Source organism: Streptomyces clavifer (assembly GCF_036345975.1).
Lineage (GTDB): Bacteria > Actinomycetota > Actinomycetes > Streptomycetales > Streptomycetaceae > Streptomyces > Streptomyces clavifer.
In genome coordinates, this window is record NZ_CP107793.1 from 7501900 (window position 1) to 7558623 (window position 56724).

Below are 56724 nucleotides of genomic sequence, written 5' to 3' on the forward strand. Positions count from 1 at the left end.
GAGGCGGGGGAGGCGATGCGGCTGTCGATGGTGGTGGTCACCGCGCGCCTTCCCGCCCCCGTCACCCCCGCGGCGAGGACGACGATCTCGTCGTCGAGCATGAACCACGACTTGGTGGCGCGGGCGTTCCGGTGGGCGACGAAGTCGTCGGGCAGCTCGCCCGCCTGCTGCGCGGTGTACGCGGCATCGTCGCTCTGGACGAAACCGGCCACACCGCAGTCGCCGAGGCGGACACCGCCGGAGAACACGTTGCCGCCCCGGGGAAAGTACACATAGGCGTTCTGCGACTCGGAGGACGCGGTGAACCCGCGCCCGGGGTTGTCGTACCAGAGCGTGCCGTAGAGCTCCGGGACGGTGCGGCGCGTCTCCGCGGGGGCGGTGACTCCGGCGAGGCGACAGGGGGAGACGGCGGTGAAGTAGTCCACACCGAACGACTGCCGTTGGTCCTCTCCCGACAGGTAGAGGTAGTGGGCGCCGGCCCCCTGGAACCACGGTGTCAGGTTCTCGCCGTTCATGTACTCGTACGTACTGATGCGCTCCGAACTGCGGGCCAGGGCGAAGGCGTAGCCGGGCCGCCGGTGGACGGTCCTGTCCATGGCGTTGTAGGCCGTGTGGGAGGCGGACGGGACGAGATCCCTCGCAGGTGCGGCGGAGTTCAGGATGTCCGCGTAGCGGACGATGCTCACGGGAGAGACGAAGGATGCCGCGTCCGGGGCCGCCTTCGACGCCTGCCGGACGTACTTGACGTAGCCCTCCAGTGCGGCGGTGTCGCCGCCGGTGGTGTAGGCGCTGAGGTCCACGACGGCCTCCACGACAGCGGTGACGTCCCCGTACCCCGTGCCGGTCCGCGATACCGCACGGCCCTTGACGATCTCCATCATCCAGCCCTCGAAGATCAGCGGTGCGAAGCCGTGGGCCACCCAGTCCCGCACCACGCCGACGAGGCTGTCGAGGGGTACATAGCCCGTGCCGTCGAGGATCTTGACGGTCTGGACGACTCGGGTCAACAGCCCCTTCCCGTAGGAGCCGGTGTAGGCGACGCACGCATGCTGGACGAAGGAGCCGTCCGCGTAGAAGCCGTCGGTGACACCGTGCCGCAGGGCGTAGGGGTCGACCGTCGCCAGGACGGTCAGCTGGTCGGCGACGGCCTTCCGGATACGGGCGTCGTCACCGAGGACGGCGCCCTGGAGGACCCGGTTCGTCGTGATGTCGGCCAGATTGGCACCGGTGTGGAAACGCGAGTCGAGGTCCACGTCGCCGTCCCTGCCCTTGCGGAGGTACGCGTCCATGGAAGTGGTGTAGTCAGCCGCCAGTCCCGGACGGTACAGGGCGAGCACGTCGCCCAGCAGCACGAACGTCCTGGTCACGTAAGCGGGGATACCTATCTCCCAGTGGAACCAGTTCCCGTAGTAGCCCTGTGCCTGGTTGCCGAAGTACGCGTTGTACAGATGGGCCAGCCCGTCGACGACCCTGCGCCGGACCGCGTCGCCGTCCCCCAGCGGGTCACCGGTGCCGGGGAGGCGGGCGGCGAGGGCGATCTCGTACAGGTATTGGTACGACAAGCTCAGATTGACGTCACTGGCACCGAGGGGGACACCCTCGAAGAGCTCGTCCTGTCCGGCGTCGTCCCACGCGGCGAGCCGCGCGCGTGCCGTCGTCAGGATCGAGGCGATCCTGGGAGCGGTCTCCGGGCGGGTGTTGGACTCGGTGGTCCCTGCGAACAGCGCGACGGTGTTCCGGAGCAGGGTGGCGTGGTCCGCCGCAACATCGCGGGAAGGCGAGGATGCCGCGTCCCCAAGGTCCGATGCCCCGGCCCGCAGCGCCCGGGCGACGGCCGGCAGGGTTGCCGCCGGAATCACGGACAGTACGGAACGACGCGAGAGCCCCACCTGAACGCTCCAAAGTCCGGCCCGGAAAGCGTTTGCCCCCAGCCAAGCAAGGGGTCTCACCGGTGTCAACGGGCCGGGCGCTGGTTTGCCCGGGGGAGCGGTGCCGGTGGCCGGGGGAGTGCGGGGAGGCGCACGCTGGACGTATGGCAGGGAAGCCGCCGATCGTCGTGCACCGGATCTCCGCCTCCGGTGGCCGGCGCGTCACCGTGCGCGGGCGCATCATGGGCCTGGCACACTCCGACGCCGACGTCCTGGAGCTCGTTGCCCGCGCCGGACTTCCCGGACCCGCGGACCTCCTCGCCGACCCGACCCTGGTGGAGTGGGCCGGGGGGCGACCGCATGCCTACCGGCGTCTCGAACTGCCGCCGTGACGACGGCTGAGCCGACGGCCGACCACGTCATCCGGGTCCGCATCGATTGCGCAGGGGCGTTGCGGCCTTCTGCGTGCCGAGCACGGAAGTGGCCCCGGCTTTCGTCCCCAGCACCCGTCTGCGCGGTGAGGGACCGCCGGCCGGGTGCTCCCTCAGCACCTGTGCGGCCTGGCAGCGCAACCGGGACAGCGCCCGGCGAGGCCCCGTGGGGAGGGATCGGGCGTTCAGCCGCTCGCTTGGCCACTGTCACGGAAGCCGCCCCAACCGTGCCACCGGTCGATCTCGATCCAGGCACTCACCCGGTCACGATCGCGCTGGGAGTACGCCTGGCCGAGGTAGTGCCGGGACAGCCGGTCGATGTCGGTGAGACCCGTGTCGTCGCGCAACTCGACGATGCGTCCGATGAGGGTCACATGGGTGTACCAGTCGCCGTCGTCGAGCACGGTCAACGTGACCCGGGGGTCGTTGCGCACATGGTCGAGACGTCGGCGGCCCTCGTCCATGTTGACCAGGACCCGGCCGTCGTCCCAGAGGTACCAGGTCGCCGTGGAGACCGGATGCCCATCTGCGCGAAGGGTGGCGATGACAGCCGGATTCGGCTTCCTCAGCATGGCGACTGCGGCGTCGGGAAGCGGCGGCTCGGACATGATCTCTCCTCTTCGTCGGGCGGCCCCCGGCCCGCGGCGATGAACCGCACACGGTGATCCGGAGCGCGCGTTCCTACGCTGCCACACATCGGGAGCGACACACCGCAGCGCCTCCGGGGCGCACGCGCCGCCGGCCTGCGCGCCCCGCACGAAGCGCTTCGAGGGCCCCCGACGGCAGGTGCGCGCGGCGGCGGACCGCCCGGCTCACGCCACGGGGGCTGCCTGGGTCGAAGCGCCGCCGGAAGGCCTCACGGAGTGCGGGAGTCGCGCAGGAACGAGGTGAGCCCCTCCAGCAGGCGCTCGACGTCTGTCCCGTCGGTGTAGGGCGACACCCCCACCCGCAGCCCGCCGGCACTGCCCAGCCCGAGGTGCCGTGAGGCTTCGAGCGCGTAGAAGGATCCGGCGGGCGCGTGCACTCCCAGAGCTGCCAGGTGACGGTAGGCGTCCGCCGCGTTCAGCCCGTCGAACGTCAGGAGCAGCGTCGGCGTCCGGTCGGCTGCCCGCGAGTGGACCGTGACACCGGAGATCGAGGCGAGGGCCTGCTCCAGAGGCGTGCTCACCGATGCCTCGTGCTTCTCGACCGCTGCGAGTGCGGACCGCAGTCGGGTGCGGCGGTCCCCTGCGGATCCGTCCCCGAGGCCGGCGAGGAAGTCGACCGCGGCACGGGTGGCGGCCATCGACTCGTACGGCAGCGTTCCCAGTTCGAAGCGCTCGGGAACCGTGTCCGTGGACGGCAGCAGCTTGTCGGGGTGCAGGCCTTCCAACAGCTCCGGTGCGGCGGCCAGGACACCGTGGTGAGGGCCGAAGAACTTATAGGGCGAACAGACGAAGAAGTCCGCGCCGAGCTCCGCCACGTCCACGAAGCGGTGCGCCGTGTAGTGCACACCGTCGACGTAGAGCAGTGCCCCTGCCTGGTGGACGAGGCGGGAGACGGCGCCGATGTCGGGGCGCGTGCCGATCAGGTTGGACGCCGCCGTCACCGCGACCAGCCGGGTCCGCTCGGTCAGCAGGTCGCCGATGGCGGACGGTGGCAGCTCACCGGTGTGCGGGTCGAAGTCGGCCCAGCGGACCCGCGCACCCGCCGACTCGGCGGCCTGCAGCCAGGGACGGATGTTGGAGTCGTGGTCCAGCCTGCTGACCACGACTTCGTCGCCGGGCGCCCAGGTACTCGCCAGCAGGCGGGCGAAGTCGTACGTGAGCTGCGTCGCGCTGCGCCCGTACACGATGCCCGACGGCTGTGCGCCCAGCAGGTCCGCCATGGCCCGGCGGAACCCGCCGACGATCGCCTCGGCGTTGACCTCGCCGGGCAGACCGGTTCCGCGGATCGACAACGGCCGGCTCAGGGCGTCGGTGAACGCCTCGATCACGGGGGCCGGGGTCTGCGTCCCCCCGGGACCGTCGAAGTGCGCGGTTCCGGCTCGCAGAGCGGGAAACTCGGCGCGCAGGGCATCGACGTCGTACGTCACGGAGGCTCCTCAGGGACGAAGCCGGGTACGCCTGGGCGTGCGCAGCACGCGTACGGCCGACCCGACTTCTGGACGGACGGGATGAAGCACGGTTCGGGACGATCATCGCAGGGCGCCTCCGCGTCCTGCGAGCGTGCCCTGTGCGAAAACGGTGACCCGTGCCGTACCCGTCCACCCGGGCCGCCGGAGACCGAGCCCGCGGAGACTCCACCCCGGCGGCCGCGGACGGGACGGCACGCCGGGCACGCCGAACCCGTCCCGGCGCTGCTCGGGGGTTAGCGTCGGCCCATGGACGGTGATCGCCGAAGGTGGCGCCAGTGTTTCCTCAGCGGTGCCGTGTTCCTGGTGTGCATGGCCGGCACCACACTGCCCACCCCTCTGTACGGCCTCTATCAGGAGAAGTTCGGATTCTCCGAGCTCACCGTGACCGTCGTGTACGCCGTGTACGCCTTCGGGGTCATCGGCGTGCTCCTGCTGAGCGGCAACGTCTCGGACGCGGTGGGCAGGCGCCCCGTCCTCCTGTGGGGCCTCGGGTTCGCGGCGGCGAGCGCCGTCTGCTTCCTGTGCGCCACCGGGCTGGGCTGGCTGTACGCGGGACGGCTGTTGTCGGGCCTGTCCGCCGGACTGTTCACGGGGGCCGCGACGGCGTACGTCATGGAGTCGGCACCGCACGGCGGCGCCTCCCGGGCCACGTTCGTCGCGACGGCCGCCAACATGGGCGGGCTCGGCTGCGGTCCCCTCCTCGCGGGGGTGCTCGCGCAGTACGCGCCCTGGCCGCTGTACCTGCCGTTCGCCGTGCACCTCGTTCTGCTGGGCGGATCCGTCGCCGTCCTGGTGGGGCTCGCGGAAACGGTGAAGGAGCGGCGCCCGTTGCGTTCCGCACGTCCCAGACGGCCCGGTGTACCGCTGCAGGTGCGCGCGGTGTTCGGGCCCGCGGCGACTGCCTCGTTCGTGGGCTTCGCCCTCTTCGGCGTCTTCACGTCGGTCAGTCCGGCGTTCCTCGCCGAGTACCTGGACGTGGACAACCACGCCGTGAGCGGAGCGATCGTGGCGCTGGCGTTCTTCGCATCCACCGCGGGGCAGCTGATGGCCGGCCGGGTCGGCGTCGGCCGGTCGTTGCTCTGGGGGTGCGCCGGGCTGTTCGGCGGGCTGACGCTGCTCGCCGGAGCGTTGTGGTGGGACCTGCTGGTGCTGGTGGTACTGAGTGCGTTCGTCGGCGGCTCCGGTCAGGGACTGGCGTTCCGCGGGGCGCTGCAGGCGGTGGCCGAGGCGTGTCCGGCGGACCGGCGGGCATCGGTGATCTCGACGCTCTTCGTGGTGGCGTACGCGGGCATCTCGGTGCCGGTGATCGGTGTGGGGGTGCTGTCCGGTCCGATCGGCCTGGAGGACGCGGGGCTGGTCTTCATCGCGTGCATGGCCCTTCTGGTTCTCGGCGCAGCGGTGTACCTGTTCCGGCGGCCGGTGCGGGAGACGACGTGACCGGGCCGTGCCGCCCCGGCCGGGGACTTCGGCGGGGCCCCTCACCGTCCTCGCGCACCGGCTCGCCGCAGGTCCCCGACGGCGGGCCGGGCCGGTTCGTCAGCGTGCCGACAGCTCGCTGGGGGCCTCCTGGACGACCCAGCCGTTGCCGTCCGGATCGTTGAAGGACATGAACGAGTTCCAGGTGTCGCCCTTGCCGTCCTCCCAGCCCGTCGCTCCCACGTGGCGGACGGGGGAGACGTCCACGCCCCGGGCCACCAGCTCTTCCCTCGCTGCCTCGATGTCCGTGACACAGACCTGCAGGCCTTGAAGCGTGCCGGGGGCCATCTCCTCCATACCGGGTGCCGAAGGCATGCCCTGGAGCATGGCGATCGAACACCGGGAGCCCGGCGGGGTCATCTGGACGACGCGCATTCCGGGGGCGACCTCGTCGTCGAGGTCCACCGTGAATCCGACCTTGTCGGCGTAGAACTCCTTCGCCCGGTCCATGTCGGTGACCGGGACAGGGATGACTTCGAGCGTCCAGTTCATGGAGCTCCTCCTCGACGTGGCCCGCGCGGCCCGGCCGAACAGATCTCCCGACCGAAGCCACGGGCGTAGCGGCGCCACCGCGAACACGGCAGCGGCTCCACCGTCTACCACGAGGGAGCCGCCTTGCGCGTCGAAACGCCAGTGGGGCCGCCTTTTCAGACCCTTCTCCCCCAGTCCCACGGCGCCTGTCCGGTCGCGGTTCGTGCCGCGGGCTTCCCGGCCGGTACGTGCGGGAAAGCCGGGGGCTGGTGGAAGGGACGTCCTCGCGGCCGCTGGGCGGAGACCGGACGGGCAGCGCTCGCCGAGCGGTCCTCCGCCGAGCGACGAAGCCGATACCTAGCTGTGTGTGGCCGGCTGCAGTTCCGCGTACGTGCCGCCCTTGGACAGGAGTTCCGCGTGCGTCCCGGCCTCCGTGACCCTCCCGCGCTCCATCACGATGATGCGGTCGGCACCCTGGATCGTGGAGAGGCGGTGCGCCACCACGAACACCGTGCGTCCGTGCACGAGGCGGGCCAGTGCCTGCTGGACGAGTGCCTCGGAGCGGTTGTCCAGCGCCGACGTCGCCTCGTCGAGCACCAGGATGCGCGGATCGCGGATCAGGGCGCGCGCGATGGCCAGACGCTGCTTCTGGCCGCCGGACAGGCGCGCCCCCCGCTCGCCGACCACCGTGTCCAGGCCGTCGGGCAACCCCTCCACGAATTCGAGTGCGTTCGCGTCGCGCAGGGCTCGCCGCAGTCTCTCCTCGTCGATGCCGTCGAGGCCGTAGGTCACGTTGTCGCGGATACTTCCCTCGAACAGGATCGATTCCTGCGGCACCACGGACAGGAACCGGCGGTAGCTTCGCAGGTCGAGTGTTGCCATGTCCACGCCGTCGAGCAGAATGCTGCCCGTCGTCGGCCGGATGAAGCCGATCAGCAGGTTCAGTACCGTCGACTTGCCCGCGCCGGACGCGCCGACCAGGGCGATCGTCTCGCCGGGGCGCGCCGTGAGGGTGAAGGCGTCGACCGCGGGGGGCGCGTCGTCGTACGCGAACCCGGCCTGCTGGAAGTCGATACGGCCGGTCACCCGCTCGACCGGGGCCTTGCCCTCGTTGCTCTCCAGGTCAGGTGCCTGCAGCACCTCCCCGATGGAGCGCACCGACTCGAGTCCCTTGCTGATGATCGGAGCCAGCCCGAGCAGCGTCGTCACCGACCCGGTCAGCACGGTGAAGAAGGTGCTGAGCATGACGACATCGCCCGGTGTCACGGGCAGCAGGCCGTGGTACGCGACGAGCCCCGAACCTGTCAGGCAGAGGACTCCGAGGATGTTGAGCATCACCCAGGCCGCGGAGTTGAAGCGGCCGTTCATGACGTCGAGCCGCAGGCCCGCCGCGAGGACCTGGCGCAAGGAGCCGTCGACGCGGCCCAGCGCGGCACGCTCCAAGCCGTGGGCACGGGTGATCGGGATGAGCGTGGTCATCTCGCCCACCTGGGAGGAGAAGTGCTCCACCTCGCGCCTGAAGTGCTCGTTGTGGGTGCGCAGTCGATGCCGCAGTCGCATCACCAGGAGTCCGGCCGCAGGAACGACGATCAGGAACACCGGCAGGAACTCGGGCGTGCGAATACCGATGACGACGAGGCCGCCCGTCAGGGTCACCAACGCGCCCAGGCCCATGTCGGAGCTCTGCTGCACCATCTGCTCCACCGACTCCACGTCACGGACGACCTTGGTCTGCAGAACGCTGGAGTTGACGCGCGCGTGGTATCCGATGGACAGGTGCTGCAGCCGGCGGCACAGGGCCGAGCGGAGCGCCGTGCCCATACGGCGGATGCTGCCGCCCAGAAGGCGTACGTACCACTGATGCAGCGGATAGTTGATCACGAGGATGAAGAGCAGGATGCCGGTCGCCTGCCACAACTCGGCCTGCGGGCCGTGCTGGATGACGACGTCGAGAACCGTCGCCGTGATCAGGGGCATCAGCCAGATGGGGCTGTGCTTCACGACGAAGATGCACGTCGCGAGCAACAGCGCGCCACGGTCGGGACGGAAGAGATGGCCGAGGGTGCGCACCGGGTGCTCACCGCGGTAGCAGTGGTCCAGGTGATTGGGGACGGGATGCTTCATGGCACCATCTCACCGCATCCGCGACGGGCGGGAAAGCGCTTACTTCCGTGCCCGCGCTGTGGTAACGCGTCAGGCTGGCCGAGGTGTCCCGGCGGGTGAGTCCCGGTTCCGAAACGCGGCTCCTCGTCATGGGCGCCCTCTTCGAATTACGCGAATGCGGCCTCGTCGCCGAGGTCCGAAACAAGTAAATCGACACTTCCTGGACATGCCGGTCGGGTGCACCCGCCCCCGGGCGAGTTGGGCGTTCGCGGGACCAGGCACACTTCAGGTGTAACAATCTCGCGACCAAGAGGATCACGCATGATCACGCTGAAGAAGGAAGACGGCCCCGCCGACCTCGGTGGGGTGACCCACCTGTCCATCGGGGTGTCCTGGGACCCGACCGTGGGGAGCAGCGGAGGACTGCTGGGCAAGCTCCGGCAGAAGGCCGGCACCGACCTCGACCTGATCGCTGTCGCGATGCAGGGCGCGGAGCCCGTACGACTGGCCGGCCTCGACTCCCTGGACCCGCTGGGCAACGGTTCCTTGCTGCACAGCGGAGACAACCAGACCGGGCGCGGCGACGGCGACGACGAGACGGTCACGGTCGAGTTCGCCCGGGTGCCGTCCAACATCACCGCCATCGTGTTCATCGCTGCCGCGTACAAGAAGCGGAGTGCTTTCCACAACGCGCGCAACATCAGCTTCAAGGTCTACGACGCGACCGGGGGCACGACCCAGCAGGTCGCCGACATCTGGCCGAGCCTGCTGACTGATGACAACGGTTGTGCCGTCGCCAAGGCGATTCGGGACGGTGCGAGCTGGAAGCTCCAGGTGATCAACGAGACCGGAAAGATCAAGCAGGGTGACGAGCGTGCCCTGATGCGCTTCGCCGTGAGCAAGTAGCGAACGTCCCGGCGCCGCCGCGAAACCTGAACGGCCGGGCCGTCCTGTCCCGGTCGGATGCAGTGAACAGCCAGGCGCGGCGCAACTGGGGGCCGGACGTGCCGCAAAGGGAGCCGAGCCCGCTCCCGTTGCCGCACTTCGGCCCCCCGGGCTCGGGCCTGTTGCCGCAGCAGCGCGAGGCCGCGGGCGAGACCGTGGTGTCCTTGCACGACCGGCTGAAGCGCTGCAATCCTTCGAGCGCGGGGTGTGCGGCCCGATCGGCACGGGATGATCGCGTCCCACTTTCCGGGTGCGGTCCGCCCACCGTCTGTCTGTCCCGCCTGATCTACGGCTCGGCAGACACGGGTCACGGCGTAACCAGACGTCCCCCGGCGCGCGGCCGGTACACACGCGATGTGACAGCCTTCCGCTGGCTCGGCTCAGCCGACCTGGTCGTGGAGGAACTCCTCCAGGGCCTTGCCCGGGCGCAGGACGGCGTCGCCCTCCTCAAGGCAGAAGCGGCCGAACCCCTGCAGGGTGACCGTCCTGTCCGCCTTGAGCGCTTCAGCGATCACGCCGGACATCTCGACGGTGCCGAACAGGGCGTCGACGACTCGGCCGATCTGCTCGGTCGGAAGTTCGCTGCTGCTCGTGGTCTTGCGCGCAACCGCGTCGATCAGACCGGACCTGTCCATTACGGCACACCCTTTGCGACGACGAAGACCTCCACGCCGCCAGACCGACGCCGTAGGACGTCGCCATCGTGACACCGCCGCGCCACCCGTGCGCGCAACGGCACGCGGTCGTCCGCCTCCCGTGTGCACAGGTCTTCGAGGCCAGGGCCGGGCACCGCCCTGGGCACGTGCCGCCCCCGAGCAGATACGGGTGTACGCCGACGATTTTACCCCCGAGCGACAAGATCCGGATGTCTTACCCACAGGAAGAACCACCGCGACGACGGAGACAGCGGCTCGTACTACGAGGGGCCGAGTAGCGACTCGTGTCGTGGTTCGGAGAGGGCGGATGCCGCTTCCCGGAGGGAGAGAAGCGCACCTGCGGGGCACGGAACGCGACGTGGCGGCCGTGCCGGCCGGAGGGCCACACAGGGACGACGAGCTCCAGCCGCCCCTCATCGGCTTGATCAACGTCGCACGGCGGGTAGTGTGCGGGGCTCGATGCGCTCCTCCACGGCGCTGTCCCCCTCGCGCATGACCACGTAGGCGCCCTTCCCCGGGATCTCTGTCACTGTTTCAACCAGCTCCGTTCCCCGGTAGACCAGCCCGACTCCGTCATCTGTGCAGTGAGCGGTTGGCAACGTCCCGTCCGCGACGAGCTGGTGCATCAGCGGACGCCGGCCCTCGTCCGAGTCGTAGTGCACCCCGTTGCCGTAGGGCAGGAATGCGAGGGCATTCGTGATCGGGCGCAACTCCGGGCCGAACGAGTCCGTCGCGCCCCCCTCGAACCAGCAGATGGACCCCGCGCTGACCCCGCTGAGCACGACGCCGGCCTGCCAGGCCCGGCGCATGATGCGGTCCAGGCCGTGAACCCTCCATACCGCCAACAGGTTGGCCACCGAGCCGCCCATGACCCAGATGACGTCCTGATCGAGGACCGCGCCTTCGACATCCTCCACGTTGGGCATGGGGAACAGATGGAGGGGCGTCAGATCGAATCCCGCTACCCTCGCGGCCTCGCTCATCCGGCTCGTGAAGTGCTCGGCGTCCCCGATTGCCGTGCCGACATACATGACGCGTGGCCGTCGGCCGTGCACTCCCGAGAGATCAACCGCGTGATGGACCAAGGAATCGAACGTCACCCTGGTACGTCCTCCGACACGGTGGCCACCGGACGTCGCAAGAATGGTCGGTTCCGATGCAGTCATGACCGTGATCATATCGGCGCCCTCCGGTCGGTCAGGATGCCCGAGCATCACACCGTCGCCGTACTCCGCGGCAACAGTGCGATCCCCGAAGTGTCGTCATCCGTTCCCGGCTCGCGCGCGGGACCCTCAGGGGTGTGGACGTGCGGCGAACGGCTTGTCCGTCGTGGGCGGTAGCGCTCCATGGGTGCAGTACGGGCGGAGCGGACCGGGAGGGAGGCCGTAGGGCTGGGCGACACGCAGTGGCGTCCGGCCACTGGTGAACCGATCACCGGCTCGGTGTTTGCACGCGCCGCTCCGGGTCACACGAGTCGTGTACCTGATGCCGAGAACAGCAAGGTGTGAATGACATGAGTGCCAATGAGAAGAACCAGGCCCGGACCGAGCAGGCCAAGGGCAAGGTCAAGGAAGCCGCAGGCCGCGCGACCGGCAACGAGCGCCTCACCGCCGAGGGTCGGACCGACCAGGCCAAGGGCGATGCCCGTCAGGCCAAGGAAAAGGCGAAGGACGCCTTCAAGCGCTGATTTCCGCGGGAGCGCGAAGCGCTCCGCCCGATGCGTGTGGCCCGGCATGTGCCGGGCCACACGCATGTCCGGCACGCACGCACGCACGCACGCACGGCACACACGGCGAGGGTGTGCGGCGTCGCTTCGGACGGGGTGCTGCTCCGCCCGAAGCGACACATCCGCGGAGTATCAGGCGATGGGGCCGTCGTGCTGGGGCTTCGGGGCGCCTGGGGGTACGAAGCAGGCGGTGATCGTCTTGCCGGACGCCTGGGCATGCGTGGCCCATCCGTCGGCGAGCGCGTCGACGATGGCCAGTCCGCGCCCACTGGTCGTTGTGAGGTTCTCGGGCTGCTGGGCGGGGGGCAGGGGATCGGAGTCGTGGACACTCACATGCAGGCAGTGGCTGTCCCAGGTGAGGACGAGCTGCGCGTCACTGTGCGCGTGCACGTGCGCGTTGGTGATCAGCTCGGAAACACTGAGCAGTACCGCGTCCACGGTTTCGGGAGCGTCCTTCGTCCACTCCATGGACGCCAGGTGATCCCGCGTCCAGCGGCGGCCCGCGCGTACCCCGTGCGACACCGGGAACGACTGTGCCCATCCCACCGCACGCAACGATGCGTCCTTCGTCATCGGCCCCTCCTCGCTCGACTCTGCCTACTCCTACCCCCGCATGAGAGGCCCACCACGCCGACCCCGGCACGCAGTGGGACGGCGTATCGAAGAGGCGGCGGAAGCGAGGTATGCCCGTGCGATGTCCGGGCACGCGCACTTCACCCTACGAGAGGAGCAACCCCATGCTCGGCATAGCCGCGGCGGTCCTGTTTTTCATCGCTTTCCTGATCAATGCCGCAGACATCACGACCAACGACGTCTTCTCCTCCGTGAACGTCATGCTCCTGGGCCTGACGCTCCTTGCCCTGCACGTTGCGGGAATCGGAGCCGGGCGCCCCGCCCGCAGACGCTGACGCCACCGGCGACAGCCAGGCGTCGACAGCCCTGCCCTCGCAACTTGTGCGAGGGCAGGGCTGTCGGTTTCTGGAGGGGGAGAGGTCAGGTCGGATGGCGTATGCGGAGCGGGATGCGTGCGCGGTTGCTAATCGGGTAGTCGGCAGCGCAAGGCCCAACCGAGCGAAAGAAGGGGTTGCTTTCTCATGTCCTCCTCCCTCGTCGAAACCGTCGACATCAAGGCGCCGGTCAGTGTCACCTGGGCTCTGTGGAGCGATGTGACGCAGTGGCCGAAGTTTCTGAGCCACGTGCGACGGGTCGACCCGATGGACGAGCGCCGATTCTCCTGGCAGTTGTCCCTGCCGGGCGCCGACAAGAGCTTCGTTGCGGAGCTCACCGAGGTCGTCCCGCAGGACCGGATCGCCTGGAAGACCATCGAAGGCGTACATCACGCAGGCGTGGTCACCTTCCACCGGCTCGACGACACCTCCAGCCGGGTCGCCCTGCAGATCGAGTACGAACCCAGCGGATTCGTGGAGCACCTGGGTGCCCTGACCAATCTCGACTCCGCACTGGCCAATTACGACTTGGGCGAGTTCCAGAAGCTGGCCGAAACCACGGCGGCGGGTGACGGTCCACGGGGTCTGTGACCACGGTCTGCCCGCCGGGGCGTGCAACGCCCACAACAGACGGGACTGCCCGTACACACCTCAGGTGTGTACGGGCAGTCCCGTCTGTTCTGGGCCCATGCGGCCGGACTCATGACGGCGGGGGGACGATGGCCGGGATCAGGCGAGGAGCAGTCGACACCAGCCCTCGGCGAGCCACCGCTCGAATCGCTGGGGTGGCCAGCCGCGATCCTCGACCAGCAGACAGTAGAACTCGGGGGAGTTCGTCGCCCAGATGACGTCTGCCACCTCCTCCAGGTCCAATCCAGGGCGCAACTGCCCGGTCGCGGCCAACTCCTGGGCGAGTATCCGCATGTTGTCCGCGCGGCGTCCGGCCACGCCCTGCCAGACCTCTGCGACCTCCGGCGGGCCCGAGCGTGCGACGCGCAGCAGGGGTGCCAGCCGGGCGTGCATCTCTCTGACGGCCCGTGCGTATCGGCGCAACTTGCGTGCTGCGTCCGGCTCGGCGCGCATTTCGCGTACGTAGTTCCGCTCGGACGGCGGAACGGTGTCGCCGGTCCCTGAAATGGCGGACTCCACCAGCCGCAGGAACAGTTCCGGTTTGCGTCCCGCGACGGTGTAAACGGTGTCGACCGCGACACCCGCGGACTCGGCGAGCTGCGCCATCGTGGTCCCTGCATAGCCGCGTTCGGCGAACAAGTGTGTCGCCGCGTCCAGGATCGACTGCCGGGTCGCCTGCGCCGCCGCCCGGCGGCTGGTCGTGTCGTACTGCCTCTTGACCTGTTCGCCCATGCGGTTGATGCTAAGGGTATTCATCCGAAACGGCTTCGGCTGAATGTGAGGGGATGTGGTCCCTGTGACGTACGCATTCACCATCGAGGTGCCGATTGATCCGGCCACCTACGCACACATCCAGGACGGGCTGGGGACGGAGAAGCCCCCCGGGTTGGTGGTTCACCTGGTCCAGCGCACAACCAGCGGGTTGCGGTACACCGATGTCTGGGAGTCGGAGGCCGACTGGAAGAGGTTCGCCGACGAGCGTCTCCACCCGGTCGTGGACCGGGTGGTCTCCGCGGCCCTGGGTTTTCGTCCGCCCGAGCCGTCGGTCCAGCGCTTGGACGTGGTCGACGTCTGGATCGGCGCCTGTGCCTCGCACGAGGGCTGAGACGGGGCGAATGCGATCCCGGCGGCCCGGGGCGGGCCCGGTTCCACGACGCGTGCGTTCTGCTCGACGCGCATCGGACGTGCGAAGGCGTCGGGCCGTTCGTGGACCACACCGCCTCCAGCCTGGCTTCCGGACCGATGAATGTCCCCTCCCTGCCCGGATGGGTCAGTAGATCCACGTGACACGGCCGAGCCTCGCCGCTTTGCGCCGGACGAAGCGCGTGACGGCCTTCACCTGCGGCGCTCGGTCGCCCACGCGGCAACTGTCCACCCGTCCGGGTTCCGCCGCTTCTTCGCGGACGCGGCCCTAGACGCCCGAACGGGTGTTCAAGAGGTGCTGCGCGCCCACTGTTCACAGACCTCGGTCGGCGGCAGGATGCCAAGGAGAGACCGGAGTGTGACGAGGGGGAGCCATGAACTGTCCCAGTTGTGGGGCGAGCGCCTCGCAGGTGTCCGACGGGTCCTGGACGTGCAGCAACCAGTGCGGCTGGTCGTCCGGGGTTACACCTCCGTCTGCGGCGGTAGCCTCCGACTATGGCGATTCCCCCGGAACAGGAGCAGTCGGCCCGGCTCGAGAAGCCGCAGGCGTTCGTGCCCCCTGAGATCACCTACATGGCGTGCGCGCAGTGCGGGACCCAGATCGCGGGTCTCGACGGCCGGTACGCGTGCTCGGGGTGCGGCTGGGTCAACGAGTGGACCGAGGGCCACCGGCATCTTCCCGAGACCCTGGCGTGAACGCACCTTCTGCGCCGCGGGTCGCGGATCTGCCGTTCCGGACCTGAACGGTGTTGCGGCGGGCGCCTGTCGGCGCCTGGATCCGGCCAGGGGCCAGTAGGCCGGCAGCCCTCGAGGTCACGGATCGCTCGAAGCGCGTCGGCTCCGAAGCAGGGCCCGGGGCCCAGCGCCACGACCGCGATGGTGGCGGCCGTGGGAGCCCCCGGCCGGACCGGTGCACGCGCGGTGTGCAGCGCCCGGAGTCGGGCAAGGGCCGGCAGGTCGCCGGTAGCGTGCGACTCTCGCCCGGCGGGCTGGAGTCGTGCGCCTCTCGCGTTCCCCCGGGCGGCGACCGGGCGCACGGTGCCGTGTCACGTCCGATGCGGGCAGGGGTGGCTGGCCGGATGCCTCACGCGGTGACCTTGGCGATGAACGCGGTGAGATTCGCGACTGTCCGCTGGATCTTCTCCTCGAGGGTCAGGGACTCGTGGAGCCGTGCGCCGACACCGGCATCCCGCTTCCCGCGTACGTACAGGGAGCACGCAAGGTCGCTGCACATGTAGATGCCGACCGAGTTGCCCTGTTTCCCTGCCTTCCCCGATCGTGGCGCGACCATCAGGGAGACGCCGCCGGTGTGGGTCGTCACGCACACCGAGCACATGCTGCGCCGCGTCTGCCAGGAGCCGACGGTGGAGGTGCGCAGCTGGACGCCGACCGGGCGGCCGTCCATGGCGATGGTGAGGTAGGCGCGGTCGGGAGCCCGGGGGTCGCGCCAGCCGAGGAAGTCCAGGTCCTCCCAGGGCTGCTCGGGCAGGTCGCGAGGGACGGACAGGCGCGTGGCCTCGCCCTTGGAGCAGTTCACGAACGCGGTACGTATCTCTTGCTCGGTCAGCGGGTTCATGAGCGGTAGGCTAATTTGCCTATAGGCTGTAGGCAAATGCTTAATGATTGTAGTTGGGTGAGGGGTAGGCAATGGTCAGAGCAGGGCTGTCACCGGAGCGTCTGACCCGAGCGGGCGTGGAACTGGCGGACGAGGTCGGCTTCGACCAGGTCACCGTCTCGGCGCTCGCCCGGCGATTCGACGTCAAGGCCGCGAGTCTGTACTCGCACCTGAAGAACTCGCAGGAGCTCAAGACCAGGATCGCCCTGTTCGCGCTCGAGGAGCTCGCCGATCGGGTCGCGGCCGCCTTGGCCGGGCGTGCCGGTAAGGACGCTCTGGAGGCGTTCGCGAACGCCTACCGCGACTACGCCCGGGAGCACCCCGGCCGCTACGCCGCCGCACGGCTTCGGCTGGATCCCGAGACGGCGGCGGCCAGCGCCGGGATGCGGCACTCACAGATGACGCGGGCGATCCTGCGCGGCTACGACCTGACGGAGCCGGACCAGACACACGCTGTCCGGATGCTGGGAAGCGTCTTCCACGGCTACGTCAGCCTGGAGCAGGCCGGAGGCTTCGAGCACAGCGCTCCGGATGCGCAGGAGTCCTGGGTCTGGATGGTGGACTCCCTCGACGCTCTGCTGAGGACGAGGTCCACCCCCTGACGTGCCGGGGGCCGCACCCCCTCAGGCGGTAGCGCGCCGTCCACCCGCGTGAACGAGCATCCGTACATACTGATCACCAGGTTGAGGCCATGAAGACCGAGCACGACTGGATCACCACACCTGTCACCACGGACATCCTGCGCGGCTTCCTCGACGTGGAAGCGACCGCGCACGGTCTGCTGCCGCATCGGCTGCCCGCTCAGGCGCGCCGGCAGATCCCCGACGACCAACTGGCCGTGGCCGAGGCCCAGCCTTCCGGCGTGCGGTTGGTCTTCCGGACCCGGGCCACGACGATCGAACTCGACACGCTACCGACCAAGCGTGTCTACCTGGGCTTTCCTGCCCCTGCGGACGGCGTGTACGACCTGCTGGTCGACGGCCACCTCACTGCTCAGGCCACCGTGGCGGGCGGCAATCTCCGGACGATCACCGACATGGTCACCCAGTCCGCCGAACTGCGTGAGGGACCCGCCGGCACCGCCCGGTTCACCGATCTGCCGGCGCGCGACAAGATTGTCGAGATCTGGCTCCCGCATACGGAGATCACCGAGCTGATCGCCCTGCGCACCGACGCCCCCGTGGAGAAGGTGCCGGACAGCGGGCGCAGGGTGTGGCTGCACCACGGCAGTTCGATCAGCCACGGCTCGAACGCCGCCCATCCGACTGCCGTCTGGCCGGCTCTGGCAGCTGCCAAGGGCGGTGTGGAGCTGGTCAACATGGGCTTCAGCGGCAGCGCACTGCTCGACCCGTTCATCGCCCGCGCAATGCGGGACACCCTCGCGGACCTGATCAGCCTCAAGATCGGCATCAACGTCGTCAACACCGACGCGATGCGCCTGCGTGCCTTCACCCCCGCGGTCCACGGCTTCCTGGACACCATCCGCGAGGGTCACCCGACCACGCCGGTGCTCCTGGTGTCCCCGATCCTGTGCCCGATCCAGGAGGACACACCTGGCCCTCTGGCACCCGACTTCGGCGGCGGGGTCCTGCGGTTCAAGGCCACGGGTGACCCGGCCGAGCGCGCTGCCGGGCGGCTCACGCTCAACGTCATCCGCGACGAACTTGCCCGCGCCGTCGGCCGGCGGGCGGCCGACGACCCGAATCTGCACTACCTCGACGGACGTGATCTGTACGGCGAGAGCGACTACGCCGAATTCCCGCTACCCGACGAGGTCCACCCCGACCCTGCGGGACACCGCCGGATCGGCGAAAACTTCGCGCAGCTCGCGTTCACCGGTGACGGTCCCTTCGCCGATCAGCCTGCGTGACCGCATCGCGGGCACGGAGACCGTGAACGCCACACGGCTCCACCGACGCTGTGGAGTTCGCCTCCGGATGCCCTTTGAAGGGAGTTCAGCGCCCCGCTGGGCTTCGGCCACGGACCACGTGGGTGTTGCCGGGGCCTTGTGGTCCAGGCGCCTTCCGGCCCTGGGACGGGCGTCGAACGAGGCGGCCGTCGAACGAGGCGAGTCGCCGATGTCGAGCTGCTGTCGGCCATGGGTGAGTGCCTTGTGGGCCATGAGTGCTTCACCCCGCGGAACCGGACACGGCCGGGTGAGTACCGCTCACAGCGGTCGGGACTCGCCCGGCGAAGACCTTGCCGACGCGGTGTACGGGCCATTCGTGCCCGTCGGCTTTGTGTGCGGCGGCGATGATGTCGTCGCCCGCCGCGGTACCGCACCGACATCCGCGCACCACGGCTGACCGGCGCGCACGTGGCTTCTCCGCCTCACGCCAACCACACGAGAGGTCCGGCTCGGACAGCTGACGCAGTCCGTCCCACGCACTTTTCCAGCCCATTCATGATGACAGGGGCATGATAACTGCGGAACGGTGGGCATAGTTCTGACGCCCTGGGGGACCTGCATCCGGCTGCCCCGCTGATGCGGTCCCCCCGCTCTCGGTTCCGAGCGGAGCCGAGTCCCCACGAGTGAAGGGACAGAAATGCCGTACTCCTTATGGCTGAAGGCCGCCGGCGCCGCCGCCACGATCACCCTGGCCGCAGCGACAGCAGCGCACGCGGCGCCCGCGCCGGAGCCTGCCTCGGCGACGAACGCGGCAGCGGTGGTGACACTCCGCTACGACGACAGCAGGGCGGTGGGCTGGGAGGCGGCGATCACCGCAGGTGTCGCCTCGTGGAACCAGAACGTCGGCAACGTCAGACTGGTCGAGGCCGCACCCGGCACCCGGGCCGAGATCCAGATCGTCGCCACCACCGGTTGGCCGCAGGCGACGCTGGGCCCGGTGCGGCCGGGCGGGCAGGTGCGTGTCGAGCTCGGCAGCCAAGCTGTGTCTCAGGGCTACGACAAGACCCGCATAGCCGCCCACGAGATCGGGCACAGCTTGGGCCTGCCCGACACCAAGCCTGGCCCGTGCTCCCAGCTGATGTCAGGGTCGAGCCCAGGCATCAGTTGCAGGAACGCGGTTCCGAACGCGGCTGAGAAGGCCCGTGTCGAGTCCGCCTACGCCAACGGCCTCGCCTCGCTCGTTCCTGCCGACGGCCGCACTTTGGTGGACGCCCCCTGACCGGAGGTACGACTACCGGGCGAGGTGCCCGCCGACACCGGGTGGTCGGGCACCTCGCGCACGCCGAATGCCTTCACCGGGGCCTCCTCGGTCATCGACAGCCGGCTCGTCCCGCCGGGCGCCGCTGGGCGGCACGGTCATCCAAGCCGCGGCGCCTCCACCGTCGTGACTCCGCGGCTCCGGCCGGGTGAGTCTGTCGGGCGCCACACCGCGTACGAGCTCCTTGTCGTCGGTGCCAAGGTCCACACTGGGCGGATGACGACCTACCAGGGGCCCGTGACCGTCGTAGCCGGTGATGTAGAAGCCTCGATGCAAGCCGACTTGTCCATCACCGAGCGGGACCGGATGAAGTCCTGGGGCGGGTGTCTCGCCGACTACGAGGACGCCGACATGTTCAAGGTCCTCACCGTGGGCACCGCTTTCGTCCGTCTCCCCGACGGACAGGAAGGCCGCTTCGTCCTCAAGGGAAAGCTGGCGCCCGGACAGGCGGCCATGGGCGTGATCGGCAGCGGCCCGGCACCCTTCTGACACGGACGTGATCCGGCTCGTTCCGCGCCGCCGGTCGGGCGACGGCAGCAAGGAGTCCCGGCTCGGGAAAGCGAATCCGTAACTCCCGTGGATGTCGCTGCCCCTGTGGTTTCTCCCCCGGGCGGCAACCGCGTATCCGTTCCGAGCGATCAGGCTCACCTCGTCCGGCTACCGCTCAGGGGAGAACCCCCTGCGGGATCGTGTCGCGCTCTCCGCATCAGGTGGGCAAGCAGGAGGACCGCGGTCTCCATGGCGGTGTCCTGAGGGGCCCCGTGCGCAGCCAGGGCCGCACTGAGCCGTGCCGGCCCGGCGTCGGACACATCCAGGTCGTCGAGGAGGGGGAGGAGAAGCAGGAGACGGGCATCGGGATCCTCGGCGCCTTCGGCCGTGGGCGCAGGGCTGCCGGCGATGCGGATCAGTTCGAGCCAGGTCAGCCCGGTCCCCGCACGTTCTCCTTCCCGGCCGGCGATCTGTCGTGCGCAGCCCCGGTCCGGACGGGTGAGGAAGCAGTCGATGCCGTAGTCACCGGGCAGATCGCGGTAGACCACGACGGCCCCGGGGCCGTCTGCCGCAGGTACCCGGAACACGGGCCAGCGGTCCGGGTCGAAGAGGACCTCGGACAAGGCATCGACATCGGCTCCGTCCTCGCCGAAGCGCTCCGGAGTCGGACGCTCGGTGCTGCCGCCGGCATCGCACATCGCCATGAGGTGGCTCGACCAGAAGCCTGGGCGAGCCAGTAGCGGCTCTCCCGCCACCAGTGGGGCGTCTTCGTATCCCTTGATCAGCACCCCGTCAGCCTGCCACCTGCCACCGAACAGTCCGCCCCGGCGATCGGTGCAGAAGGAAGACCCACCGGCTACGGGAGGGTTATCGGGCGCCGCATCACTCGCGCCCCATGCGAGCCAAGCCCAACGAGCCGCATTTCATGGGCAGTTGGTTGTGGGTGACGGGTCGGCGCTTGGTAAGGCTCCGATCTGTACGCGCCATGTGCTCGGCCGCAGGATCGAGTTGCGCAGGTCTGCCCGTCCTCCGGCTGACCACGGACCAGGAGTCCGTCTCCAGGAAGTTCGACAACGGCTCATCTTCCAGGGCGCGGAGTTGCTCCGGCATTCGTTCAAGCGGGAGGCGCCCCGTAGGAGCGAGTCGTTGCCGACGTCGGTACGGCTGCCAGTCGAGTCGTTCAACGACGCCTTGAAGGGCCCGCTCGATCTCGAACAGCGGGGTGGCCTGCCCTTCGAAGCTACAGCCGACGCGGCCGAAGACGAGCGCGACCGGCGTCCCGGAACGGAGTGACGTACTCAGCTGACATGGTCATCGCGGCATCGTCGGACCGCCGGCCCGATCCGGACCCGATCCGGACCCGATCCATGAGGCGCCGGTCGCGGACGCCCCACCACCCTCACCCGGGCCCTGCCGTGTCGTCATCGACGCGAAGGCCCAGCCCGTCGGCCACCGTGGTCAGGGCCGTTCCCAGCGGGAGAGCGACACGGGTGACGGCGTAGCGGTCCCCCCGGGTCGGGTCCAGGTTGACGATGAACACCGGAATTCCGTCCTGGGACGCCTGCCGGACGAAGCGCAGCCCGGACATCACCGTCAGTGAAGAACCCAGGACCAGCAGGGAAGCTGCGCCACGGACCAGTTCACGGCAACGCTCGACCCGCTGCGGGGGCACGGCTTCGCCGAAGAACACCACATCCGGTTTGAGGATGCCGCCGCAGACCGTGCAGGGCACCACGCGGAAGTCCCCGACCTGTTCGTCGGTGAGGTCGGCGTCACCGTCCGGGTTGATCGCGGCGGCCACGGGCGCGAAGCCCGCATTGGCCTCCTCCAGCCGTGTGGCGACTTCGCGGCGCGGGCTGAAGGCGCCGCAGGACAGGCAGACAACCCGCTCCAGGCTTCCGTGGAGTTCCACGACGCCCTGACTGCCCGCAGCATGGTGCAGGCCGTCGACGTTCTGGGTGATCACACCGGAGAGCAGCCCCTGTCGCCCGAACGCGGCCACGGCCCGGTGGCCGGCATTGGGGCGCGCACGGCCGAAGGTACGCCAGCCGAGGTGACTGCGCGCCCAGTACCGGCGCCGGGCCTGGGTACCGGCGATGAAGTCCTGGTAGGTCATCGGGGTGTGCCGGCTCAGGCTTCCACCCTCGCCGCGGTAGTCGGGGATACCCGACTCCGTGGAGATGCCCGCCCCGCTGAGCACCAGCACGTCACCTCGGCGCAGCGCGTCGGTGACCGGCTCCGGATCCGTGGTGCCCGGCGCCAGGTCCTCGGTAGGAGTCCAGCTGAGAGTAGGCCGCATACGCATGCCCCCAGAGTACGGAACAGGCCGCCCTGTACTCCGCCGGCGCTGCGGCGGCCGGTGGCGGGAGGCGGCGCACGAGGCCGTCATCAGCCCTTGAGGCTGCCTGCGCCTGCGCCTGCTCGGGAGAGGCAAGAAGATCTTCACCGGCGCGTTTCGTTTGCGGACGGCAGCTCCAGCTCTCCCCGGCCTCGCTCCCGGTGCTCGTACTGCCGGGCCACGGGCTCCGGACGGGCATCGCACCGGTCCGGGGCTTCCGCATGATCGAGGCGCCGTCTGCACGGCACTGTCCAGGGCCCGGTTCTCAGCCCGCCCTCCCGTGCGGGCATCGCAGGGAGGCTCCGCCTCGGCGGTACCGTGGCCAAGCGCATCAGCTCCATCCGCACCGAGCCGGGTCTGCCCCGGGGCAGGTGGCGACCACCGGCGGATGCCGGCCGGGCTGAGGTTCCTGGAAGGATGGCTGACCTCCAGGCGTTCACCGAAGGCCTGGCCAGGAGGCGAGAGCCTCGGTGTACGGGGTCAACGGAACCGGGTAACGTCTGGGTCATGTTCTTCCACACACCGATTTACCGGTGAGAGCGTGATGGGCCCCTGCTGACGTCCCTCGACGTCGCCGCAACCGTCCCCCACCGATGAATCCTTAGATCACTTCACATTATTTCGGGAGAACCCATGACCGTGAGCAAGAACATCAACAACCCCGTGGGTATGGGCGGCGGCCAGCGCAAGAGGCTGTCCCGTGCCGAACGGCAGAACAACGGTCCGCACCGCAACCTCGACCGCCAGGGTGCAGCAGACCAGAAGGCGGAGCTGGTGCGCAAGATGCGCGAGAAGGCAGGCACAGCTGAGGGCGCCGGGCAGACGGGCGACGACACCGCACAGAGCTGAGGCAGCGCTCCGCAGTGTGAGGTCGAGGAGACACCGAGTGACACCGGCCTCCCGGAGTGAGGTGTCGCCGCCAGGAGTCACCGGAGCAGGCGGCGGTCACTGGAGGCGCCCGGGGTGTCGTGGCGCCATACGCAGCCCCGGCGGAGGCTTCCTGCGAGGGCACCGCGGGCACCGTGCGACGCGACAGCGTTCCAACGGCTGCGCAGACGTCGAAGCCGTGCGACCCAACGATGGATTCCGAGCCCAGCACCGTGCCGAACGCCGCGGCGGGCCATAGTCGGCTTGGTGCTTCCGCCGGTCAGGGAGTCGATCAGCCCTGGTACGAAGCGGGCAAGGGGGCCGCTGCGGCGGATCCGTCGCCCCGGCGGCGGGTGGAAGAACGCCGTGGGCCCTGACCAGTACTGCTCGCGTCGGTGGAACCGGACATGAGCGGGGCCCGGGGCCCGATGGTCAGCAAGCTCGGCGGAGTCGGAAGCCGCGCTTCGCCGGCCGCTCTCCGACGTAGCTGAGCGACAGGTCGGCTGCCGTCAAGTCGGCACGCTGAAAGGGCAGTTGGTCCCACCGGCTTAGTGGTGTAGACCTTGCGTCCCGTTGTTGCTGCTGCCACCCTTGACCGCGCTCGGACATCCGGCCCGCGACAGGAGTGCCCGTATGCCCAACCGCGCCCCGCTTTCCCGTCGCCGGTTCCTCGGAGCCGCCGGTGTCCTCGGTGGGCCCGGTACCGCCAGGGCTGCCGGGAATGACGTCCTGCCCATCGGCTGGCAGAGACTGGGGTCGTATCCGGGCACCGATGCCGCCGGGAAGCGGGTGACGGCGATCCTTGCGGGGAGCTCCCGCCCGGAGGCGTGTGCTTACAGCTCGGTTTCCGAGCCTGAGTCCCAGCTGCTGACGAGGGCGCGGTCCAGGAGCGGGAGCAGGTGGTCCCAGTGGCGCCTGAGCCCCGCTGCGCTGAAGGCGTCGGTGTCGGACATGGTGAAGCCGTGGGCGGTGCCGGGATAGACCTCGGAGGTGTAGTCGACACCAGCAGCATCCAGGAGCTGGTTGAGCTTGCCGAGGGCCTCGGGCGTCATGTCGCTTTCGGCATGGCCGAGGTGGACCTGTGCGGTGAGCGCGGAAAGGAGGTCGGGCCCGACGGCGCCCACGGGGCCGTGGAATGCGGCGACGGCGGCCACCTGGGCGGGGCGGGCCGCAGCGGTGCGCATCGCCAGAAGGCCGCCTATGCAGTAGCCGGTCACCGCGACCGGTCCGGCTGCGACCTCGGGCCGGGCGGCGAGGAACTCCAGATAGGCGTCGGCATCGCTCAGGACGCGTTCGGCGGTGTGTGCCTCGATCAGAGGCATCAACTGGGCCATGATCCGGGGCCGTACCTCCTCCCCGATGTGTCCGGGAAGTTCGATCACCGGTGCCGGACCGTGTCGGTGGAAGACGTTGGGGACGAGCACGTAGTACCCGTGCCCGGCCAGTTCCTGGGCCAGTTCACGCAGTACGGGCCGAACGCCGAAGCCGTCCGCGTACATCAGCACCCCTGGGCGTCGCGTGCCGCGGTCGGGGAAGGCGGCGAACGCGTCGGCCTGACCGTCCGCGGTGGGAATCTGCAGCGTCTTGGTGGGCATGAATCCTCCTGTCGTGGTGATCGTGTCGAACCTTCGGTCTCCACACGACGGAGGCGGAGCCCGCGCAGGAGCGCGCGATCCTCCATCGAACAGCGGGCCCACACCGACCCGTACGGCACTCAGAGGAGCACCGGGTCACCAATCCGTGCGTGGCGCGATGCCGTCCCGGTAATCATCTTCGCAAGATACTCCACCGAACAACGCCGACGCCGGCACTCGGGCCCCATGCGGCATCAGCCGGACAACACCCGCTGGTCCGGGGGATACTTCGACGGGTGGGTCGGGGGGCGTTTCTCCGGAGTGGCTCCGGAGCCCGGGGGACGTGCCCGCGCGGGAGGGCGCATGACTGGTTGGTGGCGGAGGAAGCACACAGGCGGGAAGACGGTGCCGGAGGCCGCGGGGCCCGAGTCCCCGGCCGATCCGGTGTACGGGACCCTGCCGGGGGAGGTCGTCGGGCCTGGCGGGCCACGGGCGGTGACGCTGTCCGTGCTCGGCGACGGTGTGGTGCTGACCGCGGACGAGAGCACCGACGACCCCCGCACATATCGCTGGGCGGACGTCGCCCACATGTGGTGCGCCAACGATGTCGACGGCAGCCTCGTGCCGGACGGCACGGTGGTCACGCAGTGGATCCACCTGTGGCGGCTGGAGTTCACCGACGGCACGGTCGTCGCCCTGAGACTGGCAGACCCGCCCGTGGCCACACCCGAGTCCGTCTTCCGGTCCGGCAGGATCTCCCCTTCGGCTCCCTCCGCCATCGCGCCGCTTCTGGCCCGCATCGGCGATCCGGTGACCGAACTGCACCTGGTCAGGGCAAGGGCATCCCTCGCGGCCGGCGGCCAGGTGGAGTTCGGCCCGCTGACCGCCACCTCGGACGGGCTGCGCCACGACGGCCGGCAGATCCCCTGGCGCGACATCACCTCCTGCCGCTACAGCGTCATCATCGCCGACGAGGACGAGAGCGAGCTGGGCGCGATGCTCCGCATGGAGTACCGCGTCGAAGGCGGCGCGTACGGGATCCCGTTCGGCTGGCTGCGGTTGCCGGCACTGGAGGTACCGGACATGGGCGTCGTGGTGCGGCTCGCCGACGAGAACCGCACGTAGTCGACGGCGGGCTCGAACGGCAGGAACGGGCGGGAGGCACGTCCGGACTCCGACGGTGCTGAGACGCCCGACCGGGCACCGGTTCACCGGCCGGCGGAACGATCTCCGCCCCGAAGCCGGGCCATTGGCGGGGGCCGGAGTGGTTGGCGCCGGCTCGGTGCGGTGGGCAGCCGTCTGAGCTGGGCGGAAAGGCACCGCTCCGGGACGCGTCCGGTCCTCTAAAGGATGAACACTGGCCGGATATCCGTATGCCGTGGTCAGCGAGTCCGCACGCTGCTGCTGTGCACAAGACGACTAACGATCACGACAGGCGTCGGCGGACCGGGGACGTCCGTGTGGGGAAACAACGGCAAGGCCAGGACGCCCCTACGGACGCGGTGGACCCCGCAGTTGGCGGGCGCCGCCGCGCAGCGCTGAGCAAGCAGGCGCGGTACTGGTTCGACAACACGCTGGCAGGCGGGGCCGCCGCCCTCATCGGGTGGCTCGCCGTCGCGTGCCTGGTCATCGTCGTCCCGGCGAGCGCCGTGCTGGTGTGGACGGACGACAGGGCCCCCGACGACCGGTGGGCGAAGGCCGCAGCGGTGTGGCGGAGCGTCGGACAGACTCTCCGACTGGGTGGAGAAGCCGGTTCGCCCCTGCGCGTGGCCCTGTCCGTCCTCCTCGCCCTGGTCGCCCTCTTCTACGTGTCCACCCTCGTCAGCCTGATCACTGCCGCGATCACCGAGAAGCTCCTCGCGCTCAGACGCGGCCACTCCACCGTCCTGGAGGAGGGGCACACCGTTGTTCTCGGCTGGTCCGACCAGATCTTCACCGTCGTGGCCGAGATCGCGGAGGCCAACACCAACCAGGGACGGAGAGCCATCGTCGTCCTGGCCGACCGGGACAAGACGGATATGGAGGAGGAGTTGCGCACTGAGGCGGGTGATACGGGGGGCACCCGGATCATCTGCCGAAACGGACGCCCGACGGACCCGGTCGCACTCGAGCGGGTCAGCCCGGCCACGGCGGACGTCGTCCTCGTGCTACCGCGCGACGAACCCGACGAGGACGCGGAGATCGTCAAGAACCTGCTGTCCCTCCGGGCAGTGATCGATGACGACTGCCGCGCCCGAATCCTGGCCGTGGTGCGGGACAGCCGCTATCGGCTCGCCGCCACGCTCGCCGCAGGACCGGGAGCATTCGTCCTGGAGATCGACGACATCACCGCACGGCTCGTGGCGCAGTGCGCCCGGCAGCCCGGACTGTCGCTCGTCTACCAGGAGTTGCTCGACTTCGCCGGGGACGAGTTCTACGTCGTCGACGCACCGGCACAGGCCGGCCGCACCTACGGCGAGGCTCAGACGGCCTATGTGACATCGACTGTGGTCGGCATCGTAAGGGCGGACGGGGCGCTGCGGCTCCACCCGGCGCCCGACGCCCGGCTGTGCGCCGATGACCGGCTCGTCGTGATCGCGGAGGACGACGACACCACGGTGGAAGCCCACGAGCCCGCGGCCGTCGACACGTCGGTGATCGTGTCCCGGCCACCGACGGTGGTACGCCCCGAACGCATGCTCCTGCTGGGGTGGAACCGCCGTGCACGCCGCATCGTGCGTCACTTGTCCGACCACGTCGCTCCCGGTTCGGTCCTGCACGTGGTGGCGGACGGCGAGGAGCTCACCGCAGCGGAGGTAGGGGCCGCAGTGCCGCAGGCCTCCGCCGGTCTGACGGTCGAACTTCGCCGTGGAGACCCCGCGCTGCCGGAGACGGTGAACGCCTTGGACGTCGCCACGTACGACGGTGTCATCGTCCTCGGACCGGACCGTGGGACCTGTGGCGGTGCACCGGACGACCGCACACTCGTCACCCTGCTGCTCCTGCGCGATCTGGAACGCACGTCGGGGAGCCCGGTCGCCGTGGTCACCGAGATGACCGATGACCGCAACACGGCGATCGCGCCGGTCGGCCCCGGCGCCGACTTCATCGTCAGCGGCAAACTCGTGGGCCTCCTGATGTCCCAGATCTCACAGAACTGGCATCTCGCCGAACTGTTCGAGGAACTCCTCGCGCCCGGCGGCAACACGATCCAGCTCAGGCCGGCCGGCCATTACGTGAGGGCGGGGTGTACGGCGTCCTTCGCCACCGTCGTCGAGTCCGCTTCGCGCCGAGGGGAGTGCGCGATCGGTTACCGGAGCCGTGACCGTGCGACGACCGGCCCCGACTACGGAGTACGGGTCAATCCCCGCAAGACGGACGTCCGGCGCTGGAACGGGAACGACGATGTCATCGTGATCACCCGGCTCTGACCTCGTGCGGGCGGCCGGCGCGTTGGTTCGCGGCGGTCGCCCGACGTCGACAGTGCCGGGCGCCTGCGCGACACGGCGGCGGACGAGGCGGTCACAGACGAATGATGACCAGGGCGGTGTCGTCGGCGCTGCCCGTCGGCGGGAGGAGGTCGCCCAGGAGAGCATCGGCCAAGGCCTCCGGGTGAGCTCGTCCGTGGCGGACGAGGGCCCTGCCGAGACGGGCCAGGCCGACGTCGATGTCCTCGTGGCGGCGCTCGATCAGGCCATCGGTGTACAGGGCCAGGGTGGCACCCTCGGTGAACGGTGTCGTGGCCTCGGGCCTGGGGACGTGTTCGGGCCGGGCGCCGAGAGGCGGGTCGGTCGCCCGGTCGAGGAAGATCACGGTGCCGTCGGCGCGGAGCAGGGCGGGGGGCGGATGGCCCGCACTGCTGTAGGTGATGGTGTGCGTGGTCCAGTCGATGAAGGTCTTCACCACGGTGGTCGACTCGGCGCCGTCGACATGACGGGCGTACAGGCCGAGCGCCTCCAGGGCACGGGCCGGGCCGTCGGCGACACGGGCCGCTGCGCTCAGCGCGCTGCGCAGCTGTCCCATGACACACGCCGCCTTGAGGCCGTGGCCGACCACGTCGCCGACAGCCACCGCGATGCGGTCGCCAGGCAGGTCGACCAGGTCGTACCAGTCACCGCACACATTCAGGGTGCCGACGGCGGGCTGGTAGCGGACTGCTGCCCGATGGTGTCCGACCGGTGTGGGGGCAGGCAGCATCGCCTCCTGCAGGGCGATGGCGACCTCGCGGTCGCGTGCATGGGCCCTGCGCAGGCGTTCGTTGACATCCTGGAGCTCACGGGCGCGGGTGTAGAGCTCGGCTTCCAGTACGCGGGCACGGCTGCTGCTGCCGTGCCCGCCACGGGCGTGGATGAGTTCGGTTACTTCCTCCACCCGGTGCACGATCAGCAGCACGTTCCCGTCCGGGCCGAGCACGGGTGCGTTGACCGGGCTCCAGAAGTGCTGCACCCACTGGCCCGGCCGCTCGCGGTCCTCGATGTCGTAGCGCAGCAGAGCCATCGTGTCGCGCTCGCCGGTGGCGACGACGCGCAGCATCGACGCCTGGGTCTCCCGCATGCCGGCGGCTGCCGGATCATTGGGGTTCTCGGGGAAAACATCGAAGATGTACCGGCCCAGGAGCTGCTCACGAGTGCGCCCGGCCAGGCGGAGGAAGTCCTCATTCGCGTCGGCGTACACCAGGTCGGGGGTGAGTAGAGCCACTATGCCCGGGAGGGCGTGGAAGACCTCCGAGTAGTCGATCTGTGGTTCCCTCATGTACTGGCCGCCTCGGTGCCGACTGGTGCTGGGCAGTCTCACAATAGGACAGAACGGGATACTTGTTTGTCGGGCAGTGGCCGGTCTTATGGGTGATCTGTTCCGAGAGGTCCAGTGGTTCGAGCGTGGGCGCCGCTCACCCACGCTCCGGCGCCGTCATGGCGAGGGCCTGCCGTTCGTATCGATGAGCGAAGGCGGAATGATGTCGGCTCACACGGCTGAAGCCGAAACCCGTCCAGACGGAACCTGGCGGCGGCGTGCGTCCATGGTGCCGCCTCTGTGGTGCCGGGCACTCACCCGGTCGCCGGTGTGCGCGTCGAGCACGACCGCCGTTGCCCCGGACCGGCCCCCCCGCCACACAGGCAGCCAGGGGGACTCGGTTGGTCAGTAGAGGATGACCCGCCAGCGTTCGGCCCACAGCAGCCACTCGCCACCCGAACCGCGCACCTGGATGCGGTCGTCCTCCACGTGCCAAACGGTGCCGTAGAGCGTGGTGTCGTGGAGGTCGACCCTGACGATGTCGTAGACCTCCAGGTCGTCCTCGACCGGGCGCGTCCACGCTTTCGCACAGTGACCGCAGCGGTAGCAGATGACATCGCATCCCTCAACGGTCATCGGGACACCACGCTGCACCGCTTCGACCGAGCACCGAGGGCACCGGTCGGCTGTGTGCGGGCCTACTGATCGGGACATCGTCTGATCCTGCTGTACGGCAACGGGGTCCAGCAACCCCGGCAATCGCCAGTGGCGGTGCCCGCGCGGACGGGGCAGCGGCCCGCGAGGTGGGCGGACCGCTCCCGTGAACGGGGCCCGGGCCGGGCGGGGCGTCCCGGCCGGGGCAGTCCGCTTCTCCCCCCGACGTCAAGGACGGCGATGCGGGGCGGTACCCCGACAGGCGGACCACCACCCGGCTCGGTCCCGGTCAGTGAGAGGCCCCGCCGAGCCCGGCCATCGCGTTGAGCACGCGCTGGGTCCGGAGCGGATGGTAGAGCGTGTGCATGGGGTGGCCGACGCCGCGTAGGGAGTGGGCGACCGCTTCGGCGATGACGGGTGCCTGGGCGAAGCCGCCTGTGTTGTGCCCGGCCGTGACGACGAAGGCCCCGTTGACGGCAGCGCTCGTCTCGAAGATTCCGAGGTTCGAGGAGGTCCACGGGCGTACGCAGTGCTTCTGCGTCCGGCGCAGTCCGTCGCGGCCGCCGATCCTCTCGTAGGCTTCGGGGAACAGCACCTCGACCGTGTCCGCGACGGCGGCGTGAATGTCCTCGAGCTTCCGCTCGTCGATATTGCGCGGATGGCTACCCGTCCACCCGTAGCCGGAGCCGATCATCAGGACGCTCTCTCCGGACTCGTCACGACCGACGGTGATGTTCGCGTCCTCCGCCACATGACCGCGCCGCGCCACCTTCAGCGAGTTTTCGAGCGGGGGGACGCCGTTCGGGATCGTGGCCCAGCAACCGAGGACCCCTTGCACCTGTCGCAGAGACGGTATCTGACGGCGCAACGCGTCGTACTCGACACCGGGCGACACCACGTAGTGGTCGTAGACCAGCGGACCGTCAGCGGTCAGCACTCCGGTCACGGCGGATGTGTCGTCCCGCATGATCTCCTCGACCCGCAGGTCGAAGCGCATGCGTACCCCGTCTGCCTCCAGGTCGTCGAGCAGGCGGGCCATGAAGTCGTGCACGTTCACGGTGAAGCCCTCGACGACGATGCCGCCGGCGAAGGCGTGAGGGGCGGCCTGCGCGAGAGCCGGAAACCTCTCGCGTACCTCGTCGGACCCGTAGGAGGCGACGGTGGCCCCCACCGCGTTCTGCCGATGGCGGGCGGCCTCCAGGTGCGGCCCGTCCTGGTAGAGGCGCAGGATGTCGTGCCGCAGGTCCACGTCATCGAACAGGTGCGGGCGGGCGTGCAGCCACGCCTGCCACAGCTCCCCGCTCCGCCGGTTCAGCCCCAGGATGTCCCCGTTGTACGCCCTCGCCAGCCAGGGCCGGACGCGCTGGAAGTCCTGCACCCACTGTCGGTCCTCCTCGCCCTCGTAGCGGCGGACGTCCCAGCCGGACTGGGAGGGGGGACGGTCGAAGAGGGTCATGCAGTCGTCTTCGCCGGCCGACTTGGCGTGGTAGTCGTCCATTTCGGTGTAGGTGAACATGCGCGCGTTGCCACCGCCGCGTGAGGCGCCGTACGCGGACCAGGGTCTCCGGGCCCTGGGATCGGGAGCCGCGTCGACCATCGCGACGTCATAGCCTTCGGCATGCAGTAAGTGTGCGGTGACGAGGTTCACGACGCCGCCGCCCACCATGAGGACCGATGCCCTCCCTCGCGCGGCCCCCGGCGAGCGCGCCGTGACGTGGGACGGTTCGGTGACCTGTTCCCGGTCCTGCGCGAAGCGCTCGGCGACGCCGAGCGCTTCGAACAGGCTCGCGTCCTCGTCGACGCCGCCCTCGGAGTCGGGCTGCCGCGGGACGGTGTACATCGGAATGCTGAACGGAAGTACCGCCGAGGTCGGTCGCCCGTGCATGGTCGGGAGGCGCCTGAGTGTGCCGTGGGACTCCGTGAGCCGAACGACGGCGATCGGCTTCTCGGGCATTGCCTCGCGCCAGAGACGCAGAACCTCCCGGCCGATCGGGCGATCGGTGACGAGCACGTGCGGGCAGATCGCGCTCAGCGCACCCGCCAGCGTGCTGTCATCCGCGCCGTGCAGATCCGGACGGCATCGGATGCCGCTCCCGGCCACTGACTCTGCCGCGGAGGGGGAAACCGGGACGGTGACAAGAAAACGCACTACTTCTCCCCGTGTCGGTCGGACGAGCCGGCGGCCGCGCTCGGCATCTCGGTCAGGATCGTGTCCGAGAACCGTTCCCTGCGTACGACGAGCCTGGAGCGGCCGTCGCTGACGAAGACGACGGGCGGCTTGTCGAACCTGTTGTGCTGGTTGAACATCGAGTGGGTGTAGGCGCCCGTGCACTGAACGGCCAGCACCTCACCGGGTGGCAGGTCGGGGAGCCGCACACCGTCGAACAGTTTGTCCGTCTCGCAGTGGCGACCGAAGATCGTCACCTCGTGCAGTTCCACGTCCTTCAGCTCAGGATTCGACGGGAGCACGACGTTGTGCACGGACTGATACATGATCGGCCTCGGGTTGTCCGAGAGCCCGCCGTCCACGGCCACGAGCCGGCGTGTGCCGCTCCTCTTCGTCGGGCCGACGGTGTACAGGGTCACCCCGGCCTCGGCGATCACCGATCTGCCCGGCTCGACCCCGAACACCACGTTCGGGGCGCAGTAGGGTGCGACCTGGTCGCCGAACACGGACAGAAGGTCCCGTGCCCACTCCTCCGGTGAGGGCGGGGAGGAGACCCCGTCGTAGTCGACCCCCATCCCGCCTCCCGCGGTGATGCTCTCCGGCTTCCACGACGAGACGGCGGTGACCGCCCGTATGAACTCACCCAGTTCAGTCAGGGCCCGGCGGTGAAACTTCGTGTCCAGCACCTGAGCACCGAGATGGAAGTGCAGGCCGCGGAGCCGGAGGTTGGCCCGTCCGAGAACCTCCGCGACGGCGGCAGCCGCGTCACCGGTCCGGATCTGCAGTCCGAACTTCGACTCAAGGCTGCCCGTCGTGTACTTGGGATCCGTGTGGATGTCTATCCCGAGGTTCAGGCGGATGTCGACTGCCTGGACCTGGCCGCCCTCCCGGGCGTGACGATCTATGAGGCCGATCTCGTCCAAGCAGTCGATCACCAGGGACCGGACCCGACTGTCCACCGCGAGCTCGATGTCCTCCCGGGTCTTGTAGTTGCCGTGGAACGTGATCTTCGAGGGTGACGCGCCGGCCCACAGAGCGAGGCGCAGTTCGCCCGCCGACACGACGTCGAGGCTGAGGCCCTCCTCCGTGGCGAGGCGCACCATCTCGCCCACCAGGAACGCTTTGGACGCGTAGGCGATGTCCACACGAGCCCATTCCGAACGGAACGCCCGTACGTAGGAACGGCACCTGTCACGGACAGCCGACTCGTCGATCACGTAGACAGGTGTTCCGTAGGTCTCCGCCAGATCCAGCACATCGCATCCTCCGATCTCCAGATGCCCCTGATCGTTCACGGTTTGCGTACCGTACGTGTGCACTGTTTCCTCACATTGCTCTTCGCAGGGTTTTGCTTCCTCGGACGTCGCCCGCCCGGCCGCACCCACGGATCGGTTCGTTCACCGCCCCGTCGGGGCAGGAGCCCTGGGATTCAGTGGCGCGGGGGTGCATGGGTGTCACTCCGTCATTTCCTGAAGATTTCCTTCCGCGCAGTCGCATGGGTCACGGCCGAGATCAGGAGGGCGAATCCTGCAATGGCGAGCAGTGCCGCCGTGATACCGCTGATCAGTGCGAGCATTCCGGCGCTGATCGCGGATCCCAATCCGAACAGGGCGAACTGCGCCGAGAATCCCTGGGTGTGCAGGGAGGCCGGGATGCTGGCTTCAAGGCTTATCGATCGTTGCGTGTTGAAAGGGGTGATGAAGAACCCTGACACTCCGACCCACACCGCAACCGACAGCGCGCTGTCGCTGAACGCCAGGGCCACCACGGAGGTGAGCACGCCGACCAGTGTGAGAAGCGACTGGACGGTGATGTGCAGCGGAATCCGCCCCACTGCCTTCCCGTAGCAAAGCGTTCCGGCGATCCCGGTGCCGGCCAGAAGACTGACGAGGATGCCCGACCACGCGGGCGACGCACCGGTCTCCGGCAACAGGACGGGCAGGACCGAGACGATTCCCGTCACCGCCATGCCGACCGACACGGAGTCGATGAGGCCCGGCCACGCCGTGCGGTACGACCACAAGGATCCGGGCGCGGTCTCCGCAGCGTCCGGCAGCGTCTCGATCCTGCCCTTCCCGACCAGCGGGCCGAGGAACAACTGGACGCCGAGGAACGTGACGGCCATGGCCGCGACCTCCACCCACGGGAGGCCGAACAGGGTCAGGCCCGCGATGACGACCGGCCCCAGTATCCAGCCGGCTTCCGTCATGATCGAGTCCCATGAGAACGCCAGGTTCCGCAGACGCGGATCGGCGTACTTGACGAGGACCGAGCGCGACAGGCCGGGAATTCCGCCAGGCAATGCCGCACACAGAGCTGTGGTCACGGTGATCAGGACCAGAGAGAGGCGGAAGGTTCCGAAGGCGGCCAGGGCGACGTGGAGGACGAACGACGACGAAGTCATGATCATTACTAATCGGCGTGGGCGCGCGGCGCGGTCGATCAGTTTGCCGGAAGTGGTCGCCGTCAGTGCGCCGGTGAAGGCATACACACTGACCAGGAACGCTCCATAGGAATAGCCGCTGACAAAGGTTCCCAGGCTGATGAGGGCCAGCGTCGCCATGGGCTCGGTGATACGGGCGAAGCACGTGCCGAGCGCCCACCGCCACCACCAGGGTGTGGTGAACAGTTTTGGCTTCGAATCAGAACCGACCGTCAAAGAGGTCGCATGCATCAGAGTCCTGTCGCTTTCGGTCGTGTGGTCGGTGCGGATTCACATTCCAGGCGTGCGGCAGCGGCCCCGGCCCGGCTCGACCGCTTCTGTTCCGTGCGGGCTGAACTCCTACGCGGACCGCGAAGTCGTGGCTGAAGCGCCGATGGCCGTCCCCAGTGGACATCTCGTAGCGCTCGGTGAATCTCGCGCGCCGTTGCGGGAGCCGACGCCCTCTGTGCCCGGCAGGTGAGGCCGGGGAACGAACAGATCAACCACCTGGCCGCCGCAGACGTGCGACCACTCCGCCTCCGCCCCCCCCGGAGCCGGGTGCCTCCCCCTCCCGGCGCGCCCCGTCCTTCCTTCCCGGACGATGGCCGCCGCGCAGTGCACGTACCCCGTGTACGCACGTCGTTCCGACGACAAGCCTTCCAGGGGAAGGGGTGCCGCGCGTCCGTGGTTTCCCGGATACGTGCTACGTAAGTGCGGACGCAACACGCTTGAGTCGGCGAGCTCTGCGCCGCGGGCCCGGTACCTGTTGTCCGCGTCGGCCCGGACTGTGCGGGGCCGCCCGGCGTCGCGGGCTCCCGCAGGGGCTGGAGGTACGCCCGGAGGCAGTGACCGGGCGGTACCGGCAGCTCATCTCCGTCGTCAGGGGGCGCCGGCCGCGGCCCTCTCGCGCCGACGGCAGCACCTGGCTCGGCCAGGCACTACGAGCCGGCCTCCGACGCGCGGTGTGGACAGGGCGCCGCGCAACCCCCGTCGGCGGGTTGAGGGACGGGCTGTGCCGCTGGGTGACGGGCGTCGGCGGCCTGGAGGGCGGGGTCGGCGCACGACGTGCTGCGCCAGTAGGAGTCGCTGGAGCGTGCGTGTCCTGGAAAGTGCGCAGCGGTCTCATGCCGTGGCCGCGCCGGCGGCCGGAGGCAGCCGGGCACGGCTCATCAGCGTGCCTCCCCGGCGAAGTACGCCGTCGAGTCGCGCTGCCGATGGGCCCCGCGTCGTAGGGCGTCCCGGCCCGTCACGCGAGACGCGGCCGGCCGAGACCGTTACGCGGAGGAACGGGGGTGGTGCTCGTCGCGCCAGGCCCGAGGCGAAGTCCCGTATGCCTCTTTGAACACCGTGCTGAAGTGGGCCGCGTTCACGAACCCCCAGCGTCGCCCTATCGCCGCGATGGTCCGGAGTCGAGCGTTCGGACCGCCCAACTCGCGCCTGCATTCCGCCAAGCGGCGTGTACGGATCCAGTCGCCGAGGCTGATGCCCGACCGGGACAGCACAGCGTAGAGGTGACGTACGGAGATGTCGTGTGCGGCGGCTATCCGTGCCGCCGACAGATCGGGATCAGCCAGATGCCGTCGGATGTAATCAGTCACCCGCAGGGTGAGTGTCGCCTCCAGGGGCGCCCTGGCCAGGCTTGATGCGCCGTGCTGGGACGTCAGGACGGCGCGGAGGAGCTCGACACTGGGCTCCACGACTGCATCGGCGTGCACGTCCTGGTGCAGATCGTCGCTGACGGCCAGTTGGGAGAAGTAGGTGAAGGCGAGGCGTGCGACGGGGTTGTCGGATCCCAACGTGACTGTGGCGGTGTCTCGTAGCAACCGGTCGGGGAGCGCGAGTGCGGCGCGGGGGAAACGCAAGAAGTGATGGTCGACTCCCTCGTCGAAGAGAAGTGTGTAGGGAGCGATCGATTCGTACATGGCGAATTCCCCCGGCCTGAGGACGCACTCGCGACCGTTCTGCGCCACCAGGCTGGTGCCCGTCATCTGTACGCCGAGGAAAACGGCCGGTTCCTCGTCCTTCCGGGCCAGCTGCTCCGTCCGATGGACCGTCACCGCGGTCGCCCGAGCCGAACAGATCCTGAGGGGCCCGATGGTGCCGAGCCCTATACGAACGGAGATGTCCTCCGCCGGAGGACGGTGGTCGATATCGACCGCCACCACCGATTCCCACACCGCACCCCGGATCACTTCCTCCCGGTCCTGCGACGGTATGTGCGCCGTGTCCAGAACCGGGCTCATGAGGCAGCCCTTCGCAGGTGTCGCCCATAGAGCCGGCCTGACAGTACCCGGAGCCGTTCCCCCACAAGTCCCCCTCGATACGGATGGTCCCGACACCAGTCTGTCTGCATTCCCTCTCGCTGCGCAACGCCTTGGGCAGGCACGCGCAGAGCCGGCCCTCATCCGATGGGGTCTCCACGTTGAGCTGTGCACTACTGACAAAGTTTCCTGCAGGAATGGAAAGGTCCGAAACTCGCGATGGCCCTAAGGTCCATGAGTGAGGCCGTCACTCCGAGGTGGCAGTGCAGCTCTTGCCGATCGACGTGCGGAGCGGAAATGCTCACCAAAGGACCGCGTGCCGAAATGAAGAAGCCGGGGGAAACTCCCGTGCCGTTCCTTCCGCTGTTTTTCCGGCCCATCGAAGGGAAACTCATGATGTTCCGCACGACACGTATCCGCCTGGGTGCCGCTGCCCTCGCGGTGGCCCCCCTCGCCGCGGGCGCCGTGACCGTGAGCGCTTCACCTGCCGCTGCCGTCAGCATGCACGGCTGCGCGTACCCGCGTGTGTGTCTGTACGACGGCTCCTACCAGAACGGCAGCATCTTCAGCTGGTACCAGGACACCACCTACCAGTCCATCATCGGCGGAGGGGACCGGGTGGACGCGGTCGTCAACACCCGTAACGACGACTCCGTCTGGCTGATCGACCGGAAGGCATCCCCGGACGCCTACATCTGCATCCCGCGGAACACCGCCGTCAACCTCGGCAACTACGCTCACCCCAACGGCACCACCTGGGCGAACGACGCCGACGCCATCAAGATCTGGGGCGACCCCGACAACGGGAAGTGCAGCGGCACCTATCAGGTACAGCAGGGCCGTGTCGCCGACGGCTGGCGCCCCTGACACATGAGGTCGTCCCCGAGCGCCTCGTGCACGGGGACGACCTCTCTCCGCAGTCGCTGACGCCGGGGAGCCGTTCCGCCGTGACACGTGTGGTGCCCGCATCGACAGGTGGTCGCTCACGTCCGCTTGAACGCACCTCCCGCCTCCCGGCGTGCTCACGGAGAAGTGCCGTGTGCCTGTTGGGCGGACGGGCCCGGGCGGCGGCCCGGGAGTCGGCGGGGAGGGCCCGTGAGCAGAGCCGCGCCCGCCGCCGCTCCACCACGAACAGTCCGTGCCGCTGAAGTGGTCGTGGGAAGCGTGTGAGCATGCTCCTGGTGCTGGCCCCAGGAAGGACGGCGGGATGGCTCCATGGGCAGCGGCGAGTCGTGCAACCACTCTTGCCCCATGACGACTTGGACGCGAACAGCCCTGCTGATGGCCCTGGTGGTCGCCGTGACCACGCTGCCCGCCGTGACCTTCGCCCCGAGGGCGGAAGCCGTCGGCGTACCCCCTCTCGCCTGGACTCCCTGTGAAAGCCCCGGCGGTCCCACCGGTCAGGAGTGTGCCGGCCTGCCGGTGCCGCTGGACTACCGCGACCCTCGCGGGCCCCGGCTGACCCTCGCGGTCACCCGGCTCAGGAGCGAAGGGCCCGAGGCCCGACAGGGGACGCTGCTGGCTCTCCCCGGGGGTCCCGGCGGATCCGGGGTGCAGCGGCTCACCCAGCGGGGCGCCGCGCTCCGCGCGCAGACGGAGGGCCGCTACGACATCGTGGGTTTCGACCCCAGGGGCGTGGGCGCCAGCACCAGGGCGAGCTGTGGCATCACCGAGGGGGACAGGTACGTGTTCACCCTCCGGTCGTGGCCGGCGCCGGACGGCAGCATCGACGAGAACGCTGCCCGGTCCCGCCGCGTCGCCGAGGCGTGCGCACGCAACGGGGGTGCGGTGGTGCGGAGCTTCAGCACCGCCAACCAGGTGCGCGACATGGACCGCCTGCGCCGGGCCCTCGGCGAGGAGAAGATCTCGGCGTGGGCGACCTCGTACGGTGCCTATGCGGGAGCTGTCTACGCGCAGAAGTACCCCCAGCACACCGGACGGCTGGTCCTGGACAGTGTGGGCGACCCCGACCCGCGACGGGTCGAGCGCCAATGGCTGGCCAACATGGCCGAGGGCGCCGAGGACCGCTTCCCGGACTTCGCTGCCTGGGCAGCCGACCCGCCGTCCGGCCACCGTGACCTGCAACTGGCGGAACGCCCCGAAGAGGTGGAGCCGCTGGTCCTTGCCCTGGCAGCGAAGCTGGACCGTACGCCACGGCAGTCCCACGTCCCCGGCCTGCCGCTGACCGGCAGCATGCTGCGCCAGGCACTCCAGAACGCCCTGTACGGCGACGCCCTCTTCCCCTCCTTCGCCGCCCTGGTCAAAGCGGCGGCGGACCCGCTCGGTGAGCCCCCGGTCCTGCCCGCCGAGCTCTCCGCACCCGTACCCGACGCAGACGCCTCCGTCATCATCGCGGTGCTCTGCAACGACGTGAGCTGGCCTCGCACGGTCGGCCACTACCGGCGCACGGTGGCCGAGGCACGCGCCGCCCATCCGCTCACAGCGGGAATGACCGCGAACATCGTGCCCTGTGCGTTCTGGAAGGACGCCCCCGCCGACGAGCCCACCCGCATCACCCCGGACGGCCCCTCGAACATCCTGGTCATCCAGGGGCTCCGCGATCCTGCGACCCCGCTCTCCGGAGCACTGCGCATGCGCGCGGCTCTCGGGGACAGGGCGAGGATGGTCACGGTCGGCCGCGGCGGACACGGCATGTATGTGCCACGGCGTGAGGGCTGCGGCGACCGTACGGTGGAAGCCTTCCTCAACCACGGACAGCGCCCCCGGCACGACGTGCACTGCGAAGACTGACGCCCACGCGTGCGGGGGAGAACCTGTGGGCCGCGGAGAACAACCGGTGGGCCGTCGGCCCGCCCGACCCCGGCAGCCTCCCAGGGGCCCGGGGGAGCGCGTCGGTGACAGGGACGGGACGACGACAGCCGGTGCGCATGGCAGCCGGGACAGCACCCCGGTCTGCCGCCGCGCGGTCCTGCCCGTCGGCTCAGCCGGCGAGCACGGCCCGTCCCGCTGCGATGACACCGGCCAGCTCCTCGATCTCCGGCTCGGTGAGGGAGGTCAGCGGAGGGCGGACCGGTCCGGCCTCGACACCCGCCAGAGTCACCCCGGCCTTCACCAGGCCGACCGCGTATCCCGGCACCCTCTGGCGCAGCCGGACCAGAGGGTGGAAGAAGGCTCGCTGGAGCGCGTCGATCCGCGGCTGGTCCCCCTCCTCGACGGCGCGGTGGAAGGCGAGGGAGATGTCCGGGGCGAATGCGAAGGCCGCCGAGGAGTACAGCTCGACGCCCAGTGCGCGGTAGGCCAGTTGGCTGGCCTCGGCCGTGGGCATGCCGTTGAAGAACTGGAAGCTCTTGCCGGACGCACTCAGGGCGTCCCGGACCGCGGGGACGATGCGCGCGACGAGGTCGAGGTCGCCGGTACCGTCCTTGAAGCCCACCACGGTCGGCAGCTGCGCGACCTCTGCCGCCGACTGCTCGTCGAACCGGGCGTTCGCGCGGTTGTAGACGATCAGCGGCAGGTCCGTCTCCCGGCCGACCGCGCGGGTGTAGGCGACGAGCCCCGCGGCGGGCGACTCGACCAGGTAGGGCGGCATGAGCAGCAGGCCGTCGGCGCCGGCCTCGGCCGCGGTGCGAGCGAACCTCCGGGCCAGGCCGAGCGCGCCACCGGCTCCGGCGTACACCGGGACGCGCCCTCCCACCGCGTCGACGGCGGTCCGCGTGACCGCGGCGAACTCCTCATGGTCCAGGGCATGGAACTCGCCGGTTCCGCAGGCGACGAAGACGCCGCCGGGGCCGGCGTCCGCCCCTGCCGACACGTGGCGGTGCAGTGCGTCGAGGTCGACGTCACCGGCGGCGGTGAACGGGGTGACGGGGAAGAAGAGAACGCCTTCGAGCACGAGTGGTTTCCTTACGTCAGTGGCCGGACGAGAGAGGCCCGCCGGACGAACGGGCGGACTTACGGGGTGCCGGTGTCCGGGGCCGCCGGGATGTCACCGGCGCGCACCACGTTCACGAGCGGTTCACCGCGCTGCAGACGGCCGATGTTGTCGGCGATCTCGAGCGCACGTGCGGCGAACGTGTCGGTGGTGTGGCCCGAGTTGTGGGGGGTCATGAGCACGTTGGGCAGCTCGTGGAAGGGCAGTCGGCTCGGCGGGTCCGGCGGACCGGCCCACCACACGTCGAGGGCGGCACCACCGATGGCTCCGGAGCGGAGTGCCTCGTAGAGCGCTTCCTCCTGCACGACCGGCCCCCGGGCCACGTTGACCAGCAGCGCGCCGGCTCCCATGGCCCGCAGCTCGGCCGGGCCGATCAGCCCGCGGGTGGCGGCGGAGAGGGGGACGGTGACCACCACGATGTCCGATTCGGCGAGCAGGTCGGGCAGGCGGTCGTTGCCGCCGATCCAGTCGGGCCGCAGGTCGGCGGGGACCGGTGCGGTGGGGTCACGTCGCACGGCACGCACCCCGAGGCCGAGGGCCTGGCAGAGCCGGGCGACCTCGGTCCCGGTCTCGCCGAAGCCGATGATCCCGACCCGCCGTCCGCCCAGCGCCGTCCCGAACGGGAGCCCGGGTTCGACGGCCACGTTGCGCCAGCGTCCGGTGCGCAGCGCGCGGTCGGCCGTCAGCACGTCGCGGGAGAGCATCAGGACGGACATCAGTACGTGTTCGGCGATGGAGCGGCCGTGGTGGTGGGTGGTGGCGACCGTCACCCCGGGATGCAGCGCGTCGAGCGGGATGCCGTCGTAGCCGGCGCCGACGACGTGCACGAGCCGCAGCCGTGCGGCCCGCCGGGCGTCCTCGGCCCGGAGCTTCGATCCGATGTACACCTCGACGTCGGGGAGCGCGTCCCCGATCCGGTCGGCGTCCCAGTCGCAGGCGTCCAGCCAGACGTGCCGGCCCCGCGTGCGCTCCTTGAGCGGTTCGTGGAACCGGCCGAGGATGCGGTGATGGAGCATGATGCGCACGGTCAGGTCACCACCGGGGGGTCTTGGTCGAGAACGAGGGGTCGAAGCGGCGCATGTAGCCGGTGTCGTCCCGGTCACGCAGCCCGCAGTCGAGGTACTGGCGGTGGAGCCGTGCGAGGGCGTCCCGGTCCAGCTTCACTCCGAGCCCGGGAGCCGTCGGTACGGCGACGCTGCCTTCGCTGAACCTCAGCACCCCCGGGTCCACCACGTCCTCGTCCGGCCGCTTCCAGGGCCAGTGCGTATCACACGCGTAGTTCAGGCGAGGGGTGGCCGCCGCCAGGTGGGTCATCGCCGCGAGGCTGATACCCAGGTGCGAGTTGGAGTGCATCGACATGCCCAGCCCGAAGGTCTCGCAGATGGCGGAGAGCTGGCCGCAGCGTCGCAGCCCACCCCAGAAGTGGTGGTCGGACAGGACGATCCCCACCGCCCCCTGCGCCACGGCCGGAGCCAGATCGTCGAAGGAGACCACACACATGTTGGTCGCCAGCGGTGTCGGTGTCCGTCCGGCCACGGTCGCCATGCCCCGGATGCCCTCGGTGGGGTCCTCCAGGTACTGGAGGACCCCGTCCAGCTCGCGTGCGACGTGCAGGGAAGTCTCCGTGCTCCAGGCAGCGTTGGGATCGAGGCGCAGGGGAAGACCGGGAAAGGCCTTCCGCAGTGCCCTGATGGCCGCGATCTCCTCCTCCGGAGGGAAGACTCCCCCCTTGAGCTTGATCGAGGTGAAGCCGTACGTCTCGATCATGCGGCGGGCCTGTTCGACCAGCCCCGCCGGGTCGAGGGCCGCACCCCAGTCGTCGTCGTCCTGATCGGGGTGCCCGGCCCACTTGTAGAAGAGGTAGGCGCTGTAGGGGACCGCGGGGCGCACGGCTCCCCCCAGGAGATCGCAGACCGGCCGGCCGACGAGTTTGCCCTGGATGTCCAGGCACGCGACGTCGAAGGGTGCCATGACCCGGTCCACGGCGCTGCTGCCGGTGACCATCCCGGACATGCCGTCGCCACCCGTGGTGTCGGCTCCCAGCGCACGCGTGGTGCGGGCGGTCAGGTCGTTGAGGCTCCAGACGTCCATGCCGGTCAGCTCGGCTGCGGCGCGGCGCAGCCGCTCCAGGTGCACCGTGCCGCCGTAGGTCTCGCCGATGCCGCTGAGCCCGCTCTCCGTGGTGATCTCCACGATGGTGCGCAGCGCGTAGGGCTCGTGCACACCGACGGTGTTGAGCAGGGGGTAGTCCCGGAAGGCCACGGGCGTCACGGTGACCTCGGCGATGCGTTCGGAGCTGCGGACCATGCAGGCCATCCTCACTTTGATGATCGCGTTCTCATCTGTGGACGCCATTCTTATGTATGTACGTGCGACGGTGTCAATGGGTCGACGGTGAGGCTTCCGGAACCGGGGTGAGCAGCACACCTTCGGTCATGAACCGCTGGAGGTTGCGCAGGGCCAGGTCTCCCATGGCCGCGCGGGTCTCCCGGGTGGCGCTGGCGATGTGGGGGAGCAGCACCACCCGGTCCGACTCCAGGAGGGCCTGCGGAATGTTCGGTTCGTCCGTGAACACGTCGAGCGCCGCCCCCGCGATCCGCCGCGCCTCCACCGCCGCGACCAGCGCCGGCTCGTCGACGACACTGCCCCGTGCCACATTGACCAGGTAGCCCTGAGGGCCGAGAGCCTCCAGGACCGCCGCCGAGACCAGGCCCTCGGTGCCCCGCCCTCCCGCGACGGTGACGACGAGCGCGTCGCACGCTTCGGCCAGGGCCTCCGCGGTGGGCAGGTGGCGGTAGCCGACGCCGGGGACCGGTGTGCGTGTGCAGTAGGCGACCTGGACCCCGAAACCTTCGAGCCGCTGCGCGACGGCCCGGCCGATGCGTCCCAGCCCGAGGATGCCCACCCGCTTCCCGGTCACCCGTGAAGCGAGCGGGAAGGGTGCGGTGCTCCAGCCTCCGGCGCGCACGTACCGGTCGGCGGCCGACATCCGGCGCATGACGTCGATCAGGGCCCCGACCGCGAGGTCGGCCACGCAGTCGGTGAGTACGTCGGGGGTGTTGCTGACGTCCGTGCCCCGCGCCCGGGCCCGGGCCACGTCCGTCGTCTCGTAACCGACGCCGAAGTGGACGATCGCGCCCAGCCGCGGCAGCGCGTCCATCAGGGCGTCGCTGACGCCGACCCGTGCGCTCGTCACCGCGGCCACCACTTCGTCACCGTGGATGCGCAGGTACTCGGCCGGGTCGGGCAGTTCGGGCAGGCGAACCGTCCGGTAGTGCTCGGACAGTGCGCTCTCCAGAGAGGGAAGCAGGGCGGACACCTGGAGGACGGTGTCCGGGGTGCTCGTGGGGATGATTGCGTTCGGCACGGTGGCACTCCGGTCTTCACTGACGGTTTCGAGGGGGTCCGCGGCGCTCGGGGGCGTCCGTGCGGAATGCGGCGAGGCGATACCGGATCTTCCACATCTCTTGACGCTGCCACGACGCCGGTTTAGCTTCGCGTTCACAGATAGAGACTGAGTACGTAACTGTAGACAACCTCGTGATGGTCGGACCTGCACCCCCGCGCTCGGAACGCGACACATCAGCGATTCCCGGAGACATGTGACGATGAAGTCCTCCGTTTCACCCACCCAGCGCGCCGCACCAAGGCGGCCCCGCAAGCTGATGGCGACACTGCTGGCGGGCACCGTGCTCACGTCCAGCGGGTGCGCCGTGGCCAACAGTGCGGCCGGTGACACCGGCCGCGCCGACGGCCGGACCCTGCGGGTGGTGCTCACTCAGGAACCGCCCACCCTGGAACCCTGTGAGGCATCACTGACAGGCACCGGCGTCGTCGTCCGGTCCAACATCACCGAACCCCTGGTCGAACGAGATCCGGCCTCGGGCGAGTTGAACCCCCTGCTGTCGACCGGTTGGGAGCAGACCGGACCCCGCACCTGGTCCTTCGACATCCGGCCCGGGGTGACCTTCCAGAACGGAGCGCCCTTCACCGCCGAGGACGCCGCCTTCTCCATCGACAGGGCCGTCAACTCCGACCTCGCCTGCAACGTCGAGGGCTACGTCTTCGGCAACGACGACCTCGAGGTGGAAGCGGCGGACGACCACCGGCTGACCGTCACCACCGAGGAGCCGGACCCCATCCTCCCGCTGCGCCTGAGCTTCGTGGAGATCGTCCCCCGCACGACCGACGCCGAGGCCAAGGTGCGCATCCCGATCGGAACCGGCCCCTACGCGGTCCGCTCCTGGCAGCCCGGAGCGGCGATCTCCCTCAACCGCTTCGGCGACTACTGGGGTGAGTCCCCGCCCTTCGCACGGGCCCGCTACGTCTGGCGCAGCGATGCCAGTGTCCGCGCCGCCATGATCGACAAGGGTGAGGCGGAGATCGCTGTGGCGCTGGACCCGATGGAGGCGGAGAAGGCCACGACGGTCGCCTACCCCAACAACGAGACGACGGCCCTGCGGCTCGACGGCCGCGAAGCCCCGCTCGACGATCTGCGGGTGCGGCGGGCGATCGACTTGGCCGTGGACCGCCAGGGCATCATCGATGCCCTGCTCGGCGGTCTGGCCGAACCCGCCGGCCAACTGGTTCCGCCCGGAGTGGTGGGACACAGCGACACGATCGAACCCACGCGGCAGGACATCGACAAGGCCCGCAACCTGATCCAGGAGGCGTCCGCGGACGGTGTCCCCACCGACCGGCAGATCACCCTGGTCGCCCGCAACGGCATGTTCGCCGGGGTGTCGGAGACGGCGGAGGCACTCCAGTACCAGATGGAGCGGATCGGGCTGCGCGTAAGGGTCCGCATGGCCGACACCGCGACCCAGCTCCAGTACCAGCTCCGCCCACTGCCCAAGAACGTCGGCCCCATCGCCCTGCTGATCATGCACGGCAACCAGGCCGGTGACGCGGCCTTCACCACCAGCCAGTACCTGCTGAGCGACGGCCCCCAGTCGACATTCGGCACGGAGGCTCTCGACCGGCGCATCAACGAGTCGGCCGTGCTCTCCGGCGAGGAGCGTCAGAAGGCCTTCGCCGGCCTCCTCGCGGACCAGAACGAATCCGTCGTCCAGTACACCCACATCGCCCACATGAGCGGACTGCTCGGTCTGTCGGAGACGATCCGGTACAGGCCCGACTCCGCCACCGGGGACGAACTGCGGCTGGCCGAGGTCGGCCCGGCCGAGGGGGCGAAGAACTGACATGATCCCATTCCTGCGCAAGCGCATACTCTCCAGCGCCGTCCCCCTGGTCTGCGTCGTCCTCGGCGTGTTCTTCCTGGCCCGGATGACCGGCAATCCCGTCGACCTCTACCTCCCCCTGAGCGCCACCTCCGAGCAACGTGCGGAGTTCTCCGCAGCACAGGGCTTCGACCTCTCGATCCCGGCCCAGTTGTGGAACTACCTCGCCGACGCCGTGCAGTTCGACTTCGGCACCTCGCTGCGGACCGGACAGTCGGCGGCTTCGATGGCGATCGAGGCCTTTCCCGTCACCCTGCAACTCGCCGGCGTGACCATGCTGCTGGCGATCACCGGAGCATTGGTCGTCGGCAGCCTGGCCGCCTACCGTCCCAACTCCCTGATCGACAGGATCGCCAGTCTGCTGTCGATGACGGCCGCCAGCATCCCGGACTTCTGGTTCGCCATCATGGGCGTGCTGGTCTTCGGCGTGAGCCTCGGGCTGCTGCCGACCTCGGGCACCATCGGCGGCCCCGAGATCTGGATCCTGCCCATCGCGACCCTGCTGATCCGCCCGTTCGGCGTCCTGGTGCAGGTGGTCCGCGGCAGCATGGTCACCGCGCTCTCCGCGCCCTACGTCAAGGTCGCCCGAAGCAAGGGCGCCACACCCCGGCGGGTCATCTTCGGCCACGCCCTGCGCAACGCCGTCACACCGGTGCTGACCGTGGCGGGCGACCTGGCGGTGGGTCTGGTCAACGGCGCGGTGATCGTCGAGACGATCTTCGGCTGGCCGGGCATCGGCAAACTCATGATCGACTCCATTCTCCAGCGTGACTTCGCCGTCCTCCAGGCGGCCGTCCTCCTGACCGCCGTGACGATCTTCGCGCTGAACATCCTCGTCGACGTCTGCCATGCGCTGACCGACCCCCGAGTGCGTCAGGCGGTGCCGGCGTGAGCGAAGGAAGCACCATGACCCGAGAAAAGGCCTCCACCGGGGACACGGCCGTCCCCGCCCGCACGGCGCGGCCGAGCTGGTGGCGGATGCTGGCCCGGGACCGGGCCGCGGCTGTCGGGGCCGTGGTCCTCACCGTGGTCGCCCTCGTGGCCCTCTTCGGCCGGTTGTTCATCGGCGACCGGGCGCAACGGCAGGACCTGGCCGTCTCCCTGCGGCCACCGTCCCTGGGCGACGGCGTGTACGGGCTGCTCGGCACCGACGTCCTGGGGCGCAGCATGGTGGCCCGGCTGATCGAGGCTTCGGCCACGACGCTGTCCGTGGCCGTCCCGGCCGTGCTGAGCTCACTGGTGATCGGTTCGGCCCTGGGCCTGTGGGCCGGCTACCACGGGGGACGCCGCGAGAGCGTCACGCTGCGGATCGCCGACGTGATCCTCAGCTTCCCGTCGCTGCTGATCGCGGTGGTCGTGCTGTACGTCTTCTCACCCAGCGCGCTGAACCTCGTACTGATCCTGGCCGTGACCCGCATCCCGGTGTACCTGCGTACCGCGCGGGCTGAGGCGGCGGAGCTGCGCAGCCGGCTGTTCGTCGACGCGGCCAGGACCTTCGGTACCGCCGACCGGATGATCATCTACCGGCACATTCTGCCGATCGCCCTTCCGACGCTCCTGACGGTCGCCACCCTCGACTTCTGCTTCGTGATGCTCACCGAGTCGTCGCTGAGCTTCCTGGGCATCGGAATCCAGCCGCCGGACGTGAGCTGGGGCCTGATGGTCGCCCAGGGGCGGCAGTACCTCCAGACCGCATGGTGGATCACCGTGCTGCCAGGGCTGGCCATCGTCCTCACGACGGTCTCCGCCACCGTGCTCGCCGCCTGGGCCCGCCTCGCCACCGACCCCGCCCAGCGCTGGCGCCTGACGCTGCCGAAGAAGCGCCGGACCGCGTCGGCCCCCGTTCCTCCGGAGATGATCCCGTGACCACCACCAGCCCCTCCGCGCCCGGCACCGACACCCCGGCCCTCGCCGTCGAAGGACTGTGCGTGGACCTGACGACGCCCTCCGGGACGGTACGCGCCGTCGACGGCGTCAGCTTCAGCGTCCGTCGCGGACGCACCCTCGCCCTCCTGGGGGAGTCCGGCTGCGGCAAATCGATGACCGCGCTGTCCGTGGTCGGGCTGCTGGACCCCGCGGCCTCCGTCACCGGCGGTGCCGTCCGGGTCAGGGGCGACGACACACTCCGCATGAGCCCGGCACAACGCCGCAAGCTGGCCGGACCGGTCCTGTCCATCGTCTTCCAGGACGCCCTGACAGCCCTCAACCCGGTGCAGCCGGTCGGCAGACAGATCGGCGAACCCTTCCGCATCCACCGCGGACTCTCCCGGCGCCAGGCCCTGGAGGAGGCCATCGAACTGATGACACGGGTGGGGATACCCGAACCGAGGCAGCGGGCCCGCTCCTATCCCCACCAGTTCTCCGGTGGCATGCGGCAACGGCTGCTGATCGCGATGGCCGTCGCGCTCGCCCCCGACGTGCTCATCGCCGACGAACCCACCACCGCTCTCGACGTGACCGTGCAGGCACAGATCATGCGGTTGCTGCGGGACCTCCAGGACGAGCGGGACATGGCCGTGGTGCTGATCACCCACGACCTGGCCGTGGTCGCGCAGCGCGCCGACGACGTGGTCGTGATGTACGCGGGCACGGTCGTGGAGAACGGACCGGTGCACGACGTCTTCGACGCACCCCGCCACCCCTATACCCGGGGACTGCTCGACTCGGTCCCGGAGGACAGCGTGCGCGGACGCCCGCTGCCCGCCGTACCCGGAAGTCCGCCCGAGCTGAGCGCGGTGCCGTCCGGCTGCGTCTTCCAGGCCCGCTGCCCCATGGTCCGGGAACGTTGTGTCCAGGAACGGCCGTCCCTGCGTACCACGGGCGACGGACGTACGGCCGCCTGTCACTTCTCCGAGGAGCTTGCACGTGTCTGAGTCCCGTGCCACCACCGCCACGTCCGGCCCGTACGCCGACGATCCGCGGGAGAGCCCGCCCTTGCTGGAGGTCCGGGGGGTCACCAAGACCTTCGGCAGCGGCCGGCGCCGGCTGACGGCCCTGGACGGGGTGGACGTGCGGATCGGCCGGGGCCAGACTCTCGGCCTCGTCGGCGAGTCGGGCTGCGGCAAGTCCACCCTGGCCCGGGTGCTGCTCGGGCTGGAACGTCCTGACGCGGGCACGGTCCGGTTCGACGGAACCGATCCCTTCGCCCTGCGCGGCAAGGATCTGCTGGCCTGGCGCCGCCGTGTGCAGATGGTCTTCCAGGACCCCTTCGCCTCGCTCAACGCACGCATGTCCGCCGCCGAGCTGATCGGCGAGCCGTGGAGAACCCACCGGGACGTCGTGCCGGACTCCAAGGCCCGCGAGAAGAGGGTCCGGGAACTGCTGTCCCTGGTCGGACTCCGGGAGAGCGACGCCCATCGCTATCCCAACGAGTTCTCCGGCGGGCAGCGCCAGCGCATCGGCATCGCGCGCGCGTTGGCTCTCGACCCGGACCTCATCGTGTGCGACGAGCCCGTCTCCGCCCTCGACCTGTCGGTGCAGGCGCAGGTCCTGAACGTCCTCTCGGAGCTGCGTACCCGCCTCGGTGTCACCTACGTGTTCATCTCCCACGACCTGTCCGTGGTGCGTCACATCTCCGACCGGGTGACCGTGATGTACCTGGGCAAGGTCATCGAACAGGGTGACACGGAGGACGTCTTCGAACGCCCCCAGCACCCCTACACCGCCGCGTTGATGTCTGCGGCTCCCGTCCTGAAGCCCTCCCGCGACGCCCGCCGTCGTGAGATCCACCTCCAGGGGGAGATCCCCTCACCCTTCGACATCCCCACCGGGTGCCGCTTCCGCACCCGGTGCTGGCGTGCCGAGGACCTGTGCGCGACCCAAACGCCTCCGGTCGTCACCAGAGGAACGAGTGACACCGCCGAACCGCACACAGCGCTGTGCCACTTCCCCCTGGAGGCAGAGTCCGCGTGGGCGTGACCGGGCCCGAGCAGGCGCGCGGGGCACTTCGACCGAGCTTCCGACCGGGCTCTTCGCCGGCGCGGTGCCGCGGTTCCGGTCACGACCGTCACGGCACGCGGAGAGGCGGCCACGACGGGCTGCTTCCCACGGTCAGCGGCTGAGGGAGTCGGTCCGTGCAGGTTGAATGCGGGGTGCGGGAACGGTTCGTCGTCGTGAAGTAGGACCTGTCGCCGCCTTCGACCGTCACGTGTGAGCCGCCTTCAGGGCCAGGAGTTCGGCGCGGCGGCGGCCGGCCGAGGTGTCCGCCTGCCATGGACACCGAGATGCGGTGCCCGCCACAGCGGGGCGTCGGCCCGGACGGCTGCCGCGATGTCGAGCGAGCCTGCTGCCACATCCGGCGGAAGTCGCCAGTGTGCCTCCAGCGGGTCCTGCTCCCTCTGCGCACCGCGTCCTGGCACCGGATCAGTTCGGACGCGGGCGCGGAGGGGAGTGGTGCGGGGGCCGCGGGGTTATGGCGCCGAAGGACGTCCGTACGCTGAAGCCCGCCGGCGGAGAGCGGTCCGGGCTACCGGGCCGGCTCTCCGGCCCCGACGCGCTACGCGTCGGACGTGGTCGCCGAGACCGGGCTGTAGTAGACGGAGCGTCCTTGCTTGGAGCGCTCCAGCAGTCCGTGTGCGACCCCTTGCTCCAGGGTGTTGCGTACCACCGCGACCTGGGTCTTGCGCTGAGGGTGGGACTCGGTCAAAGCGGAGGTGACTTCAGCGGCGGACTTCGGTTCCCGCTGGGTGGTGAGGTATCCGGTGACCAACTCACGCCACGTCGGATCGCCCGCGCCCTTGGTCGCTGCCCCTCCGTCGGCGGGAGCTCCCTGGTCAGCCTGGGCCTTCTGCTTGCGGCCCCCCTTCGGGGAAGCCGTCCTGCTCTTGGGGCTGCGGGCTGCGGGAACGGCCGCCACCTTGCGGTCCTTGCTCTTCCGCACTGCCGGCTTCGTGGAACCGCCCCCCAGCACCTCCTGCATCTTGACCAGGATCTGCTCACCCGTCTCCAGCTGGACGAGCGCGTCCTGCAGACGGGTCAACTCGGCACGCGCCCGGTCCTGCTCGCTCCGATTCGCCGCGAGATCATCCGTGATCCTCTGCGCATAGTCTGCGCTGATCGTGGAGGTAGAAGTGTTTTCGGACATTCAGTCCTCGTTTTCGCAGTGTCTGGATACGTATGGCGGTTGATGTTACCGACACCAACGAAGGCGACAACCCAGAAGCCACCGATCAACCACAGAAGAGGACCTCCTCCACTGTTTGATCACAAGGCTCCACCGGGTGCGTCTCTCCAGCGAGTGCACACCCCGATACCGCGATGTCCGGCTGGTGTTGGCGCAATACCGCGCATACGTTGTCGGGCCTCAGCACCGATGTTCCGAACCTGCGGTCAGCAGTGACTGAGTGGTGCGCCACTATGTGTCGCCGGAGGCCTCAGCCCCTATGGGCTGAACACCGCAGTGCATGGACACAAGCCACCTGTGCGCCCGCACGGACGGAACCGCCCCCGACCGCACGGCCCCACACTGCCGGTCCCGCCTTCTCCGCCCGCGAGAGCCGTATCACCGACTGGTTGCCACGGGCAGGTTGCCCGAGCGGTTACCAACGGGGTGTGCTGCGGAGTCATATAGCGGCCGAGCCAGGGCACTATGCACACCACCAGGTCAAGGATGTGCCGGCGGCCACGCCGCACACCGCTACGAGAAGAACGGGAGCACCGCCCTATGGCCCTGCCCATTCTGTCCGCCGAGGCCCGTGCCGGAGCCCTGCAGCAAGCTGTCGCGGTCCGAAAGGAGCGCGCCGACCTCCTGGCCGACATCAAGGACGGCAAGGTGTCACTGCGGGATGTCCTCGGACGTGAGGATCCGGTTGTCGCCAGAATCCGCGTGCGCCGTCTGCTGGAGGCGTTGCCCCGCATCGGCAAGATCCGTGCCGGCCAGATCCTCAGGGAGTTCGGAATCTCGGAGACCCGCCGGGTCCAGGGTCTCGGCACCCGGCAGAGGGAACGCCTCCTCGCCCTTTTCCCGGCACAGGAGTGACGGGAGGGATTCGCGCTCCCCACCAAACCTCGGCAGTCGGGGTGTACGCACGTGCTGCCCACGGAGAATCGCTGATGTGTACGAGGAGTGTTGCCGAGCCTCCAAGCTGCCGCCCCGGCGCTGAACCGTTTCTTTCGCGCGGCACCACGGTGCCTTTGGCGCGGTTTCACGGTGCCTTTCGCCTGGTCCCGCGCAGACGGATTCGCCCGGCCCGCTGCCGTGCCCAGGATCCAGGGTGAGGACAGCCGAGACCACGCTCGGCAGCGGGATCTCACCCCGGTCGCGCAGATTGCGTTCCCGTCCCCCTGCCCCGACAGGGCCGGGGGCGGCTCGTGGACGTTCCGCGTCCTCCTCGGTACTCCTGTCGCTTGTTCCCGGTTCGGTCCGGGAGGGAACCGAGCCGTCACCCCCTCATCGTGCCGGGGACGGCTCGGGACACGCCCCGCCGCAGGTTCTCTAGAGGACGGCCTTGGTCTGCAGGACCTCGGCGATGGACTCCTTGCGCCACTGCCGCAGCAGTTCGTGGAAAGCGACGGCTCCGTGAGGGTAGGCGCTCGCGCTGTTCGGCCGCCCGAGCCCTTCGCGGTTGTAGTAGCCGGGAGTGCACTCGGCATGGAACCACTCGTGGTCGGGGGCGCCGTCGGCCAGAACGGCCTGCCAGGCGTCCTCCGCGCCCGGGGACGGCTCGAGCAGGGCACCCTCGGCCTCGGCCGCGGCGACCAGAGCGGCGGCGTGGACGGCCTGCTCGTCGAGTATGTGTGTGAAGTTCACGCTGCTGGCATTGTGCAGGGATCCCATCTGGATGAGGTTCGGGAAGCCGTTGCTCGTGAAGCCGTGCAGTGTCCGAGGTCCCTGTTGCGCCCACGTGTGCAGCAGTTGGGTGCCGCCCCGGCCGTGCACGGGCAGCTTCCCCGAGTGAATGCCCGAAACCCCGACGGAGAATCCCGTGGCGAAGATCAGGCAATCGAGTTCGTACGTCTCGTCCCCGACGACGACACCGTGTTCGGTGATGCGCTCGATGCCATGGGTGTCCGCGGTGTCGACCAGGGAAACGTTGTCACGATTGAAAGCCGGGTAGTAGGAGTCGGAAAAGGTGGGGCGCTTGCAGGCGTAGCGGTACCAGGGCTTGAGCTTCTCCGCCGTATCCGGGTCGGTGACGGTCTGTTCGACACGGGCCCGCAGTTCGTTCATCATCGCTGCGTCGGCGGCTTCGTAGGCGGCCTCGAAGTCCGGCCCGGTGTTCTCGCGGCGGAAGCTCGGCAGGAGCTTCTCCAGGAGGCCCGCCGAAGCGGTCCACCCGTCGGCGACCAGATCCTGGTCGGCGGGCTCACCGGAGACGATGCGCAGGAAGTTCTCCCGGCGCTCCCTGGCCCAGCCGTCACGGTCGGCACCCGCATCCTGCGCGCCTGTACGGCGGTTGGCACGCACATCCACGCTGGAGGGTGTGCGCTGGAAGACGTACACGTGCTGGGCGTCCTCGGCCAGCATCGGGACGACCTGGACGCCGGTGGCACCGGTGCCGACGATGCCCACCCGTTTGCCGGTGAGGCCGGTCATGCCGCCGTCCGGAGTGCCGCCGGTGTAGGCGTAGTCCCAGCGCGAGGTGTGGAAGGTGTGCCCCTGGAACGTCTCGATGCCGGGGATTCCGGGGAGTTTGGGCTCGGACATAGTGCCGGTGGCGGTGACGACGTAGGTGGCGTGGAACGCGTCGCCGCGGTCGGTGGCCACGATCCACGTCTCGGACGCCTCGTCCCAGGTGAGCGAGGTGACCGCGGTGGAGAACAGCGCGTCCGGGTAGAGGTCGTACTTCTGTGCGATGCGCATCGCGTGGCGGCGGATCTCCTCGCCGGGGGAGTACTTCCACTCCGGCACGTATCCGGTCTCGTCGAGCAGCGGCAGGTAGACGTGCGACTCGATGTCACAGTGGATGCCGGGGTAGCGGTTCCAGTACCAGGTGCCCCCGAAGTCACCGCCCTTGTCGATGATGCGGACCCGCTCCATGCCCTGCCGGCGCATTCGCGCCCCGGCCAGGATGCCGCCGAACCCGCCGCCGACCACGGCGACGTCGACGACGTCGCGCAGCGGCTGTCGTTCCGTCACGTCATCCACGTAGGGGTCGGCGGCGTAGTAGCCGAACTCCGCTACGGGCTGCTGGTATTGGCGGGCGCCGTCGGGGCGCACGCGCCGCTCACGTTCGAGGCTGTATCGCTGCCTCAGCGCGGTGAGTTCATCCGGCCGGTTCGGTTGAGTGGTCGTCATGTGGGGGTCTCACTCCAATCGATCGGCCGCCCCGGATCGAGCGGCCGTCCGCTACCGTAGCAACTACCGGACAGCACTGTCCGGTTGTGGCACGGGTGAATCAGGACACTCATGCCGGGCGCCTCCGCGCCCCCGTACGGGCCCCCCGAACCTCTCGGCCGGCGGAGCCACCGCACCCCGCAGACAGGAACCGTGATCCCTCCATGCGACGTTTCCCCCGACGTTCCCTCGCTGTGCTCGCCACCCTCGGCACGCTGGCCCTCACCGGATGCGGTACGGAAACCGGTGACACCGCCGGTCACGTACCGTCCGCCACCGGTGCGGACCGGACCATCCGCGCCGAGCGGCTCATGCAGGTGACGAAGGTGCACGAAGAGACCGGTATGACCCTCCTCGAAGGCCCGACCTTCGACGAGGGGGGCGGCCTGATCGTCGTCGACGTCACCGCACCTGAGGGGAAGCCGAAAGTGCTGAGGGTCGATCCCGGGAGCAGGACGGCACGGGCGGTCCACACGGACGGGCGGGGGGCTTACACCTCGGCGCAGTTCAGCCCGCACGACGGGCGCCTCTATCTGAGCGACTACGTCCACGGTGAGATCATCAGCCTGGCCCCGGACGGCAGCGATCCGCAGACCTTCTTCTCCGGCGATGTCGACGGGGCGCGGATGAACCCCGACGACATCGCCTTCGATCAGGAGGGCAACCTGTACGTCAGTGACTCACGGAGCCTGTCCGTGGGCGATGCGCACGGGCGTGTGGTGCGGATCGACAGGGATGGCGAGAAGTCCACCGTCATGGCCGGAGGGCTCGCCTCGACGAACGGGATCTCGTTCGACGCGGACTATCAGGGCCTGTGGATCAGTGAACTCACGCAGAACCGGATTTCCTACCTCCGCCTGGACGCGAAGGACGGTGTGGCCTCCCGGCACACCGCCATCCGCGTGGACGGCGGGATCGCCCAGACCGACTCGATCGCCGTGGACGCCGACGGCAACCTGTACCAGGCGCTGCACGGGCGTGCCGCGATGGTCGTGTACGACAAGCACGGCGAGCGCCTGGCGACCGTCGAGCTCCCCGCCCGCACGAAGGGGCTCGAATCGGCGACGAACGTGGCGATCACACCCGGCGGGACCAAGGCGTACATGACCGTCAGCGGGTCCGCCGGCGGGTACCTGTACACCTTCGACGCGCTGGGGAAGGGGATCCGGCAGTCCAACGGCGGCTGACACCCCTCTCTCACCCTCGCGTAGCCCCCCTCACTCCTTGAAAGGCCGCACCGGCCCCACCGGGACGCCGAGCAGCCGCCAAGCAGCTGCCGCTCGGTGTTCCCGTACCTCGCGGGTGGGGCCGCTGACGGCGCCGGAGACCATGGCGACGGCCAGCATGAGGTCGTTCGCCGCACTCAGGGGGTGCTCCTCCGGCAGGCGTTGCCGCAGAGCGCACTCGACGCGGCCCGACAGCGCCAGGGCGTGTGCGAGGGCGTCCGAGTGGCCGGCGGCCCCATGGGCGTGCAGGAGGCCCAGAAAGGCAGCCGACTCCGTCAGGTGCCACGTCAGCACACCGAGAACGTCGGTGAGAGCGAAGCCCTCGGTCGCGGCTGCCTGTTCGACCTGCCGCACGTTCTCTTCCAGGACCGCGATCGCCACGGACGCCCGGTCGGGGAAATGCCGGTACAGAACTCCCTGCCCGACGCCCGCTCGACGCGCGATCGCGGAGAGGGGGGCGTCCAGCCCGTGTGCCGCGTAGATCTCTCGCGCGGCGACGATCAGGGCGTCCCGGTTGCGGGCAGCCACCTTCGGCCCGTGATTGGCGGGCCGCCGCTCGGCGGGCATATGGGGCTGGGTCACCCCGAAAGGGTACCGGCGTGACGGCAGGGCATGACGAGCCGGTCCGAGCTCCCTTCTGCTGTGGGCGGGCCCGCCGGAGCTGATCGGAGGAGGGTGAGACCGCCTTTCCACCCTGGACAGCGGCCGCAGGCGGGCTGTGGCTTCTCCGACGGGCCGTCCCCATCGATGTCGCGGGCCGGATGCGGGGTACGCCTTCTCTCGCCTTCTCGCGGTGCAGGCGGTGGCGGCACCTGTTCGGCACGGGGTCGGCCCGGGCGTGCCGGGCCACGAGTACGGCGATCGTGCGGCGTGCCCTGGGTCATTCACCCGCTCTGCAGCCTGGAGAAGATCTCGTGATCCGCGTCAGGGCGTACGCGTCGGGGAGGCGGCGGCGGAGCGCATGGCTTCCTGTGCGGCAGGCGCCGTGGCCGAGATGGCCGGTGAGGACGTTGCCGCCGGCAGGGACGGACCGCATCCGGAGCGCAGGGCGAGAGTCACCGGGAGCGGGATCGGCGGCAGCGGGCTGGAGGCGGGTGTTCCGATCAGATCGACGGCGAGGTGGTCGGCGGGGGATGCGGTGCTCGGAAGGTGAACGCCGCGGGGCCTTCGCCGTTGTCGCGGATCAGCGCGATGCGGTCCATCGCCTCGTTGACGCCGGGACGATGTCCGGCGGGAACCCACCACAACGCGTGGTGGAAGTCCGCGAGGCGTTCGAACCATTCCCGGCGGCGTGCCAGCACTTTGAGGTGCTCAC

Annotated in this window: 51 protein-coding genes (2 of these 51 cut by a window edge); 24 read left to right on the top strand and 27 right to left on the bottom strand. The window is 69.6% G+C overall.

Features of this window, described 5'->3' with window-relative positions:
* Positions 1-1889, bottom strand: the 5' portion of a protein-coding gene (locus OG927_RS32505) for a polysaccharide lyase family 8 super-sandwich domain-containing protein (protein ID WP_330321250.1). The gene continues 682 nt to the left of window position 1, outside the view; the window shows 1889 of its 2571 coding nt (coding positions 1-1889); it begins with the start codon at positions 1887-1889; the stop codon falls past the left edge of the window.
* 143 nt (positions 1890-2032) lie between these two features.
* Here OG927_RS32505 and OG927_RS32510 point away from each other — a divergent pair, with 143 nt between their 5' ends.
* A complete protein-coding gene (locus OG927_RS32510) occupies positions 2033-2260 on the top strand; it encodes a hypothetical protein (RefSeq protein ID WP_056788911.1) in 228 nt (75 codons plus the stop codon).
* A 224-nt stretch (positions 2261-2484) separates the two neighbouring features.
* Here the strand turns inward: OG927_RS32510 and OG927_RS32515 are convergent, their stop codons facing one another.
* Positions 2485-2907, bottom strand: a complete 423-nt coding sequence (locus OG927_RS32515) for a PPOX class F420-dependent oxidoreductase (protein WP_056788914.1) — start codon at positions 2905-2907, stop codon at positions 2485-2487.
* A gap of 248 nt (positions 2908-3155) precedes the next feature.
* On the bottom strand, positions 3156-4373 hold the full coding sequence (locus OG927_RS32520) for a cysteine desulfurase-like protein (protein ID WP_330321251.1): 1218 nt from the start codon (positions 4371-4373) through the stop codon (positions 3156-3158).
* A 288-nt stretch (positions 4374-4661) separates the two neighbouring features.
* Between OG927_RS32520 and OG927_RS32525 the strand changes: the two genes are divergently transcribed.
* Positions 4662-5852, top strand: a complete 1191-nt coding sequence (locus OG927_RS32525; protein ID WP_056788921.1) for an MFS transporter — start codon at positions 4662-4664, stop codon at positions 5850-5852.
* Between the two features lie 99 nt (positions 5853-5951).
* On the opposite strand, the gene OG927_RS32530 is transcribed toward OG927_RS32525, so the two are convergent.
* Together OG927_RS32530 and OG927_RS32535 are read right to left on the bottom strand one after the other, a co-directional pair.
* Entirely contained in the window at positions 5952-6383 is a 432-nt protein-coding gene (locus OG927_RS32530; protein WP_056788925.1) for a VOC family protein, read from the bottom strand.
* Positions 6384-6719: 336 nt separating this feature from the next.
* Positions 6720-8486: an ABC transporter ATP-binding protein gene (locus OG927_RS32535; RefSeq protein ID WP_330321252.1), complete on the bottom strand. Its 1767-nt coding sequence runs from the start codon at positions 8484-8486 to the stop codon at positions 6720-6722.
* A 300-nt stretch (positions 8487-8786) separates the two neighbouring features.
* Here OG927_RS32535 and OG927_RS32540 point away from each other — a divergent pair, with 300 nt between their 5' ends.
* Positions 8787-9371, top strand: a complete 585-nt coding sequence (locus OG927_RS32540; RefSeq protein WP_056788935.1) for a TerD family protein — start codon at positions 8787-8789, stop codon at positions 9369-9371.
* Positions 9372-9790: 419 nt separating this feature from the next.
* Here the strand turns inward: OG927_RS32540 and OG927_RS32545 are convergent, their stop codons facing one another.
* A complete protein-coding gene (locus tag OG927_RS32545) occupies positions 9791-10045 on the bottom strand; it encodes an HU family DNA-binding protein (protein ID WP_330321253.1) in 255 nt (84 codons plus the stop codon).
* 446 nt (positions 10046-10491) lie between these two features.
* A complete protein-coding gene (locus tag OG927_RS32550) occupies positions 10492-11232 on the bottom strand; it encodes a Type 1 glutamine amidotransferase-like domain-containing protein (protein WP_056789147.1) in 741 nt (246 codons plus the stop codon).
* A gap of 347 nt (positions 11233-11579) precedes the next feature.
* Between OG927_RS32550 and OG927_RS32555 the strand changes: the two genes are divergently transcribed.
* The gene (locus OG927_RS32555; RefSeq protein ID WP_079100687.1) at positions 11580-11753 is read left to right on the top strand and encodes a CsbD family protein; all 174 of its coding nucleotides are present in this window, start codon (positions 11580-11582) and stop codon (positions 11751-11753) included.
* A gap of 171 nt (positions 11754-11924) precedes the next feature.
* On the opposite strand, the gene OG927_RS32560 is transcribed toward OG927_RS32555, so the two are convergent.
* Positions 11925-12365, bottom strand: a complete 441-nt coding sequence (locus tag OG927_RS32560; protein ID WP_330321254.1) for an ATP-binding protein — start codon at positions 12363-12365, stop codon at positions 11925-11927.
* Positions 12366-12529: 164 nt separating this feature from the next.
* On the opposite strand from OG927_RS32560, the gene OG927_RS32565 reads away from it, so the two are divergent.
* Both OG927_RS32565 and OG927_RS32570 read left to right on the top strand, forming a co-directional pair.
* Positions 12530-12700, top strand: a complete 171-nt coding sequence (locus tag OG927_RS32565) for a hypothetical protein (protein ID WP_164494072.1) — start codon at positions 12530-12532, stop codon at positions 12698-12700.
* 186 nt (positions 12701-12886) lie between these two features.
* A complete protein-coding gene (locus tag OG927_RS32570; protein WP_056788941.1) occupies positions 12887-13330 on the top strand; it encodes an SRPBCC family protein in 444 nt (147 codons plus the stop codon).
* Positions 13331-13468: 138 nt separating this feature from the next.
* Here the strand turns inward: OG927_RS32570 and OG927_RS32575 are convergent, their stop codons facing one another.
* A complete protein-coding gene (locus OG927_RS32575; RefSeq protein WP_319104934.1) occupies positions 13469-14101 on the bottom strand; it encodes a TetR/AcrR family transcriptional regulator in 633 nt (210 codons plus the stop codon).
* A gap of 64 nt (positions 14102-14165) precedes the next feature.
* On the opposite strand from OG927_RS32575, the gene OG927_RS32580 reads away from it, so the two are divergent.
* Positions 14166-14474 carry a hypothetical protein gene (locus OG927_RS32580; protein ID WP_124280150.1) on the top strand — a complete coding sequence of 103 codons (309 nt, stop codon included), beginning with the start codon at positions 14166-14168 and terminating at the stop codon, positions 14472-14474.
* A gap of 533 nt (positions 14475-15007) precedes the next feature.
* The gene (locus tag OG927_RS32585) at positions 15008-15208 is read left to right on the top strand and encodes a hypothetical protein (protein WP_056788943.1); all 201 of its coding nucleotides are present in this window, start codon (positions 15008-15010) and stop codon (positions 15206-15208) included.
* A gap of 388 nt (positions 15209-15596) precedes the next feature.
* Here OG927_RS32585 and OG927_RS32590 read toward each other — a convergent pair whose 3' ends face one another.
* Positions 15597-16088 (bottom strand): FBP domain-containing protein, encoded by a 492-nt coding sequence (locus tag OG927_RS32590; protein ID WP_124280149.1) that lies wholly within the window; start codon positions 16086-16088, stop codon positions 15597-15599.
* Positions 16089-16159: 71 nt separating this feature from the next.
* Here OG927_RS32590 and OG927_RS32595 point away from each other — a divergent pair, with 71 nt between their 5' ends.
* The 4 genes from OG927_RS32595 (at position 16160) to OG927_RS32610 (ending at position 19783) form a co-directional block, all read left to right on the top strand.
* Complete coding sequence (locus tag OG927_RS32595; RefSeq protein WP_124280148.1) at positions 16160-16729, top strand: TetR/AcrR family transcriptional regulator; 570 nt, start codon at positions 16160-16162, stop codon at positions 16727-16729.
* A gap of 89 nt (positions 16730-16818) precedes the next feature.
* Positions 16819-17997: a GDSL-type esterase/lipase family protein gene (locus OG927_RS32600; protein ID WP_330321255.1), complete on the top strand. Its 1179-nt coding sequence runs from the start codon at positions 16819-16821 to the stop codon at positions 17995-17997.
* A gap of 676 nt (positions 17998-18673) precedes the next feature.
* Positions 18674-19255, top strand: a complete 582-nt coding sequence (locus OG927_RS32605) for a snapalysin family zinc-dependent metalloprotease (protein WP_056788955.1) — start codon at positions 18674-18676, stop codon at positions 19253-19255.
* A 255-nt stretch (positions 19256-19510) separates the two neighbouring features.
* Positions 19511-19783 (top strand): hypothetical protein, encoded by a 273-nt coding sequence (locus tag OG927_RS32610; RefSeq protein ID WP_124280146.1) that lies wholly within the window; start codon positions 19511-19513, stop codon positions 19781-19783.
* Between the two features lie 155 nt (positions 19784-19938).
* Here the strand turns inward: OG927_RS32610 and OG927_RS32615 are convergent, their stop codons facing one another.
* A complete protein-coding gene (locus OG927_RS32615; protein ID WP_330321256.1) occupies positions 19939-20571 on the bottom strand; it encodes a hypothetical protein in 633 nt (210 codons plus the stop codon).
* A 611-nt stretch (positions 20572-21182) separates the two neighbouring features.
* The gene (locus tag OG927_RS32620; RefSeq protein WP_124280145.1) at positions 21183-22088 is read right to left on the bottom strand and encodes an NAD-dependent protein deacetylase; all 906 of its coding nucleotides are present in this window, start codon (positions 22086-22088) and stop codon (positions 21183-21185) included.
* 666 nt (positions 22089-22754) lie between these two features.
* On the opposite strand from OG927_RS32620, the gene OG927_RS32625 reads away from it, so the two are divergent.
* Positions 22755-22970, top strand: a complete 216-nt coding sequence (locus tag OG927_RS32625) for a DUF6243 family protein (RefSeq protein ID WP_056788966.1) — start codon at positions 22755-22757, stop codon at positions 22968-22970.
* A gap of 851 nt (positions 22971-23821) precedes the next feature.
* Here the strand turns inward: OG927_RS32625 and OG927_RS32630 are convergent.
* Positions 23822-24583: a dienelactone hydrolase family protein gene (locus tag OG927_RS32630; RefSeq protein WP_124280144.1), complete on the bottom strand. Its 762-nt coding sequence runs from the start codon at positions 24581-24583 to the stop codon at positions 23822-23824.
* A gap of 342 nt (positions 24584-24925) precedes the next feature.
* Between OG927_RS32630 and OG927_RS32635 the strand changes: the two genes are divergently transcribed.
* Together OG927_RS32635 and OG927_RS32640 are read left to right on the top strand one after the other, a co-directional pair.
* Positions 24926-25687, top strand: a complete 762-nt coding sequence (locus tag OG927_RS32635) for a hypothetical protein (protein WP_330321257.1) — start codon at positions 24926-24928, stop codon at positions 25685-25687.
* Between the two features lie 377 nt (positions 25688-26064).
* Entirely contained in the window at positions 26065-27972 is a 1908-nt protein-coding gene (locus tag OG927_RS32640) for a CASTOR/POLLUX-related putative ion channel (RefSeq protein WP_241191640.1), read from the top strand.
* Between the two features lie 91 nt (positions 27973-28063).
* Here OG927_RS32640 and OG927_RS32645 read toward each other — a convergent pair whose 3' ends face one another.
* From OG927_RS32645 to OG927_RS32670, 6 genes are all read right to left on the bottom strand, one after another.
* Positions 28064-29293, bottom strand: coding sequence for a PP2C family protein-serine/threonine phosphatase (locus tag OG927_RS32645; RefSeq protein WP_124280141.1), 1230 nt, complete (start codon positions 29291-29293; stop codon positions 28064-28066).
* Positions 29294-29677: 384 nt separating this feature from the next.
* Positions 29678-29908, bottom strand: a complete 231-nt coding sequence (locus tag OG927_RS32650) for a hypothetical protein (protein WP_056788984.1) — start codon at positions 29906-29908, stop codon at positions 29678-29680.
* 307 nt (positions 29909-30215) lie between these two features.
* A complete protein-coding gene (locus OG927_RS32655; protein ID WP_241191639.1) occupies positions 30216-31766 on the bottom strand; it encodes an NAD(P)/FAD-dependent oxidoreductase in 1551 nt (516 codons plus the stop codon).
* 308 nt (positions 31767-32074) lie between these two features.
* The gene (lysA, locus tag OG927_RS32660) at positions 32075-33388 is read right to left on the bottom strand and encodes a diaminopimelate decarboxylase (protein WP_330321258.1); all 1314 of its coding nucleotides are present in this window, start codon (positions 33386-33388) and stop codon (positions 32075-32077) included.
* Between the two features lie 167 nt (positions 33389-33555).
* Positions 33556-34767, bottom strand: coding sequence for an MFS transporter (locus tag OG927_RS32665; RefSeq protein ID WP_330321259.1), 1212 nt, complete (start codon positions 34765-34767; stop codon positions 33556-33558).
* Between the two features lie 1022 nt (positions 34768-35789).
* The gene (locus tag OG927_RS32670) at positions 35790-36758 is read right to left on the bottom strand and encodes an AraC-like ligand-binding domain-containing protein (protein WP_079100689.1); all 969 of its coding nucleotides are present in this window, start codon (positions 36756-36758) and stop codon (positions 35790-35792) included.
* A gap of 414 nt (positions 36759-37172) precedes the next feature.
* Between OG927_RS32670 and OG927_RS32675 the strand changes: the two genes are divergently transcribed.
* Both OG927_RS32675 and OG927_RS32680 read left to right on the top strand, forming a co-directional pair.
* Positions 37173-37643 (top strand): hypothetical protein, encoded by a 471-nt coding sequence (locus OG927_RS32675; protein ID WP_056789156.1) that lies wholly within the window; start codon positions 37173-37175, stop codon positions 37641-37643.
* A gap of 384 nt (positions 37644-38027) precedes the next feature.
* Positions 38028-39527, top strand: a complete 1500-nt coding sequence (locus tag OG927_RS32680) for an alpha/beta hydrolase (RefSeq protein ID WP_330321260.1) — start codon at positions 38028-38030, stop codon at positions 39525-39527.
* Positions 39528-39717: 190 nt separating this feature from the next.
* Here OG927_RS32680 and OG927_RS32685 read toward each other — a convergent pair whose 3' ends face one another.
* From OG927_RS32685 to OG927_RS32700, 4 genes are all read right to left on the bottom strand, one after another.
* The gene (locus OG927_RS32685; RefSeq protein ID WP_124280136.1) at positions 39718-40629 is read right to left on the bottom strand and encodes a 5-dehydro-4-deoxyglucarate dehydratase; all 912 of its coding nucleotides are present in this window, start codon (positions 40627-40629) and stop codon (positions 39718-39720) included.
* Positions 40630-40688: 59 nt separating this feature from the next.
* Positions 40689-41684: a 2-hydroxyacid dehydrogenase gene (locus OG927_RS32690; protein WP_245377929.1), complete on the bottom strand. Its 996-nt coding sequence runs from the start codon at positions 41682-41684 to the stop codon at positions 40689-40691.
* Between the two features lie 16 nt (positions 41685-41700).
* Positions 41701-42975, bottom strand: a complete 1275-nt coding sequence (locus OG927_RS32695) for a glucarate dehydratase family protein (protein WP_330321376.1) — start codon at positions 42973-42975, stop codon at positions 41701-41703.
* Between the two features lie 73 nt (positions 42976-43048).
* Complete coding sequence (locus OG927_RS32700) at positions 43049-44035, bottom strand: 2-hydroxyacid dehydrogenase (protein ID WP_124280134.1); 987 nt, start codon at positions 44033-44035, stop codon at positions 43049-43051.
* 241 nt (positions 44036-44276) lie between these two features.
* Between OG927_RS32700 and OG927_RS32705 the strand changes: the two genes are divergently transcribed.
* The 5 genes from OG927_RS32705 to OG927_RS32725 are packed head-to-tail and all read left to right on the top strand — an operon-like array spanning position 44277 to position 49826.
* Positions 44277-45869 carry an ABC transporter substrate-binding protein gene (locus tag OG927_RS32705; protein ID WP_124280133.1) on the top strand — a complete coding sequence of 531 codons (1593 nt, stop codon included), beginning with the start codon at positions 44277-44279 and terminating at the stop codon, positions 45867-45869.
* A gap of 1 nt (position 45870) precedes the next feature.
* Positions 45871-46800: an ABC transporter permease gene (locus tag OG927_RS32710; RefSeq protein WP_056789016.1), complete on the top strand. Its 930-nt coding sequence runs from the start codon at positions 45871-45873 to the stop codon at positions 46798-46800.
* Positions 46801-46814: 14 nt separating this feature from the next.
* Entirely contained in the window at positions 46815-47774 is a 960-nt protein-coding gene (locus OG927_RS32715; RefSeq protein WP_330321261.1) for an ABC transporter permease, read from the top strand.
* Positions 47771-48781 carry an ABC transporter ATP-binding protein gene (locus OG927_RS32720; protein ID WP_056789021.1) on the top strand — a complete coding sequence of 337 codons (1011 nt, stop codon included), beginning with the start codon at positions 47771-47773 and terminating at the stop codon, positions 48779-48781. The genes OG927_RS32715 and OG927_RS32720 overlap by 4 nt, the downstream gene beginning before the upstream one ends.
* The gene (locus OG927_RS32725) at positions 48774-49826 is read left to right on the top strand and encodes an ABC transporter ATP-binding protein (protein ID WP_330321262.1); all 1053 of its coding nucleotides are present in this window, start codon (positions 48774-48776) and stop codon (positions 49824-49826) included. The genes OG927_RS32720 and OG927_RS32725 overlap by 8 nt, the downstream gene beginning before the upstream one ends.
* A gap of 577 nt (positions 49827-50403) precedes the next feature.
* On the opposite strand, the gene OG927_RS32730 is transcribed toward OG927_RS32725, so the two are convergent.
* Positions 50404-50991: a hypothetical protein gene (locus tag OG927_RS32730; RefSeq protein ID WP_330321263.1), complete on the bottom strand. Its 588-nt coding sequence runs from the start codon at positions 50989-50991 to the stop codon at positions 50404-50406.
* Between the two features lie 579 nt (positions 50992-51570).
* Here OG927_RS32730 and mihF point away from each other — a divergent pair.
* Positions 51571-51885 (top strand): integration host factor, actinobacterial type, encoded by a 315-nt coding sequence (gene mihF / locus OG927_RS32735; protein ID WP_056789031.1) that lies wholly within the window; start codon positions 51571-51573, stop codon positions 51883-51885.
* Between the two features lie 456 nt (positions 51886-52341).
* Here the strand turns inward: mihF and OG927_RS32740 are convergent, their stop codons facing one another.
* On the bottom strand, positions 52342-54144 hold the full coding sequence (locus OG927_RS32740; protein ID WP_319104351.1) for a flavin-containing monooxygenase: 1803 nt from the start codon (positions 54142-54144) through the stop codon (positions 52342-52344).
* A 203-nt stretch (positions 54145-54347) separates the two neighbouring features.
* On the opposite strand from OG927_RS32740, the gene OG927_RS32745 reads away from it, so the two are divergent.
* Complete coding sequence (locus OG927_RS32745; RefSeq protein WP_330321264.1) at positions 54348-55370, top strand: SMP-30/gluconolactonase/LRE family protein; 1023 nt, start codon at positions 54348-54350, stop codon at positions 55368-55370.
* 30 nt (positions 55371-55400) lie between these two features.
* Here OG927_RS32745 and OG927_RS32750 read toward each other — a convergent pair whose 3' ends face one another.
* Together OG927_RS32750 and OG927_RS32755 are read right to left on the bottom strand one after the other, a co-directional pair.
* On the bottom strand, positions 55401-55991 hold the full coding sequence (locus tag OG927_RS32750) for a TetR/AcrR family transcriptional regulator (RefSeq protein ID WP_209471579.1): 591 nt from the start codon (positions 55989-55991) through the stop codon (positions 55401-55403).
* A 521-nt stretch (positions 55992-56512) separates the two neighbouring features.
* On the bottom strand, positions 56513-56724 hold the 3' end of the coding sequence (locus tag OG927_RS32755; RefSeq protein ID WP_056789046.1) for a DUF3291 domain-containing protein. Its footprint extends 259 nt past the window's final position; only the last 212 of its 471 coding nucleotides appear in the window; its start codon lies beyond the right edge, outside the window; the stop codon is at positions 56513-56515.

Excerpts from the sequence above, each read along its gene's own strand:
- OG927_RS32510 (WP_056788911.1), top strand. The coding sequence starts at position 2,033 with ATGGCAGGGAAGCCGCCGATCGTCGTGCACCGGATCTCCGCCTCCGGT.
- OG927_RS32515 (WP_056788914.1), bottom strand. The coding sequence starts at position 2,907 with ATGTCCGAGCCGCCGCTTCCCGACGCCGCAGTCGCCATGCTGAGGAAG.
- OG927_RS32525 (WP_056788921.1), top strand. The coding sequence starts at position 4,662 with ATGGACGGTGATCGCCGAAGGTGGCGCCAGTGTTTCCTCAGCGGTGCC.
- OG927_RS32530 (WP_056788925.1), bottom strand. The coding sequence starts at position 6,383 with ATGAACTGGACGCTCGAAGTCATCCCTGTCCCGGTCACCGACATGGAC.
- OG927_RS32535 (WP_330321252.1), bottom strand. The coding sequence starts at position 8,486 with ATGAAGCATCCCGTCCCCAATCACCTGGACCACTGCTACCGCGGTGAG.
- OG927_RS32540 (WP_056788935.1), top strand. The coding sequence starts at position 8,787 with ATGATCACGCTGAAGAAGGAAGACGGCCCCGCCGACCTCGGTGGGGTG.
- OG927_RS32545 (WP_330321253.1), bottom strand. The coding sequence starts at position 10,045 with ATGGACAGGTCCGGTCTGATCGACGCGGTTGCGCGCAAGACCACGAGC.
- OG927_RS32550 (WP_056789147.1), bottom strand. The coding sequence starts at position 11,232 with ATGACTGCATCGGAACCGACCATTCTTGCGACGTCCGGTGGCCACCGT.
- OG927_RS32555 (WP_079100687.1), top strand. The coding sequence starts at position 11,580 with ATGAGTGCCAATGAGAAGAACCAGGCCCGGACCGAGCAGGCCAAGGGC.
- OG927_RS32560 (WP_330321254.1), bottom strand. The coding sequence starts at position 12,365 with ATGACGAAGGACGCATCGTTGCGTGCGGTGGGATGGGCACAGTCGTTC.
- OG927_RS32565 (WP_164494072.1), top strand. The coding sequence starts at position 12,530 with ATGCTCGGCATAGCCGCGGCGGTCCTGTTTTTCATCGCTTTCCTGATC.
- OG927_RS32570 (WP_056788941.1), top strand. The coding sequence starts at position 12,887 with ATGTCCTCCTCCCTCGTCGAAACCGTCGACATCAAGGCGCCGGTCAGT.
- OG927_RS32575 (WP_319104934.1), bottom strand. The coding sequence starts at position 14,101 with ATGGGCGAACAGGTCAAGAGGCAGTACGACACGACCAGCCGCCGGGCG.
- OG927_RS32585 (WP_056788943.1), top strand. The coding sequence starts at position 15,008 with ATGGCGATTCCCCCGGAACAGGAGCAGTCGGCCCGGCTCGAGAAGCCG.
- OG927_RS32590 (WP_124280149.1), bottom strand. The coding sequence starts at position 16,088 with ATGAACCCGCTGACCGAGCAAGAGATACGTACCGCGTTCGTGAACTGC.
- OG927_RS32595 (WP_124280148.1), top strand. The coding sequence starts at position 16,160 with ATGGTCAGAGCAGGGCTGTCACCGGAGCGTCTGACCCGAGCGGGCGTG.
- OG927_RS32600 (WP_330321255.1), top strand. The coding sequence starts at position 16,819 with ATGAAGACCGAGCACGACTGGATCACCACACCTGTCACCACGGACATC.
- OG927_RS32605 (WP_056788955.1), top strand. The coding sequence starts at position 18,674 with ATGCCGTACTCCTTATGGCTGAAGGCCGCCGGCGCCGCCGCCACGATC.
- OG927_RS32610 (WP_124280146.1), top strand. The coding sequence starts at position 19,511 with ATGACGACCTACCAGGGGCCCGTGACCGTCGTAGCCGGTGATGTAGAA.
- OG927_RS32620 (WP_124280145.1), bottom strand. The coding sequence starts at position 22,088 with ATGCGTATGCGGCCTACTCTCAGCTGGACTCCTACCGAGGACCTGGCG.
- OG927_RS32625 (WP_056788966.1), top strand. The coding sequence starts at position 22,755 with ATGACCGTGAGCAAGAACATCAACAACCCCGTGGGTATGGGCGGCGGC.
- OG927_RS32630 (WP_124280144.1), bottom strand. The coding sequence starts at position 24,583 with ATGCCCACCAAGACGCTGCAGATTCCCACCGCGGACGGTCAGGCCGAC.
- OG927_RS32635 (WP_330321257.1), top strand. The coding sequence starts at position 24,926 with ATGACTGGTTGGTGGCGGAGGAAGCACACAGGCGGGAAGACGGTGCCG.
- OG927_RS32645 (WP_124280141.1), bottom strand. The coding sequence starts at position 29,293 with ATGAGGGAACCACAGATCGACTACTCGGAGGTCTTCCACGCCCTCCCG.
- OG927_RS32650 (WP_056788984.1), bottom strand. The coding sequence starts at position 29,908 with ATGACCGTTGAGGGATGCGATGTCATCTGCTACCGCTGCGGTCACTGT.
- OG927_RS32655 (WP_241191639.1), bottom strand. The coding sequence starts at position 31,766 with ATGTACACCGTCCCGCGGCAGCCCGACTCCGAGGGCGGCGTCGACGAG.
- OG927_RS32665 (WP_330321259.1), bottom strand. The coding sequence starts at position 34,767 with ATGCATGCGACCTCTTTGACGGTCGGTTCTGATTCGAAGCCAAAACTG.
- OG927_RS32670 (WP_079100689.1), bottom strand. The coding sequence starts at position 36,758 with ATGAGCCCGGTTCTGGACACGGCGCACATACCGTCGCAGGACCGGGAG.
- OG927_RS32675 (WP_056789156.1), top strand. The coding sequence starts at position 37,173 with ATGTTCCGCACGACACGTATCCGCCTGGGTGCCGCTGCCCTCGCGGTG.
- OG927_RS32680 (WP_330321260.1), top strand. The coding sequence starts at position 38,028 with ATGACGACTTGGACGCGAACAGCCCTGCTGATGGCCCTGGTGGTCGCC.
- OG927_RS32690 (WP_245377929.1), bottom strand. The coding sequence starts at position 41,684 with ATGCTCCATCACCGCATCCTCGGCCGGTTCCACGAACCGCTCAAGGAG.
- OG927_RS32695 (WP_330321376.1), bottom strand. The coding sequence starts at position 42,975 with ATGGTCCGCAGCTCCGAACGCATCGCCGAGGTCACCGTGACGCCCGTG.
- OG927_RS32705 (WP_124280133.1), top strand. The coding sequence starts at position 44,277 with ATGAAGTCCTCCGTTTCACCCACCCAGCGCGCCGCACCAAGGCGGCCC.
- OG927_RS32710 (WP_056789016.1), top strand. The coding sequence starts at position 45,871 with ATGATCCCATTCCTGCGCAAGCGCATACTCTCCAGCGCCGTCCCCCTG.
- OG927_RS32715 (WP_330321261.1), top strand. The coding sequence starts at position 46,815 with ATGACCCGAGAAAAGGCCTCCACCGGGGACACGGCCGTCCCCGCCCGC.
- OG927_RS32730 (WP_330321263.1), bottom strand. The coding sequence starts at position 50,991 with ATGTCCGAAAACACTTCTACCTCCACGATCAGCGCAGACTATGCGCAG.
- mihF (WP_056789031.1), top strand. The coding sequence starts at position 51,571 with ATGGCCCTGCCCATTCTGTCCGCCGAGGCCCGTGCCGGAGCCCTGCAG.
- OG927_RS32740 (WP_319104351.1), bottom strand. The coding sequence starts at position 54,144 with ATGACGACCACTCAACCGAACCGGCCGGATGAACTCACCGCGCTGAGG.
- OG927_RS32745 (WP_330321264.1), top strand. The coding sequence starts at position 54,348 with ATGCGACGTTTCCCCCGACGTTCCCTCGCTGTGCTCGCCACCCTCGGC.